Source organism: Pseudomonas sp., assembly GCF_035512415.1.
Classification (GTDB): Bacteria; Pseudomonadota; Gammaproteobacteria; order Pseudomonadales; family Pseudomonadaceae; genus Aquipseudomonas.
Genome location: NZ_DATKDZ010000020.1, coordinates 57,672 through 115,342, shown reverse-complemented (window position 1 = coordinate 115,342; position 57,671 = coordinate 57,672). Strand labels below are relative to the sequence as shown.

The following is a 57,671-nucleotide window of genomic DNA, read 5'->3' as shown; positions in this document are numbered from 1 at the left end:
TGCCGGTTCTGCTGGGGTTGATGTTTCTCTATATGCAGGCCGGGATCGCGTTGCGCGATATCAGCCGCGCCAGCGTCGGTGATGCGATCCGCCAGGTCGACCAGATGCTCGATAACGCCGCGCAGGCCGCGAGCGAGGTTATGCCCTATGTCGGCTCGCCGTGCGCGCAAACCGAGCTAGTGCTGCGCGAGCAAGCTGCCACCGTGCCCTTCGTGCGCTCGGTCAATCTGCTCGATAAGGGCGAGCTGTATTGTTCTTCGCTGTTCGGGCCATCCGAGGAAAAGATCAACCTGTCCGCATACACCGCCGGTCAGCTGCGGCTGATGGCGGGAAATTCGGTCACCCCGAATCATTCCTTGCTGGTCTATCTCCAGGTCGAGAATAGGCGCGGCGCGTTGGTGGCCATCGATGGGCGTTATCTGGCGAACGTGCTGCAGACGGTCGAGCGTGGGGCCCTGATGCAGTTGATCGTCGGTGAGCAATGGATGCCGCGTACGGGGCTGGTGCGTCCAGGGCGGCTGCCCGACTATCCCGTCGCCAGGGTGGCGCTGGGGTCCACGCGTTATCCCTACCAGGTGCGCGCCGCCTTCCCGAACGGGGCTCAGCTGAGCTATATGGGCGCGCAGTACCCGGTGCTGTTTGCGCTGCTGGGGCTGCTCGGCGCGCTGGCCGGGGCCGGCAGTTACTGGCTGCAGGCCCGCTCCGGTTCGCCGAGCGCCGAGCTGCGGCGTGCGCTGCAGGCTGGCGAGTTCGTGCCGTATTTCCAGCCGTTGGTGCGCAACGATTCGCAGCAGTGGATCGGTGCTGAGGTACTGATGCGATGGCAACATCCGCGCGAGGGGCTGGTGCGCCCGGACCTGTTTATTCCCCTGGCGGAAAGCTCCGGCCTGATCGTGCCGATGACCAGCGATCTGATGCGCCGCACCGCGCAGTTGCTAGCACCAGTGGCGGATCGCCTGGGCGCGGGTTTCCATGTCGGCATCAATATCAGTGCCGTGCATTGCCGCAGCCGCGCCCTGCTCGACGAGTGCCGGGCGTTTCTCGATGCCTTCACGCCGGGGCAGGTGGTGCTGGTGCTGGAGCTGACCGAGCGCGAGTTACTGGAGCCGGACGCCATTACCGACCAGCTGTTCGCCGAGTTGCACGAGATGGGCGTGAGGATCGCCCTGGACGATTTCGGCACCGGTCATTCCAGCCTGAGCTATCTGCACAAGCTCAAGGTGGACTATCTGAAAATCGACCAGAGCTTTGTGGCGATGATCGGCAAGGACGCGCTGTCGCCGCATATTCTCGACAGCGTGATCGAACTTTGCGCCAAGCTGCATCTGGAAGTGATTGCCGAAGGGGTGGAGACCGAGGAGCAGATGCGCTATCTGGCCGGGCGGCAGGTGGACTACCTGCAGGGTTACCTGTTCGCTCGGCCGCTGCCGGCCGAAGAATTCCTACGCCGGGCGCTGGCTGCCAGGTCACTGGTCGGGGCTGTTTCCCCGCTCGCGAAAGGCTAGGCTGAGCGCCATGCCTGCCCATCCCACATCCCTGCCCGATCTTAAGCTGCTGCGCATTTTCGCCAGCGTGGTGCGCCACCAGGGTTTTGCCGCGGCGCAGCAGGAACTCAATCTCTCGACCTCGGCGATCAGCACCTATATGAGCCAGCTGGAAAGTCAGCTGGGCCTCAGCCTCTGTCACCGTGGTCGTGGCGGTTTTAGCCTGACCAGCAAGGGCGAGCTGTTTCACCAGGAATGCCTGCGTTTGCTTGGCGAGCTGGAAGGCTTTGAGCGCTATTCGGCGGCGCTCAAGGGCGAGCTGCGCGGCACCCTCAACCTCGGCGTGCTGGACTCCACGGTCAGCGACCCGGCCCTGCCTCTGCCTGAGGTGATCGGCGCATACAGTCAGGAGCATCCGGGGGTGCATCTGCATCTGTCGGTGGCCAGCCCCTACGAGCTGCAACTGGCGGTGCTGGATAACCGCCTGGACCTGGCCATCGGCGCGTTCTCCACGCGGATGAACGGCCTGGTCTACCAGCCGCTGTACCGCGAGCAGCACTGGCTGTATTGCAGCGAGCGTCACTCCTTGTTTAGCGAACGGCGCATCCCCCAGGAAGTGATCGCGCAGCAGCGTATGGTTGGCCGTGGTTACTGGAGCCAGGCGGAACTGGCCCGGCATGGCTTCAAGCACAGCGCGGCGACGGTGGAGTCGATGGAGGCGCAGCTGATTCTGGTGCTGTCCGGCGCTTATATCGGCTACCTGCCGGAGCACTACGCGCAGCCCTGGGTCGATCAGGGGCGACTCAAGGTGCTGCTGCCGGCGACCTTCGGCTACCAGGCACCGTTCTCCCTGATTCTGCGCCGTGGCCGCTCGCGGGAGCCGTTGATCCAGACCTTCCGCGACCTGCTCAAGGCCCAGCTGAATTCGGCCTGAGCGCAGCGGTTTAGCTCGGTTTCAGTCCTTCGCGGTAATGGCTGGGCGCTTGCCCGGTCCAGCGCTTGAAGGCGCGGCTAAAGCTGCTGGTGTCGGCGAAGCCGAGCAAGTAGGCGATCTCGCTGATCGAGCAGCGTGGGTCGCGCATATGGTGCAGCGCCAGGCTGTGGCGGGTGTCGGCGAGCAGGCCTTCGTAGTTGCCGCCTTCATCGGCCAGATGGCGCTGCAGGCTGCGCAGGCTCAGGTGCAGGGTCTGCGCGATACGCTCGGCGGACGGCTCGCCATCCGGTAGCTGGGCCTCCAGGCAGGCGCGCACCTTGTGCGTCCAGGTGGCGTGCTGCAGCTGTTCGAGGGTGCGCTTGAGCACTGTTTCGTTGTGCTCGGCCAGTTCCGGGTTGCCGTCGTCCAGGCGCTGTTCGAAGGCGGCGCGGGGGAAGCGCAGGAGGTTTTCCGCCGCAGCAAACAACAGCGGCGCGCGGAAGACGGCATGCCAGGGCTGTGCATCCAGCGGCTCGGCTCGCTGCAAATGCACCGTCAGTGGGGCGAAGTCGCGGCCCAGGCGGTTGCGGCAGCTGCGTACATAGATCGCGGCAAAGGCATCCAGCGCCTCGGGGGCCGGCGGCGGGCTGCCGGGCGGGACGCGAAAGCGAAATTCATAGGCATCGGCGCATTCGCGCAGTTCCAGTTCCAGGGCGTCGCTGACCACCCGGTGGTAACGCACGATGCGTTCGAACATCTCGCGCAGGCTGCTGCTGGCACCCAGGGCGTAACCGAGGGCGTGAAAGGTGGTCGGGCTGACAAACTGCGAGGTCTTCAAGCCCAGCGCCGGGTCACCGCTGGCCTCGACCGCCAGTTGCCACAGCCGCGTGGTGATGGACAGCGGGCAGCGCGCGTTGGGGTCGTCGAGCAGGCTTGGCTCAAGCCCGGCCGCCTGGCACAACGCGGCACTGTCGAGGCCCAGGGCATCGAGTTGCTTGCGCAGGGCGCGGGTCCAGCTGGCCAGGGTTGTGGGTTCGGCAGTCATGCAGATTGGCGGGTCCGGTCAACAGGTTGGCGTTCAGGGTCAGGCGGCCGGGCGTGCGCGGCGGCACAGTGGCACCTCATCAACAAGAGGATGTAGGCATGCCCCACTCCGCTGCAAGTACTGCTGCACATAATGATGCGCAACGCGCAGCGCTGATCCGCCAACAGGTGCTGGCTCACGGCGTCGAACTGCGTCAGCGTTTCCCCCTGCTCAAGCATCAGGATGCCCTCGGTGCCGGCATCCTGACCTTCGCCCTGGTCGGGATGATCGGCTCGGCGGCGCTGTATATCGGCGGCTACCTGGCCTGGTGGGCCTGCCTGCTGCTGAATGCCTTCTTCGCCTCGCTGACCCATGAGCTGGAGCACGACCTGATCCACTCCATGTACTTCCGCAAGCGCCGAGTGCCGCACAACCTGATGCTGGCGCTGGTCTGGCTGGCGCGGCCGAGCACCATCAATCCCTGGGTGCGCCGCCACCTGCACCTCAATCACCACAAGGTGTCTGGCAGCGAGCAGGATATGGAAGAGCGCGCCATTACCAACGGCGAGCCCTGGGGTTTTGCCCGCCTGCTGATGGTCGGCGACAACATGATGAGCTCCTTCATCCGCTGGCTACGGGCGAAAAATCCCCAGCATCGCCGCCTGATTCTGACCCGCACGCTCAAGGTCTATGCGCCGCTGGGGCTGCTCAACTGGGGCACCTGGTATGTGTTTCTCGGCTTCCATTTGATCGACTTCGCGGCGGCCGCGCTGGGCGCGCCAGTGGCCTGGTCGGCAACCACCTTGAGCGTGATGGCGGTGGTAAATATCGCCGTGGTGGTGCTGGTCGGCCCCAACGTGCTGCGCACCTTCTGCCTGCACTTTGTCAGCTCGAACATGCACTATTACGGCGACGTCGAGGCGGGCAACGTGATCCAGCAGACCCAGGTGCTTAATCCCTGGTGGCTGTGGCCGTTGCAGGCGTTCTGCTTCAACTTCGGCAGCAGCCACGCGATCCATCATTTTGTGGTCAAGGAGCCCTTCTATATCCGCCAGCTCAGCGTGCCGTTCGCGCATAAGGTGATGCGTGAGCAGGGTGTGCGCTTTAACGACTTCGGCACCTTTGCCCGGGCCAATCGTTGGACGCGTCGCGAGCAGGTTGAGTCCGTCAAACAGACCCAGGTCGCCTGAATGGTGAATGTAGGAGCGGGCCATGCCCGCGAAGCTTTTGCATCGCAGGGGTTCGCGGGCATGGCACTGGGCGTCCCCCCGCTCTTACGGTTTGGACAGCTGCAATTGCGGCGCGACGAAATAGCTTTCTGCCGACTCGCCGGTGTTGTCGCTGTCGGCGGCAAACACCACGCCGAGGATCTTGCGTGGCGCGCTGCCAAAGGCGGCGATGGCGTCGGCGTTCAGATCGCGGGACTCGCTTAGCCATTGCCCCGGTGGTGCTTCCGGGCCACGCAGCACAATCATCTCCACCGTCTCGGTATAGGCGCTGCGGGCCTGAGTGTCCGGCGCGGCGCGGTTGTCCCAAACGTAGCTCAGGGTTGCCGCTGGCAAGTCGGGGTCGAAGAAGGTGCGCGCCAGGCGCAGCTTCTGCCGGGTGACAAAGCTCAGCGATTCCAGCGGGTAATCCAGCAGTACATAGACTCGTGCGGCGTAGTCGTCGCCCTCGCGGGTGGCGAAGCGTGCCTGCTCCAGTTTCTGCTCGGTGCGCCACTGCCAGCTCAGTTGCCAGCGCTGATCGCCGGGTAGATCGAGCGGATGCAGCAGGCCACCGGCAGCGGCATCGGCTTTGATCCGTAGCACCTGCTTACCGTCCTGCTCGACCAGGCTGCGCTCGGACGGTTTGAGCTTGGGGATATCCGCCAGCCGCCAAGGTGCCGACCATTCGCCCTTTGGCGGGCTGGCCGTCCAGGGCGTCAGGGCGTTGTCGGCCTGGGCCAGCGGAGCCACTAGCAGCAGCGCGAGCAGTAACCCGCGCATCAGCTTCTGCGCCAGGTATGGAAGCGCTCAACCAGCCGCAGTAACCCCTGGGGTGCATGCGCGCGTTTCCATTCGCCAGCCACGTACTTGTTGGCCTCGGCCATGGTCGGGTAGCTGTGGATGGTGCCGAGAATCTTGTTCAGGCCCAGGTTGTGTTTCATCGCCAGCACGTATTCGGCGAGCAACTCGGCGGCGTGTTCGCCGACAATCGTCACACCGAGAATCTTGTCCTTGCCTGGTACGGTCAGCACTTTGACAAAGCCGTGGGCGGCTTCATCGGCAATCGCCCGGTCGAGGTCGTCGATGCCGTAGCGGGTCACCTCATAAGCAATGTTCTGCGCCTTGGCCTCGCCCTCGCTCAACCCCACGCGGGCGACCTCGGGATCGGTAAAGGTGCAGGCAGGGATCACTCGGTAATCCACCTTGTAACGCTTAAAGCCGCTGAACAGCGCATTGACCGCCGCATACCAGGCCTGGTGCGCGGCGACATGGGTGAACTGGTACGGCCCGGTGACATCGCCCACCGCGTAGATATTGGGAAAACGTGTGGCCAGATACTCGTCGGTTTCCAGGGTGCCGTTGGGCCGCACGGTGAGGCCCAGTTCCTCGACGCCATAGCCCGTGACATTGGCGACGCGGCCGAGGGCCAGCAGCAGGCCGTCGAAGGCGATGGTCACCTCCTCGCCGGTGTCCAGACGGCGGGCGACCATACGTTGTTCGCCATCCACCACTTCGAAGCGTTCGGCCTTGTGTTGCAGACGCACATCGACGCCGTCGCTGCGCAGGCTCTGCAACACCAGCTCGCTGGCATCGGCGTCTTCGCGCGGCAATAGGCGTTCGGCCAGTTCCACCTGAATCACCTGGCTGCCGAGGCGCTGGAAGGCCTGGGCCAGCTCGCAGCCAATCGGCCCGCCGCCCAGCACCAGCAGCCAGCGCGGCTGCTGGCGCAGGCTCCAGATGCTGTCCGAGGTGTAGCTCTGCACCTGCTCCAGGCCAGGAATCTTCGGCACCAACGGCCGCGCGCCGGCGGCAATAACCAGGTTGCGGCTGGTCAGGGTCTGGCCGTTGACCTCAACGCTCCAGGGCGAGAGGATTTTCGCTTCGCCCTGAATCACCTCGACGCCCAGGCCGGTGTAACGCTCGACTGAGTCATGCGGTTCGATATCGGCAATCACCCGCTGGATGCGCTGCATCACCGCCGGGAAGTCCACCGTGCCCTGTACGCCGGTAAAGCCCAACGCCGGGCTCTTTTTCAGTTCATTGGCCAGCTTGGCCGAACGCAGCAGCGCCTTGGACGGCACGCAGCCGGTGTTCAGGCAGTCGCCGCCCATCTGGTGTTTTTCGATCAGGCTGACTTTGGCCTTTACCGCCGCCGCGATATAGGCGCTGACCAGGCCGCCAGCACCGGCCCCGATCACCAGCAGGTTGCGGTCAAACGTCTTCGGTTTATGCCAGCCGGTATATACCCGCCGCGCCTGAACCAGGCCGAGCAGCTTGCGCGCGATCAAGGGGAATACGCCGAGCAGCACAAACGCGCCGAGCAATCCTGGGGAGAGAATGCCGGCCAGGGAGTCGAGCTGGCCCAGCTCGCGCCCCGCGTTCACATAAACCAGGGTGCCCGGCAGCATGCCGAGCTGACTGACCCACCAGTAGGTGCGCGCTGGCAGCCGGGTCAGGCCCATGGCCAGGTTGATCAGAAAGAACGGGAACACCGGAACCAGGCGCAGGGCGAACAGGTAGAACGCGCCCTCGCGCTCGATACCTGCATCAATCCCGGCCAGGCGCTGGCCGAAGCGCGCCTGCACCCAGTCACGCAGCAAGAAGCGGCTGCTGAGCATGGCCAGGGTCGCGCCCAGGGTCGAGGCGAAGGACACCAGGACAAAGCCTTCGAGCAGGCCGAACAGCGCGCCGGCCAGCAGAGTCATCAGCGCCGCGCCGGGAAGCGATAGCGCGGTAACCGCCACATAGGCGAGGAAGAACAGCCCTGCAGCCAGCCAGGGTTGCGCCGTTACCTGGGCATTCAGCGCGGCCTGCTGCGCCTTAAGCGCTTCCAGATTGAGGTACTGGCCGATGTCGAAGACAAAGAAGCTGCCCAGCAGCGCGAGGATCAGGCCCATCAGGGCGAGTTTGCGGCTATTCATCAGTCAGCGCCTCCAGGGCGCAAAGGCTTTGGCACAGGCTAAAACCGGCCAGCAGGGCAGTCTCGGGGCGGTCGCTCAGTTGGCCGAGCACCCGTGAACGATAGGACAACGCCGCCGGACTATCGGCGGGCCACTGGCGGTCGAAGTCGGCGAGAAAATCATCGTGGTTGTAGTTCAGCGGCAGCGCCTCGATAAACAGGCCATCACGCTGGCAGCGATACAGCGCCGCTGGATGTGGCGTAGTCGCGATACGGCTAAGCAGGCCATAACGGCCGCCGGCAAAGTTCGGCAGCCCGGCTGCGCCGTTATTGATCAGCGCGCCGTGTTCAAGGCTCAAGGCCACCGCCGAACAGGTATGGCTGGTGGCCAGAACCTTTACGTTGTGTGCGGCGAACCAGTTATCCAGTTGCTGCTGGCGTGCATGCTCGCTGAGGGATTCCCGTGAGCAGCTCCAGCCGGCCAGAGATTGTTCGTCGCCATGGCTGATCGCCACGCGCCGGCCGGCCACGCTAACCAGCGCAGTGCTCGGGCGTGCCGCCAGGCGTTCGGCCATACCGGGCAAACCCTGCACGGTGCTGTTCAATTCCTGCTGGATGGCATTGGAGCGCTCGACTACCGCCTCACCCACCGTCATCGGGTAGGCACAGCCGCAGCCCGCGCCGCTGTCGTCGGCGCGGCCCAGTTCGGTTTCAACATTGCCGCGCAGGGCCAGATGGGCACTGATGCCCTGCTCGATCTGCTGGAAAATTTGCGGGTCGCGGTCGAACCAGTGGGCATCGCCGTTAAACACCACCCGCGCATGTGGCTCGGCGGTCAAGCGCCGTTGCAGGGCGGCCAGGGCCTGGCGATTGCCATATAGGCCGCCCACGACATATAGCACTTGGCAGTCGAATAGCGGCTCGCCGCTAAAGGCATCCCGCATCAGGCGATAGTCCAGCGGGCAGTCACGGCCGGCGCGCATCAGTGCGTTCTCCTCGACCTGCCGGGTAGCAGATAACCCAGCACGCATAGCCCAACATGGGTAGGGTGCGCCGTGCGCACCAATACCGCAGGCAGATGCTTGGTGCGCACAGCGCACCCTACGGGGCCACGCCGCATCAGGCCGTCCTCCGCAGCCAGCCGGGCAGCAGATAACCCAGCACGCACAGCCCAACATGGGTGGGGTGCGCCGTGCGCACCAATACCGCAGGCAGATGCTTGGTGCGCACAGCACACCCTACGGGGCCAAGTCGCATCAGGCGGTCCTCCGCAACCAGCCAGGTAGCAGATAGCCCAGCACACAGAGCCCTAAACCATAGAGATTAGTGCCGAGCAGCAGCGCATATTTGCCGTCGCCGATGGCCCAGCTCTGCGGAATCCAGTTCAGGGTCAGTGCCACACCCAGGCCCAGGCCGGTCCAGAAGCTCAGGTGAAAGCCCAGCCACGTGGGCCGGGTCAGGCCATGCAAGACGAATACCGGGGCCAGGCCAATGACCATGGTGCCGCTGATGGTGGTGGCCTTGAGGATGTCGGTGCCGGCGATCATCGGCAGGTTGCCGAGCAGGGCGAACACCACCATCACCGCCATGCCCACGCCGATGGCTTTCTGCCCGAGGTCGCGGCCGGCCAGTTTCGGCAGCTCGCGCCCGGCCAGCTTGGCCAAGCTGGAGAAGGTCGAGTCCAACGTCGAACCGGCAGCGGACACCATCACCACGGTCATGATCAGCAGTGCGCCGATGCCCAGACTCTTGGCCAGGGCCGCCGGTACGTTATCCGAGGCGGCCAGGCCGGTAAGCTGGGCGTGCACGCCGATCAGGCTAAAGGCCAGGATGGCGATAAAGCCCAGCACCCCGGCGATCAGAAAGGAGCGGCGCATGGCCTTCTCCTCGCTGATAAAGCCGCGGTCGGTCAGCACCGGGTCATGGAAGCCATAGCTAAAGGCCTGCAGGCCAGCGACCAGCAGTAGGTCGACCCCTGCATTCAGCGCCCAGTTGCTGGTGCTGGCCAGCTCGCTGGGCGAATGCTGCGGCAATACCAGGCCGAGTACCCAGACCAGGGCAATAACGAAGATCGCCGCCTGCGCCGCATCGGTAAGGATCGAGCTGCGCAGCCCGCCGCGCAGGCTGTAGGCCAGGGTTACGGCGGTAAACAGCAAGGCCGAAGCAATAAACTCGAAGCTGCCGGAGTCGCCGTAATAGCCGCCCACCACCGCCGTGTTGCTCCACACCTCGTTAAACAGGCGAATCAGAATCGCCGCAGAGAACGCCAGCGCTGCACCACGACCGTAATGGCTGCTCAAGAAGCTCACCAGGCCAGTGGCGGCAAAGCGCCGACGCAGGCGGTAGATAACAAAGCCGGTGAGCGGAATCGACAGCCAGTACATGGCATAGGCCAGGCCGCCGACCAGGCCATAAGTGGCACCCAGATTGGCGGCGTTGGTCACCGATTTGGCGAAGATCCAGCTGATAAAGATGCTCGACGTAATCAGCCAGGGGCTGGCGCTGCGGCCCTGGTTGTCTTCGCCATTGAAGAACCCGCCAAGGGTTACGACGCGTGGCGACAAGGCCAGCATCAGCGCGCCGTAGACCAGCAGAAAGCCCCAGAAAAACAGCCCGGTCAGACTGGTTGGTTGCATGGATCGATCCTTAGGAAGTGAGGCTGCCGCCGCAACTGGAACCCTGCCCGGCGGTACAGGCGTAACAATGATCGCGGGTAACGATAGCGTTGCCAGCGAGCGATGCGTTCAGCAGATCACGCAAATGCGGCCGCTCGCGGCCGATCAGCTCGGGGAACTCCAGGGGCAAATCGAGCATCTGGTTGAAGTCGCAGTCGTACAGGTAGCCCTGCCAATCGACGCTGACCAGGCTGCGGCACATCAGCGGTTCGAGGTTTTCCGGGCGGTAGCTGTCGCGCAGCAGCTGCATGTAGCCGTTGAACTGGCCCTTGCTGACCAGGGTGCTGCCAAAGCGCGCAATCGGCTGGTTGGTGATGGTCAGCAGGTGGTTGAAGACGATGCCGAAGTCTTCGGCCAGGTGGCGTTTGTAATCGGCTTCCAGCGCCGCTTGCGGTGGCGGCAGGCTCGGGCCTTGCGGGTTGTACACCAGGTTGAGAATCAGCCCGCTGCCGGGCTGGCCGTAGCCCAGGGCATTGAGCTGTTGCAGGCCCTTGATGCTGGCATCGAACACGCCATCGCCACGTTGCTTGTCGACGTTATCGCGCGAGTAACAGGGCAGCGAGGCACTGACTTCGACGCCCTGCTCGGCGAGAAACTGCGCCAGGTCTTCATAACCCGGCTCGCTGAGGATGGTCAGGTTACAGCGGTCGATCACTCGCAGGCCTTCGCGGCGCGCATGCACAACGATCTCGCGAAAACGCGGGTGCATCTCCGGCGCGCCGCCAGTGAGGTCGAGGGTATGCACGGGATGAGCGTCAATCACCTGATGCAGCAGGGCCAGGCTTTCATCGGTCATGGCCTCGGTGCGGGTCGGCCCGGCATTGACATGGCAATGCAGGCAGCGCTGGTTACAGCGGTAGGTCAGGTTGATCTGCAGCGCTTCCAGTTGGCCCCGGCGGATTGCCGGGAAGGCCAGTTGGTCGAGCAGGGGAAGCATGGCATGCACGGTGTTTGGTTCCTTGATGCTGACGCGCCGGCTGATCGTGTCAGCCTCTAAGTAGCCACTATAGAGAGTGCCTGAGGGGTTTTGTTACGCGTTTGGCCAGAAGAATGTTACGCAATTAGTTATACATAACCTATACAGATAATGCAGAATCTGTAGCTGCTACCCTGCCCGCAGCCTGCGAGGATCCAATTATGTTAGTTCGCCTTACCTATGCCAGCCGTGCCAGTCATTCGGTTTCAGCCGAACTGATTCGTGAGATTCTCGACAGTTCGCAGCGCAACAACCCAGGTAAAGGACTGACCGGGGTTCTCTGCTGCAATGCCGATATCTTTCTGCAGGCGCTCGAAGGCCCGCGTGCGGAGGTGAACGCCCTGTACAACCGCCTGGCCGACGACAGTCGACACAAGGACCTGTGCATCATCGACTATGCCGAGATCGACGTGCGCCATTACAGCAATTGGAGCATGGGCTGGGCCGGGGCCAAGCAGGCCAACCGCGAGCTGTTTCTCAAGTATTCGGGCAGTGACCGCTTCGACCCCTTCAGCATGAGTGCAGCGCAGGTTGCCGGCCTGTTGCAGGCGCTGGGCGAGACGCTTAGCGCCATCAAGTCACCGGTTCTCAGCTAGAATTCCCGAGCGTCAACTCGCCTAGCAGGCGGGCTGTGTTCACCCTGAGCCTTGACGCCCTCGCAGTCTACTGAGGCGTCAGGATGCTCCAGCTGTTCAAATTCCCTGTGCTCGGTCTGTTGTTCGGCCTCTGCCTGCTCGCCAGCCCGACCTTTGCCGCCCCGCCCCTGCTTAGCCTGGACAGCAGCGCCCTGGTTCAGCCGGTCGCGGTGCCCGCGGCCCTGATGCTGGAAGACCCGAGCGCCAGCCTGACCGCCGGGGAAGTGCTGGAGCTGATCGAGGCCCAGGGCGTGCTGACCCAGGGCACGCCGCATATGGGTTACTCGGCCAGTGCCTGGTGGCTGGCCTTTCGCCTGGACGCCCCGGCCGCGGCGCGCCTCAACCTGATCATCGCCCATCCCTTTCTCGACGACCTGGAAGTCTGGCTGTACGACCGCGAGCGTCTGATCGCGCCCTATTACAGCGGCGACCATCGACCCTTTCTCGAGCGTGGCGAACCCTACCCGCATTTTATGCTGAGCCTGCCGCGCCTTGGCGAGGGTCCGCACACCTTGCTACTGCGGGTGCAGAGCGGGTCGTCGATCAGCCTGCCGATGCAGGTGGTCGGTGCCGAGCAGAGCAGCCTGCTGTTGGCCCATGACTGGCTGCAAAGCGGCCTGTTGTTCGGCGCACTGCTGAGCCTGGTGCTGTTCTACCTGATCAAGTTCAGTACCCTGCGCGAGCCGCAACTGGTCTGGTTCTGCCTGACCCTGTTCGGCGTGGCCCTGTACAACGCTGCGCAGCACGGCCTGGTGGCACTGTGGCTGCCGCAGTGGCCATGGCTGCCGATGCAGCTGGCCAACCTGGCCAATCCGCTGATGATGATCTTCAGCAGCCTGTTCCTGATCAGTGCGCTAAAGCTCGAGCTGGGGCGGCTGGTTTATCTGCGCGACGGTTTTTTCGCCCTGACCCTGCTGGTCTGCGGCTGGACCATCGTCAGCTACGGCCACCATCGCGCCTACCAGACCCTGAACGTGCTGATCCTGCTGACCGGTGCCCTCCATCTCGGCCTGCTTTTGCTCGGCGTCCGCCAGCGCCGGCCCTATGCGGGCGGCTACCTGTGGTGCTGGAGCGCGGCGCTGTTGCTGCTGTTGTTGGTGCCCCTGGGGCGTGCCGGGCTGCTGCCGCTGATGCCCGGGTTCAATTACCTGCATGTGTACCTGCCGGCCATCAGCCTGCTGCTGTTCGGCGGCATGCTCGACAAGCAGTTGGAACAGGTGCGGCGCGACCTGTTGCACAGCCGGGCCCAGGCAATCAGCCACCTGCAGCAGTACCAGGCGTTGTTCAGCAACAGCAGCGAGGGGATCTTTCGCTGCAGCGGGGCCGGGCTGCTGCTGGAGGCCAACCCCAGTTTTGTCGCGTTGCTGGGCGGGCAGATGGTCGAGGGCCTGAATATGCAGGCGCTGTTCGGCCGCGAGCAGTGGCGCGAACGCCTGGCGCTGCTGCAGGGCGAGCAGTCGGCCGTCAGCCAGGAGTGTCGGCTGCAGGGGCTCGATGGCCGGGTGCACTGGGTCTATCTGGCTCTGCAGCAGCGGCCGGATCAGGAGTGCATCGAGGGCATAGTGGTCGACCTCAGCGAGCGGCGCGCCCTGGAGGAACGTCTGCAACACCTGGCGGCCCATGACTCGCTCACCGGCCTGCTCAACCGTCGCGAGCTGGAGCGGCTGCTGCAGGAAAGCCTGAAGGAGGTTGCCAGCCGGCCGTTCAGCCACCTGCTGTGCCTGGATCTGGACCAGTTCAAGCAGGTCAACGACCTCTGCGGCCACTCCGCCGGTGACCAGTTGCTGCGTCAGCTGTCCACCCATCTGCAGCACCAGTTGCCGGCGGATGCCGAGCTGGCGCGTATCGGCGGCGACGAGTTCGCCGTGCTGCTGCGCGCCGCGGATGGGCAGAAGGCCCTCGCCCATGCCGAAAACCTGCGTCTGTGCGTCGAGCAGTTCGTCTTTTCCTGGGAGGGCCGGCCTTTTCGTGTGCAGGCCAGCATCGGCCTGCTGGAGCTCGACAGCGGAGTCCGCGATTGGGAAACCGCCCTGTACTGGGCCGACAGCGCCAGCCAGCTGGCCAAGCATCAGGGCCGCAACCGGGTACAACAGTTCAATCCGGCCGATGGCGCGCTGCTCAAACACCAGCGCCAGCTGCAATGGATTACCCGCCTGCGCGAAGGCATCGAGCAGAATCACTTCGAGCTGTACTACCAGCCGGTGATGCCGCTGCAGGGGGCCGCCGACGGCCTACGCTACGAGGTGTTGCTGCGCTACCGCGACCCGCACAGCGGCGAGCTGTTCAGCCCCGGGCAGTTTCTCGGTGCGGCCGAGCGCTATGGCTTTCTCGGGGCCATCGACCGCTGGGTGCTGCTTACTCTGTGTCAGTGGCTGGCCGATAACCCGCGCCATGTGCAGCAACTGGCCCAGGTCAATCTCAACCTGACCGCCAGCTCCCTGCTCAATGCCGAGTTTCACCAGTTGCTGCACAGCCAGTTGCAGCAGCACAAGCTGCCGGCCGACAAGTTGTGTATCGAGGTGACGGAGATGGTTGCTCTGGGCGAGTTGGGGGTGTCGGCGCAATGGATCAGGCAGCTGCGCGAGCATGGCCTGAAGGTGGCGCTGGACGACTTCGGCAGTGGCTTTGCCTCCTACGCCTACCTGCGGCATCTGCCGCTGGATATCGTCAAGATCGACGGCAGCTTTATCAGCGGCCTGGAGAACGACCCGATCAACCAGGCCATGGTCGGCTCCATGCAGCAGATCGCCAGCCAGCTGGGCCTGAGCACCGTGGCCGAATTTGTCGAAAACCAGGCGACCCTGGATTGTGTGCGGGCCCTGGGTATCGATTACGCCCAGGGCTACTTTATTGCGCGCCCGCAGCCACTGGCCGGGCTGGCCGATGCGCGGCTGAGCGAGGCCGGCTTCATTCGCTTGCCAGCGCGCTCGACTCCCTGAGGGACCGTTCGCTCTAGCCAGGCACGTAACCAAGATTCGCTGCCGCAGGTCTTGGCCGGCTGTTCAGCTGCTCAGCTGCTCAGCTGCTCAGATTGCCCCTTGCCACGCCATTTGTAGGAGCGGGCCATGCCCGCGATGTTTCTCAGGGATACCGCGATCGCGGCCATGGGCCGGGGCCCCCCGCCACAGCTACGAACCACCTAAACCTAGGGGCTGGATGCGATTCGGGGGAAGTCCTGCTGCTTGAACAGCCGCTCGCGGATTTCATCCGGGCTACGAAGGCGGCACACGCGTAAGGCAATAACGTTAGCCATACTATTGCGAGCAAAAGAAAACCCGCCGTAGCGGGTTTCTTTGCAGCCGTTGCGCTTACGCCAGTTCGTCGAAGCACTCGGCAATAATCGCCAGGCCTTTGTCGAGCAGCGCATCTTCGGCGGTCAGCGGTACCAGCACGCGCAGCACGTTGCCGTAGGTGCCGCAGGACAGCAGGATCAGGCCCTTGTCGCGGGCCTTGGCGACGATCTGCCCGGTCAGGGCGGCGTTGGGCTTGTGCAGGTCGCCGTCTTCGCACAGTTCCATGGCGATCATTGCGCCGAGGGCGCGCACCTCGCCGATGCTCTTGTGCTTGGTCTGGATGGCCTTGAGGCCGGTGACCAGACGCTCGCCGACAGCCTTGCAGCGGTCCAGCAGCTTTTCTTCCTCAAACACTTCCATCACGGCCAGGGCCGCGGCGCAGGCGATCGGGCTACCGGCGTAGGTGCCGCCCAGGCCGCCTGGGGCGATGGCGTCCATGTATTCAGCCTTGCCGCACACACCGGCCACCGGGAAACCGCCGGCGATGGATTTGGCGAAGGTGGTCAGGTCGGCGGCGACGCCCATCTGTTCCATGGCGAAGAAGGTGCCGGTACGACCAGCGCCAGTTTGCACTTCGTCGGCGATCAGCAGGATGCCGTGCTGATCACAGAGGGCGCGCAGGCGCAGCATAAAGTCTTTCGGCGCGACGTAGAAACCGCCCTCGCCTTGCACCGGCTCAATGATGATCGCGGCGATATCGCGGGGCTCGGCGTCGTTCTTGAAGATGCGCTCGATGCTAGTGATCGCGTCATCCGTGCTGACGCCGTGCAGCTCGCACGGGTACTGAGCGCGGAAGATGCCGCCGGGCATCAGGCCCATGCCGGCCGAGTAGGGTACGACCTTGCCGGTCAGACCCAGGGTCATCATGGTGCGACCGTGGTAGCCGCCGGTGAAGGCAATTACCCCGGCGCGGCCAGTGGCGGCGCGGGCGATCTTCACGGCGTTTTCCACCGCTTCGGAGCCGGTGGTGACCAGCAGGGTCTTCTTGGCGAAGTCGCCCGGCACCTTGGCGTTGACCTTCTCGCACAGCTCGACGTACGGCTCGTAGGCCAGCACCTGGAAGCAGGTGTGGGTCAGCTTGGTCAGCTGTTCCTGCACCGCAGCAATCACTTTCGGGTGTAGGTGGCCGGTGTTGAGCACCGCGATGCCGCCGGCGAAGTCGATAAACTCGCGACCTTCAACGTCGGTGACGGTAGCGTTCTTCGCCGATTCGGCGAAGATCGGGTGGATCTGGCCCACGCCGCGCGGAACGGCAGCGGTGCGGCGTTGCATTAAGGATTCGTTGGTCTTGCTCATGATGTCCTCATTCGCCGGCTAATCTCGGCGTGGTTCAAGGATGTGTCACCGGCGGCGGCTTGGCAGTATTCGATGATCGACTGTCACAGCACGCCCGGCCACAAGGTATGTCCATATAAAAGCCGAAGACGCAGCGCTCTCGTGCGTCTTCGGCGGGTTACTGCTACTTCGCCAGGATTAGATACCCAGGCAGAGGTATTTGATTTCCAGGTAATCCTCAATGCCGTACTTCGAGCCTTCGCGGCCGAGGCCCGAGGCTTTTACGCCGCCGAACGGCGCGACTTCATTGGAGATCAACCCGGTGTTGACGCCGACCATACCGTATTCCAAAGCTTCCGCCACACGGAACACGCGACCCAGGTCACGGGCATAGAAATACGAGGCCAGGCCGAACTCGGTGTCGTTGGACATGGCGATCACTTCGGCCTCGTCCTTGAAGCGGAACAGTGGGGCCAGCGGGCCGAAGGTTTCTTCCTTGGCCACGGCGGCGTTCTTCGGCACGTCGACCAGAATGGTCGGTTCGAAGAAGCTGCCGCCCAGGGCGTGCGGCTTGCCGCCAGCGAGCAGGCGCGCGCCTTTGCTCAGGGCATCGGCGATATGTTCCTGAACCTTGGCCACAGCCTTGTCGTCGATCAGCGGGCCGGTGGTGGTGCCTTCATCCAGACCGTTTCCGATCTGCAGCTTGGCTACGGCGGCGGCCAGCTTCTCGGCGAAGGCGTCGTACACGCCGTCCTGAATGTACAGGCGGTTGGCGCATACGCAGGTCTGACCGTTGTTGCGGTATTTGGAGATCAGCGCGCCTTCGACGGCTTTATCCAGATCGGCGTCGTCGAACACGATAAACGGCGCGTTGCCGCCCAGCTCCAGGGAGACCTTCTTGATGTCCTTGGCGCATTCGGCCATCAATTGGCGACCGATTTCGGTGGAGCCGGTGAAGCTCAGCTTGCGCACGATCGGGTTGCCGGTCAGCTCGCTGCCGATATCGCCAGCGCTGCCGGTAACCACGCTCAGCACGCCTTTCGGAATGCCGGCACGCTCGGCCAGCGCGACCAGGGCCAGGGCGGAGAACGGCGTCTGCGAGGCTGGCTTGATCACCATGGTGCAGCCGGCGGCCAGGGCCGGGCCGGCTTTACGGGTGATCATCGCCGCCGGGAAGTTCCACGGAGTAATGGCCGCCGTCACGCCGATTGGCTGCTTGATCACGATCAGACGTTTGTCCGGCTGATGGCCCGGAATCACGTCGCCGTACACGCGCTTGGCTTCTTCGGCGAACCACTCGATAAAGGAAGCGGCGTAGACGATCTCGCCCTTGGCTTCGGCCAGCGGTTTGCCCTGCTCCAGGGTCATCAGGCGGCCGAGGTCGTCCTGGTTCTCGATCAGCAGTTCAAACCAGCGGCGCAGTTTGTTCGAGCGCTCCTTGGCGGTCAGCGCACGCCAGGCCGGCAGGGCACGGTCGGCCGCTTCGATGGCGCGACGGGTTTCCGCTGCGCCCATCTTCGGCACCGTGCCGATGATTTCGCCAGTGGCCGGGTTGTTGACCTTGATGGTCTGGCCGCTGTCGGCGTCCAGCCAAGTGCCGTCGATATAAGCCTGCTGACGGAACAGCTGGGTGTCTTTCAGTTGCATGGCAGTCTCCTAAATTCCGACACCCTGGCATCGGCACTTGGTAGTGGGGTACGCCGTTGGGCAGCGCGCGTACGCTATTGTTTGGCGATTGTTGCCGCCGGCGGGCGGCGGTTCGGCGCAAATGCCCGGGATTTCGGGCAATTTTCGCCAGAACGTTTGAAATCTCAAACGAATCCTAGGGTCAAGAGGGGTAAAGGGCAATAGCCTGTTCGAAAAAATTAACGCAAATTTGCCAAGCCCCGCGCGTTGGAGCCGCTATTTAGCGAGGCCGCGCGCCGTGCAGAATTGCACACAAAGCGCCCTGCGCTGCCGGCCACCCCGCGTTGCTGGCCCAGCGTAACGACCCCTGGCATGGACGCCCGCCAGCGACATGGGTATGATTGCGCCCGCGCTGCACCAGTAGCTCAGCTGGATAGAGTACTGCCCTCCGAAGGCAGTGGTCGTGGGTTCGAATCCCGCCTGGTGCACCAAATATAGAAAAGCCCCTGGTTAATCCCAGGGGCTTTTTCGTTTGGCGAGAACTATCGGGGAAGCGTCAAGCCGCCCACTTACGCCCCTGGCTGGCGTAATCCAGTACCAGCTCGAAGATGTTGTCGCACTTCTCCTTGAATAGCACCCGGTCGTAGCTTTCCGGAAGGTTGCTGTGTAATACCTGCTCAACCGCCGAGCGCACGCTGCGCTGGGTCTGGCTGTCCTTGAACCAGTCCTGCACCAGAACCTTGGGCTGACCGTCCAGCAAGCGCTGCAGCAGCGACTTGGCGGCCAGTTTGACCTTCTGGGTCTCGTCCTGGGTCATGCTGTCCTTTTTCAGCAGGTCGAACAGCTCCAGTTCGTCTTCGCTCAGGCCCACGCGGATATGACGGTCGTCTTCGGCGCTCAGCGCTTCCAGATAACGCAGCAGTTCTTCGTGGTAATCCTCGGTGGCTGAACCGCCAGCGTTATAGCGGTCGATAATTTCCTGCAGGCGCTGGGCGAAGTCGCTGCGGGTTTTATTCACGGCCAGCATCTGCGCCACCTTCTTCTCCAGAAAGCCACGTAGGTCGGCGATCTCAATATTCTTGTAAGCGGTCCTTTTGAACTCTTCGCGCAGCTTGTCGAAGTCGATCTTGCTCAGATCCCAGGTGCGGCCCTTGCGCACGATCTGATAGGCCCCCTGGAACTCTTGGTGATGAAAGGCTTCGGCGTTATCCACCACCACGCTTTCATCCAGCAGCTCGTCGATACGCCGAGTTACCCGGTCGATATCCACCTGCTCGACCAGGCTGTCGATCACCCCGCGCAGGTAATCGAAGGCCGCCACCACTCGTACGGAACGGTGGCCGAGGATTTCCGGTTTGCAGGCCTCGTACAGGGCAGCAATGGTGTTCTGGTAGACGTTGAAGGTTTTGCGCCACTCCTCGTTGCCGAGCAGGATGTCGGCAAATTCATTAAAGCGGCTGAGGTTCTTGAAGATCTCCTCGCGGCCCAACACGTCTTCCAGGGCAATACCTCGTTCGTGGCAGTAACCCAGGCCTTCAGCGATGGCATCGTCCAGCAGCCCGCGCAATACGCTCTTGTCCTGCACCGGCGGTTCGTCCGTGCCTTCCTCGCCCTGGGCGTAGTCCTTCAGTGCCTGCTTCATATTGCGGAAGACGTTGTAGTAATCGACGATTTCGCCGTTGCTCTTGCTCACCCCGTTGATCTGATGCGAGGTCACCCGGTTGGCGCGGGCGATAGTCTGCATCAGGGTGTGGCCCTTCATCGGCTTGTCGAGGTACAGGGTGGAAACAGTCGGCGCGTCGAAACCGGTCAGCCACATGGCGCAGACGAACACCAGTTGCAGCGGGTGTTCGGGATCTTTGAAATTTTGTTCGACATCATGGCCGTGCTCGTCGAGTGCATTGATGCGCTGGCGATGGCGGGCGACTTCCAGGCCTTGCAGCTTGAACTTCTCCTCCTCGCCGGCTTCCTCGCTGATTACCACGGCCATCTGCACAGCGTGCATATAGGCGACGATCTTTTTCAGCCGGGCCTTTTCCACCTCGTTGGGCGTGTCCTTGATCCGCCCGCGCAGGGCTTTTAGTTCTTCCTTCCACAGCCGCTGCACCTTGTCGTACAGCTTTACTGCGGTGAACTTGTCCACGGCGATAACGATGCCCTTGCCCAGATAACCACGGCGCGGGAAGTGGTAGACGATGTCGCGGGCGATGGTTTCCAGGCGGTCGTCGCGCTTGATCACCTGCACTTCCTGGGCGAACTGGCGTTCGAGCTTTTCCTGCTGCGCTTCGTCGAGATTTTCCTCTTCGAGGATTTGGTAGAACTCCTCGCTGAGGTCGTCGTTCTGGATCAGCACCTCGGGCACGCGCTTCTGGTAGAACAGCGGCACGGTGGCGCCGTCGTCCATCGACTGCTGGAAGTTGTATTCCGAGACGTAATCGCCAAACCACTGGTTGGTCTTACGCTCACGGCCCAGCAGCGGCGTGCCGGTAAAGGCGACGAAGTTGGCCTTGGGCAGGCCGGCGCGCATGTTTTCCGCCAGGCTCTTGTACTGGGTACGGTGCGCCTCATCGACGATCACCACGATATCGTCGCGATTGGACAACAGCGGGTAAGCCTTGCCTTTGTCGTAGCGGAACTTCTGGATCAGAGTGAACACCAGGCGCTTGCTCTGGCCGAGGAAGGCGCGCAGCTCTTCGCTGTTTTTCGGCCTGGCGGCTTCGTGGCTCTGCACCGTGCCGGTATTGAGAAAGTTGCGGAAAATCTGCCCGTCGAGATCGTCGCGGTCGGTGACCACCAGAAAGGTGAAGTGCCCCGGCAGTTTGCGCAGGATCTTGCGCGCATAGAAGATCATCGAAAAGCTCTTGCCCGAGCCTTGGGTGTGCCAGAACACGCCGAGCTTGCCGCGTAGGGCCTTGCGCTGCTGGAAGCGCGTGAAGGCACGGTTGACGCCGATAAACTGGTGGTTCTGGGCGATGATCTTCTGCGTCTGCTTGTGGAACAGCACATAGTTTTCCACGTAATCCAGCAGCCGCTCGGGAGCGAACAGACCGTCGATCACCCGCTCGATGCTGGTGCCTTGTTCCTTGATCTGTGCGCGGTCGAGCTTTTCCTTCTCGTCGTCCACCCGCAGCCAGCTAAAGAAGTGCTCCCACTCGGCAGTCAGACTGCCGACGCGGGTTTCCAGGGCATTGCTGAGTACGCAGAAGGCGTTGGTCAGAAACAGTTGCGGAATACTCTGCCGGTAACGCACCAGGTTGTCGTCGTAGGCATTGCGCACCGGAATATTCGAGTTTTTTAGCTCGATAAATACCAGCGGAATGCCGTTTACGTAGAGCAGCACATCCGGGCGCAGGTACTTGTCGTTGATGCCCTTGATCCACAGCTGGGTTACGGCGAGAAAGTCGTTATTGCTCGCCTCGGCGAAGTCGATCAGCCGCAGCTGCTCCTGCTGCCATTGGCCGTCCTGCTGGTAACGCACGGCGATGCCGTCACGCAGCAACGCATCCAGTTCGCGGTTGGCGGCCACCAGGGTCATGGCCTGGCGGCGCTCGGCAAATTGCGCCAGGGCTTGTTCCAGCGCCGCATCGGGTATCTGCGGGTTTAACCGCCGGGCGGCGGCCTGCAATCTGTCGCCGAGGATTACATCGCGCTTGTCGCGGCGGCCGGAGCCATCCTGCAAGTCACCCGGCTGCGCAGTCATGCAGTTGAGCAATTCATAGCCATATTGCTCACGCAACCGACCCAGCAGGGTGCGCTCGATATCGTCCTCGGAAAACAGATTAGGCATGGGCTACTTCCTGTCGGGCCGCGGCGGCCTCGCGCATGCTGGGGGGAAACTGGATATCCAGTTGGTCGACTGGGAGTTTGCCGGAGATCAGGCGGGGAAGCAGCAACTCCCTACACTGACGCAAGATGTGATCTTCTTTCGAAAGCTTATTAATTTTCTTCAGCAAGGGCTCGACATGCCTATCAAATTCTTTAAGCAGCCCGTCCGGAGGAAGCAAAATTTTTGCTTTCTCAAAATCCTCAAAACTGGTTGCTGGATACGCAGAGCCTTTCGCCACCACTGTCATTTGTTCAACAAAAGAGTCAGTAGTAACGGCCATTTTCAAGAAACTGTAAGGAACCTGCTGGCGATGGGATATGACTGCAAAACCCGTTGAGGCAACTAAATTTTCTGGTGGATCATAAATCAAACAATAGGCACGATTTGCAGGTCGAACTGATGACCAGATAATATCGCCATGCTTTACAATGCGGCGCGCTCTCCCAGGTGCGTTATTAAAATCTATAGACTCCGGCAGGGTATATTCATTGGTGGAGACACAGCCAATGTCAAGGTAGTGAACCTTCTGAGGCTCACGACTTTTGCGAATACTCCTGGCATTAACCTCTGCTAGTTTGGACAGTTCAGCCACGACCCAGCCTGCTGGTATTCCTTTCTCAAATTTCGCCTGCTGGTATCCAGGAAAGCGGAAGCGTGCAAACCATTCGCGGTAAAGCTCCTCGGCCATTTGTTCCAACAGCTCAATACGACGACGGTTATTTTCGATCAGATCGTCGTAGGTGGAGAGAACGGCAGCGATTTTTTCCTGGACACCAACAGGAGGAAGCGCCACTCGCAAATTATTAAGAATTTTGAGAGTGAGGAATTTTGTTGTTGCCCCTGTTGCTTCCTGCTCAAACGCCTTCAAGTATGGGCGCAAGTAAAAATATAGATACTTGATATTGAGCACCTGTGCATTTCTACTTTGAATAATGTAGGTGCGCTGGTAGGCGTTAAACTTCCCTTTGTAATATTTGAGCGGAAATATCCCGCCCGCATTGTTGCCCGCGAGCAGAACGCACTCCGTATCGAAAGCATAAGAGTTGATTCTGTAGGTCGTCTGAGCGCAGGTAAAAAATGGGTACTTACCTTCTTCTTCAGCCGCATTCGAGTCGAGCTTCCCCGTCTTGAAAGTGACTAAATCACAGGCTTTTTCGTAATGCATTGTCATTCCTTAGCCTGACCTATCAGCATAATTATGCTGTCGTAGCCGCCATTACTCATGCTTTGACTCATCATCCAACCGCTCTACCGTCTTCGGCAGCTTCTTGGCCTCAGCCGTATGCCGGCGCTCGATCTTTTTCAGGTCTTCGGCGGGCGGTAGCTGTTCGGGCACTATGCCGCGATCACTGAGCAGCGCTCGTACATCGGCGTTGTTCTTTACATGCTCGTTGGTGATTTCGCGCTCGCTGTCGAGGTCGTCTTTCTTGATATTGAAGTTGGTGATTTCGTTGGCGAAGTCCTTGGCTTTGATGGTGATGGTCGGCAGAAAGTCGGCCAGTGGACGGCTCTGCGGTACGCCGAGGCGTTCCTTCATCTGCTGGGTGCTGACGCCGCCGAACAGCGCCTGATCGCCGCGACTGCGAATGCGGGCGAAGCTCTGTTCCTCACCCAGGCGTTCGTAGATCACGCTGGACAGCTGCTTTTCCGAGGCGGTGAGCTTTTTGCGCGCGACCAGCCGTTCGCTTTCCGCCAGGCGCTGTTCGATCAGCTCCTGTTTGCGGGTTTGCAGGGCGAAGTAGGTCTGGGCGAAGGCGATGGGCTCCTTGCTCGGGTCGCCGTTCTGCGCGATCAGGTAGCAGGCGTAGCGGGTCAGGGCGATATCCTCGACGGCGCGCTGGGAGCCGGAGCCGAGGCTGACCATTTTCGTGACATCACGAAAATGGTCGTCGACCAGATTGCCCGCCGCCTCGCAGGAGGCCTTGGCCTTGTCGATGATTTTGGCGAAGTTTTCCCAACGGGCATAACCGAGCATCGGTTGCAGCTCACGGGCCAGCCAGAACTCGGTGGCGGTTTCCGCGTGACGCTGAACGATGTCTTCGAAGGCGGCATGCAGTTTGACGATCAAGTCCTTTTTCATCGGTAACGCTCCTTGTGGGTACGACCCAAGACTGGCAGCCGCACTCAGACCTCGCCAGTCAGTTGGCGGATATTGTGGGCGATTACGGCTTCCAGCTCGCGGGCCTCACTGTTGAGGCGGGTCAGTTCGTCATTCATGGCCAGCAGGCCGTCGATAAATTCTTCCTCGGTCTTGCCGTCTTCCTCGATCACCACGCCGACATAGCGGCCGGGGTTGAGCGAGTAGTCCTGTTCTTTCACTTCTTCCGGGGTGGCCAGTTTGCACAGGCCGGTAACGTCTTCGTATTGGGCAGCGGGAAAACGCTCTTGCAGCCAGTGAATATGCTGGAAGTAGCTTTCCGCACCTTTCACTTCGCCATGCAGTTTTTCCAGGGCGGTTTTCAGCGCCTTGGTTTCGCGGTCGGTACTGCCGCGCTTGCCTTCAGCCTTGGCGGCTTCGGCCAGGCGCTTTTCGTGCTGGCGCACGGCCTTGTCCAGGCGTTTGAGGTTGGCATGCAGGCCGGCGAAGAAGGGGTCGAAGGTTTCGCGCAGGGCATGCTGGGCCTGGTTCTTCGCATCCACCTCGGCATCGTCCAGGTGCTTGGCCTGGTAAGCGACGTAGGCATCCTGCAGCGGCTTGAGTTCGATCCATTGCTCACGCAGGGCTTGCACCGCTGCACGGCCTTCGGCTTCCTGCAGCATATCCAGCAGTTGCTCGGATAACGGCTGAATATGCGGCTGGTTTTCCACCAGGCGCGCCACGCCGGCGGCGAAGTAGCCATCGACTAGGCGCACGAACTCATCACGCTGGCCGCGGTGCAATTTGCTGATGATGGCGATGTTCTGCACTTGCTCGTCATTCAGCTCGCGCAGGGAGCGGGTGAGCTGGGTGAAGATATTGCGCGCGTCGATAAACAGGATGCGCTTGTCCTGCTTGGCCTTATCGAAGAACCACAACGTAGCCGGCAGGGTGACGGTGTAGAACAGATTCGACGGCAGGCTGAGCATGGCGTAGATCAGGTTGTTGTCGATCAGCGCCTGGCGAATCTCGGCCTCGGAGTGGCGGGCATCGGAAGCCGAGTTGGCCATCACCAGCGCAGCGCGACCCTTGGGCTTGAGCGAGGTGGCGAACAGGCTGATCCACAGGTAGTTGCCGTTGGGTACGGTTTCCTTACCTTCTTCGCCCTTCTTGGCCTTGGATTTGTTGCGCGGGATGCCGTAGGTGTTGAAGCGACGGTCGTTCTCCACCGTGGCCAGGGATACGTCGTCGACGTTGAACGGTGGATTGGCCATCACGTAGTCGAACTGGCCGAAGCTGTTGTGCGGGTCTTCGTAGTAACTGTTGGCCTGCATGATGGTGCCCCGCAGGCCGTTGACCGCCAGGTTCATCTTGGCCAGCTTGACGGTTTCCAGGGTTTTTTCCTGGCCGTAGACATAGATATCGCCGTCATTGGCGTGATTAGCGTCATGGCGGTGCTGCTCAATAAATTGCGCTGATTGCACAAACATACCCGCCGAGCCGCAAGCCGGGTCGTAGACCTTGCCGCCGTGGGGCTCGATGATTTCCACCATCAGCTTGACCACCGAGCGCGGGGTAAAGAACTCGCCGCCGCCCTGGCCTTCGGAGAGGGCGAACTCGGCGAGGAAGTATTCGTAGATCTGGCCAAAGATATCGCCGCTGGCATTCTGGGGAATGTCGTTGAAGGTGCGCAGCAGTTCTTTGGGGATGCCCTTGTTCTGCGCCGAGCGGGTGAGGCGGAAGTATTCGTCCTGGGGCAGCACGCCTTGCAGCTCAGGCTTGTACTCCTCGATGGCCTTCATCGCTTCCTTGATGGCCTTGGCGATGTCTTTGCTGTCCTCCAGGTTAAGCAGGTAGTCGTAACGGGCGTGGTCGGGCAGGTAGAAGCCGCATTTCTCGATGGCGATATCGGCCAGCGACTTCTCCAGGCGGGTGTCCTTGTAGGCGAGAAAGTCGCGATGAATGGCCTTCTCGTGCTGCTTGAACTTGTTGTCGGCGAACTTGAGGAAGATCAGCCCCAATACCGGGGTGGAATATTCGCTGGCCTTGAGGTCGGAGTTGGCGCGAAGGTTATCGGCGGCGCGCCAAAGATCGGTTTCGAGTTTCTGTAACTGCTCTTTGGTCATTGGGTTCTGCTTGAGAGGTTCGGAGTGGTGCTATGCGCAATGGGCTGAAGTATTCCAAGGATGTTGGTTGGGGGCCAGCCAAAACGCATGCGTGGATGCTTTACGAGGCATTCCAGTACATATTTGGGGTTATCTTTAATAGCAAAAGGCCTCGGGTGAAAACCTGGGGCCTTTTGCGTTTCTGCAGCTCTATCCGGGCGGCATGGGCGGGCTTGCTTCAGTTCAAACCCAGACGCCGCGCCAGGCGGATCAGGTTGGCGCGGTCGATGCCGAGTTCGCGGGCGGCGGGGGACCATTTGTGTTGGTGGCGGGCGAGGGTCTGGCTGATCAGCTGTTTCTGGTAGGCGTCCAGGGCTTCGCGCAGGGGCAGGCTGTTGTGTTCGGTGGGGGCGCTGGGCGTGGGGTTGGGTGCGCTGGGCTGGCTGTCGGGCAGGTCGAGGGCGCGGGTGTCGATGCTGAGGATGCGCGGGCGTTCGTTGCAGGCCGACAGGGCCTTGAGCGCGGCGCGGCCGATCAGGTGTTCCAGCTCGCGCACGTTGCCGGGCCAGTCGTGGGCCAGCAGGGCCTTCTGCGCTTCGCTGCTCAGGCGTAGGCTGCGCAGGCCCAAGCGTGCGCGGTTTTCCTCGAGGAAGTAGCCGGCCAGCAGCAATACGTCGCGGCCGCGCTCGTGCAGCGTCGGCACCTTGAGTGGGTAGACGCTGAGGCGGTGGTAGAGGTCGGCGCGAAAACGTCCGGCGCGCACCTCTTCGGCCAGATCGCGGTTGGTCGCCGCCAGCACGCGCACATTGACCCGTTGCTCGCGGTCGCTTCCGACCCGCTGCAACTGGCCGCTCTGCAACACGCGCAGCAGCTTGGCCTGGGCCACCAGTGGCAGTTCGCCGACCTCGTCGAGAAACAGGGTGCCGCCGTCAGCCAGTTCGAACTTGCCGCGACGTTCGTTGTGGGCCCCGGTAAAGGCTCCGCGCACATGGCCGAACAGTTCGCTCTCCACCAGGTTGTCCGGCAGCGCCGCGCAGTTGAGGCTGATCAGCGGCCGCGCCGCCCGTGGCGAGGCGGCGTGAATGGCTTCGGCCACCAGTTCCTTGCCGACCCCGGTGGCACCGCTGATCAGCACGCTCAGTTCGCTGTCGCCGACCAGGGCAATTTCCTGCTGCAGCTGTTTATGCACCGCGCTCTGGCCGATCAGTTCGCGCGGGCGCTGCTGGCCGGCGGCCTGCTTATAGATTTCCGCCAACTGGTGTTCGTCCTCGGCCCGGCGCTGCAGCAGGCTGATCCGCTCGTTGGCCATCACGGTGGCGGCGGCCAGGCTGGCGAAGGCTTGCAAGTTGTCCAGGTCGACGCTGCCGAAGCTGGCCGGGTCGAGGGAATCCAGGGTCAGCAGGCCCCAGGGTTGGTCCTGCACATACAGCGGGCAACCAAGGCAGTCGTGCACCTGGAGGTGGCCGCGATGGCCCTCGACCAGGCCGTCGTAAGGGTCGGGCAGTTCGCAGTCGGTGGCGAAGCGGGTTGGCCCGCGTTGGCTCAGCAGGGCCTGCAGGCGCGGGTGTTCGCTGAGTTTGAAGCGCCGGCCGAGGGTGTCGACACTCAGGCCAAGGACCGCCAGGGGCACCAGTTGCTCGCCATCGAGCCTGAGCAGGGCCACGGCATCGCAGGGCAGCAGCTGGCGCAGGGCCTGCAGCAGACGGCGATAGCGTTCGGCTTCGGGCAGTTCGCGGGCCAGGTCGGCAACCAGGGGAATCAGCGCGGTGAGCAGTGGGTTTGCTGTCATAAGGACACTTTAGCAGTCATTTAGACTCGAAATATTTGCTGTCATAAACACAGCATGATTATTAACTAATTGAAATATATAGATAAATTTAGTGGCACGATTTCTGTAGTAATCAGGGTGATATGAACTTAGCACGTCAGCAAGCGCGGCGTGTCAGCCCTGCAGGAGTCACCCCATGCTCAGCCCGCAACAGATCACCCTGATCAAGGCCACCGTACCGCTGCTGGAAACCGGCGGCGAAGCCCTGACCCGGCACTTCTACCAACTGATGTTCAGCCAGTACCCCGAGGTGCGCGCGCTGTTCAACCAGGCGCACCAGGCCAGCGGCAGCCAGCAGCGCGCCCTGGCCAATGCGGTGCTGATGTACGCCCGGCATATCGACAAACTCGAGGCTTTGGGTCCTCTAGTAGGACAGATCGTCAACAAGCATGTGTCGCTGCAGATCCTCCCCGAGTATTACCCGATTGTCGGCAGCTGCCTGTTGCAGGCGATCCGTGAAGTGCTGGGTGCCGAGATTGCCACCGATGAGGTGATCGCCGCCTGGGCCGGGGCCTATGGCCAACTGGCGGACATCCTGATCGAGGCCGAGGAGAGCGTCTATGCCGCCACGGCCGATGCTCCAGGTGGCTGGCGTGGTGCGCGCAGTTTTCGCCTGAGCCGCAAGGTGCAGGAGAGCGAGGAAATCGTCTCGTTGTACCTGGCTCCGGCCGATGGCGGCAGCCTGCCGCCGTTCCAGGCGGGGCAATATATCGGCCTGCGTTTGCTGCTGGACGGCGAGGAGCAGCGCCGCAACTATTCGCTGTCGGCCCTGGGCGATGGCCGCGAGTACCGCATCAGCGTCAAGCGCGAGGTGGGCGGCAAGGTGTCCAATTACCTGCATGACCAGTTGCAGGTGGGTGCCAGCCTTGAGCTGTTTGCGCCGGCCGGGGACTTCGTCCTGCGTGAGTCGAACAAGCCGTTGGTGCTGATCAGCGCGGGCGTCGGTATCACCCCGGCGCTGAGCATGCTGGAGGCGGCGCGCGACAGTGGCCGCGAAATCCACTTTATCCACTGCGCGCGGCACGCCGGGGTGCATGCCTTCCGCGACTGGGTCGACAGCCAGGGCGCTGAGCGTCCGCAGCTGCGTCACTACGTGTGCTACAGCGAGCCGCGGGCGGGCGATAAGGCCGATGCCGAGGGCTTTCTCAGCCTAGAGCAACTGGAGCAATGGTTGCCCGAGCAACGCGATCTGGACGCTTACTTCCTCGGGCCCAAGCCCTTTATGGCGCAGATCAAGCGGCACCTGCAGGAACTCGGCGTGCCGCCCGGGCAGAGCCACTATGAGTTCTTCGGCCCGGCCAGCGCGCTGGACGGTTAATAACCTGGTCTAGGAGGTGATTATGTTGGCGTATCTATCCTGCCCATTGCGGGTACTGCAACTGGCGAATCGCATGCTGCTGGCCGGTGTGCTGCTGTTGCTCAGCGGGTTGCTTGGCGCGTATGGCCTGGAGGCGCAGCTGAGCATGGGCAGCCTGGTCACGGCGCACTCGCTGACGATCATCGGCCCAGGCCTGCTCAAGCTGGGTTATGTGCTGCGCCTGGCCGCGCAGCAGCAATTGCGCAAGCTGCAGCAACCCTGTTGCGTGGCGGCGTGATCGCTGGCGCGAGCTGAGCATTGCACCATCGGGGCGGCAGGGTTTCGCCCGTGCTTTTTCGATGGCGCGTGGTGGTTGGTTTGTGGGCGCTGCTGCTGGGTTATCTGCCTGGCTGGTAGCCTGGCCAGCCGGGATAGATGATGCATCAAGCTGCACGCTCGGCATGGGTAGAGAGAGCCGGGTGCGCCAGGGCCGGCCGCGAGGTCGTGGTGCGCGCGGTGCACCCTACGGGGCCTGCTAATGATTTACCGGGAGAAGGTCTTCAGTAGAAACGCCAACTGATCCGCAACACTCTTCTCCCGATTCGCCCCCTGATAGATGTCGAAATGCCCCATGTCGTAACGGCGCACTTCTGCGTGCTTCATTTTCTTTGCGGCTTTCTCTGCCGCTGCCACCGGAGCTACGGTGTCCTTCTCGCAAATCTGGATCAGCGCCGGGCAAGTGACCTTGTGTGCTTGCGTTACCGGTCGGAAGGTCATCAGGGTGCTGGAGACGCGCGCGGCCACTTTGTTCGGCACACCTGCGGGCACCAGGGCGAGATAGCCGTCATAGCAATCGGCTGCAGTCATTGCTGCCACTTCGCCGGGACGCCCGGCGGAAGCAATGTAGTGCGGTGACATGCCGAGCAGGGCGCGGGTGATATCTACAGCACCGTGGGCGCTGAGTTTCAGTACATGGGCTATGCCGGCATAGCGGATCACTTCGAGCGCCGAGGCCAGGCCGTCCATCATCGGGCATTGAGCAATGATGGCCTGCACATTACCGTCGCGTGCCGCGGCGACTGTGACGAGGCCGCCACCGAAGGAGGTGCCCCACAGGGCGATGGCGTCAGGCTTGATGCCATCGAGCTGGCGCACGAAGGCGATGGCGCAGAGCCAGTCTTCCACTTCCCGCGACGGCACCAGCAGTTGACGCGGTTGGCCGTCGCTGGCCCCGAAGTGCCGGTAGTCGAACATAAAGGCGGCATAACCGGCGTTGGCGAAGGCCTCGGCAAAGGGCGCGATGCCGCATTCGCGGGTGGCGGCAAAGCCGTGACCCATGATCACGCAGGGCACCGGCCCTTTGGCTTCCGCCGGCATATACAGGTAGCCCTTGCAGGTAATGCCGTGACTGGTGAAAGCGAGATCAGTGCGCGTGAACATGCTGTGTTCCTTGCTGGTGTGGCTGTTTCGCGGTCGGTCGGCCGCTTCTAGGAGTTTCCAGGTGTCGACGCCTGCACCGAGCACAAGGAAATACGGGTCGAGAATGGCCCGCTTGTTGTACTGCAGCAGCTAGAAGGAAGTATTGGCCCCGGTGCCACCGGCAATGCGCACTGCGGCATCTATAGAGTCAGCTTGAGGGGGCGGCAAGGTCAGCGGTTGTCAGCGGGGGACATCCCTTCCTTTACGCAGCGCGGGCTTAATTGGTTCACGTCTGTTTTGACCTGCCTCACCTGGAGTGTTTAAGGCTATGTACCCGTTAACTGTTGCATACGCGGTCTCTTGTAGGAGAGGCGACTCCGCGGCGAATGCTCCCCTCTCCCTAGCCCTCTCCTAGCCGGCCGCCCCCAGAGGGGCGAGGGGACTAATCGGCGTATGCCGGGCAATCGCGCAACAGCCAGCGGGTACATAGCCTTGTTCAACAACCTGTCAGGTGACGGGTATAGCTGCAGGCTCGGCATCGGTAGGGTGCGCCGTGCGCACCGGGGTAGACGGCGGGCTCTTGGTGAACACGCGGCGCACCCTATGTGGCCGATTAGAGCTCGGGCGGTTTAAAGCACACCGGCGGCGCGCAAGGTGGCCAGTTGTTCCGCGCTTAGGCCCAGATGGCGGCTTAGCACCTGTTCGGTATGTTCGCCGAGCAGCGGTGGTGCGTTGCGGTATTCCACCGGGGTCTGCGACAGGCGCAGCGGGCTGGCCACCAGTGGGGTGGTGCTGCCCAGGCCGTTGGGCAGTTCGATGCGCAGGCCGCGGGCTTTAACCTGGGGGTCATCGAATACCTGGGCCAGATCGTTGATCGGCCCGCACGGCACGCCGGCCTGTTCCAGCAGGGCGATCCATTCGGCGGTGCTCTTGAACACCGTGGCCTGGCGCAGCAGCGGAATCAGCTCGGCGCGGTGGGCGACGCGGGCCTGGTTGGAAGAAAAACGCGGGTCGTCGGCCAAAGCCGGAAGGCCGGCAACCTCGCAAAGTTTGCGGAATTGCCCGTCGTTGCCCACGGCGATAATGAAGTCGCCATCGGCCGAGGGGAAATCCTGGTAGGGCACGATATTGGGGTGGGCATTACCCAGGCGCTTGGGTGCGACCCCGGTGTTGAGGTAGTTCATCGCCTGGTTGGCCAGGCAGGCCACCTGCACGTCGAGCAGCGCCACATCGATATGCTGGCCGAGGCCGGACTGCTCGCGCTGGTTGAGTGCGGCCAGCACGCCGACCGTGGCGTACAGGCCGGTGAGGATATCGGTGAGGGCGACGCCGACCTTTATGGGGCCGGCACCCTCCTCGCCTTCGGGTTTGCCGGTAAGGCTCATCAGCCCGCCGAGGCCCTGAATCATAAAGTCGTAACCTGCTCGCTTGGCGTAGGGCCCGTTTTGCCCGAAGCCGGTGATGGAGCAGTAGATCAGGCGCGGGTTAAGCGCTTTCAACGAATCGTAATCGAGGCCGTAGGCCGCCAGGCCGCCGACCTTGAAGTTCTCCAGCAGCACGTCGCAGTTCTGCACCAGCTCGCGCACCAGGCGCTGGCCTTCGGCCTGGGTGAAGTCCAGGGTCACCGACTGTTTGTTGCGGTTGGCGCTCTGGAAATAGGCCGCCTCACGCGAGTCGTTGCCCTCGCTGTCTTTCACATAGGGCGGGCCCCAGTGACGGGTATCGTCGCCCGTGCCGGGGCGTTCGACCTTGATCACCTCGGCCCCGAGGTCGCCGAGAATCTGCCCGGCCCAAGGCCCGGCGAGTACGCGGGAGAGGTCGAGAACGCGGATATGCGAGAGTGCGCCGGGCATGGGTAGACCTCGTGACGAACGTAGGATGGGTTGAGCAACGCGATACCCATCGGGCCGAGTGATGGGTTACGCCGCTGCGCGGCTAACCCATCCTACGTAGCAGGTTTAAAAAAACGCCTGAATACCAGTCTGAGCTCTGCCAAGGATCAGCGCATGCACATCGTGGGTCCCTTCATAGGTATTCACCACTTCCAGGTTGACCAGATGGCGGGCTACGCCGAATTCGTCGCTGATGCCGTTGCCGCCGAGCATGTCGCGGGCCAGGCGGGCGACATCCAGGGCCTTGCCGCAGCTGTTGCGCTTCATGATCGAGGTGATTTCCACCGCCGCGGTGCCTTCGTCCTTCATCCGGCCGAGGCGCAGGCAGCCTTGCAGCGCCAGGGTGATTTCAGTCTGCATATCGGCCAGCTTCTTCTGGATCAGCTGGTTGGCGGCCAGTGGGCGGCCGAACTGCTTGCGGTCCAGGGTGTACTGGCGGGCGGTGTGCCAGCAGTCTTCGGCGGCACCCAGCGCGCCCCAGCTGATGCCGTAACGAGCGGAGTTGAGGCAGGTGAACGGGCCCTTGAGGCCGCGCACATCGGGGAAGGCGTTTTCTTCCGGGCAGAATACGTTGTCCATCACGATTTCGCCGGTGATCGAGGCGCGCAGGCCGACCTTGCCGTGAATCGCCGGGGCGCTGAGGCCCTGCCAGCCTTTTTCCAGGACGAAGCCGCGAATCTCGCCGGCATCATCCTTGGCCCAGACCACGAATACATCGGCGATGGGCGAGTTGGTGATCCACATCTTCGCGCCGCTCAGGCGGTAACCGCCGTCGACCTTTTTCGCCCGGGTGATCATGCTGCCCGGGTCGGAGCCATGGTCCGGCTCGGTCAGGCCGAAGCAGCCGATATATTCGCCGCTGGCCAGTTTGGGCAGGTACTTCTGCTTGGTTGCTTCGTTGCCGAATTCGAAGATCGGCACCATCACCAGGGACGACTGCACGCTCATCATCGAGCGGTAGCCGGAGTCGATGCGCTCCACTTCACGGGCGATCAGGCCGTAGCACACGTAGTTGAGGCCGCTGCCACCGTAGGCTTCGGGGATGGTCGCGCCGAGCAGGCCGGTGTCGCCCATCTCGCGGAAGATCTTCGGGTCGGTCTGCTCATGGCGGAAGGCTTCGATTACCCGCGGGGCCAGCTTGTCGGCGGCGAACTGCTGAGCGCTGTCGCGCACCATGCGCTCTTCTTCGGTCAGTTGCTGGTCGAGCAGCAGCGGGTCGATCCAGTTGAAGCTTGCCTTGGCCATGGTGAAAACCTCGAATCAGATGGTGAAGAAGCACGGCCCGGGCCGCGACTACAGAGTGTGTGACTGATCCTAGGTGGCATCCGCGCAGCAGGCAAACGAGGATTACGCACGCTATTGTGCGTAATCCGCACTTCGAGATAGTTTTAGTGGGCCATTTTCGATTTATCAGTGAGGCTGTCGCATAAATGCGTCGCAAGATTCCCAGTACTGCCGCCCTGGTCGCCTTCGAGTCAGCGGCGCGGCACCAGAGTTTCACCCGGGCCGCGGAAGAACTCAGCCTGACCCAGAGCGCCATCTGTCGGCAGATCGCCAGCCTGGAGGAGTTTCTCAACGTCGAGCTGTTCCGCCGCTCGCGACGTGGGGTCAAGCTGACTGAGGCCGGCCTGTCCTACGCTCGCCGGGTGGCGACCCAACTGGATGCGGTGGAGCGCGACACCCTGGCGGTGATGGGCCAGCAGGGGGCGATGAGCATCGAGCTGGCGGTGGTGCCGACCTTCGGCACCCAGTGGCTGCTGCCGCGGCTGAAGGACTTCCAGCGCTTGCACCCGGAGGTCACGGTCAACCTGACCAACCGCACTCGGCCCTTTCTGTTTGCCGACACCGAGTTCGACGCCGCGGTGTATTTCGGCGATGGCGACTGGTCGGGCACCCGCTCGCACCTGCTGATGCGCGAAAATCCCATGCCGGTGTGCAGCCCGGCGCTGCTTGAGGGCGCAGGTGAACTGAGCGCCGAGCAGATCGCCAGCCTGCCGCTGCTGCAGCAGACCACCCGGCCCTATGCCTGGCGCCAGTGGTTCAACGCCCAGGGTCTGAGCATCCCGCGGGACATGAGCGGGCCGCGCTACGAGCTGTTTTCCATGCTGGCCCAGGCGGCCATGCATGAGATGGGCATTGCCCTGATTCCGCCCTTTCTTATTCGCCGCGAGCTGGACGAGGGCCGTCTGGTGATTGCTTCGAGCTATAACCAGCCGAGCGACAAGGCTTATTACCTGATCATCCCCGAGCGCAAGCTGGAGTCGGCGGCGCTGCTGGCCCTGCGCGACTGGCTGGTACGGGAGGCCCGGGCCTATGCCGAGGCCAGCAGTTTGAAATAGACAACAGTCGCCAAGGGTCTGGCGCGGTGTCGGGTCAACGCTCTGTCACCTGTTACTCTCGGCCGTGCTCTGCAAGTTGACGCAGCCCTAGAAATGGCAGCTCCTGCAAACAAGCTGACCCCGTAGTCAATAATGCTATTTGCTACATTCCGATAAAAAAGGTGCGTTGCTAATGTTCTATTTATTGCACGCAAAAGCAGCTAAAACCCTCTGAATCCCTGGCTTGGGCTATGGTTGTCTGGGCTGCCCATCGAAATGATGGGGCTGCATAGACGGGGCTGATGGCCGGCTCCCCCGATTTACCCGGAAATATCGCTGCAGACCTTGTGGGTTGGGGCTGTAACCCGTAAAGCTGAATGGCCGGTCAGCAGATGACTTGTAGTTATCCCAAGGTTTTACTTCATAACGCCTTGAAGCCCGTGGCCTTCGCCTGCAAAATGCCGCGCCCCGTCTTAGTGCAGCTTCTGCTCGCGCGGGTTTGTGCTGATCCTCCCTAATGCCCGCGTGCCATCCGCAGTGCGCCGGTTCACCAAAAAGATCACGCAGGAGAATTGACGTGCACATCGGTGTTCCTCTCGAAACCCATGCAGGCGAGACGCGCGTTGCCGCGACTCCCGAAACCCTCAAGAAGCTGATCGGCCAGGGCCATCAGGTCACGGTGCAGACCGGTGCCGGCGTTAGCGCAAGCATTCCGGACAGCGCCTATGAAGCTGTTGGCGCGGCTATCGGTAACGATGCTGCTGCCTTCGGTGCTGATCTGGTGCTGAAAGTGCTCGCCCCCAGCGACGTCGAACTGAGCCATATGAAGACCGGCGCGGTGCTGGTCGGCATGCTCAACCCGTTCAGCAACGAGACCATCGCCCGTCTGAATGCCCGCGGCATCACCGCTTTCGCCCTGGAGGCCGCGCCGCGCACCTCCCGCGCGCAGAGCCTGGATGTGCTCAGCTCCCAGGCCAACATCGCCGGCTACAAAGCCGTGCTGCTGGCCGCCCACCACTATCCGCGCTTTATGCCGATGCTGATGACTGCCGCCGGTACCGTAAAGGCCGCGCGCATTCTGGTGCTCGGTGCCGGTGTCGCCGGCCTGCAGGCCATCGCCACGGCCAAGCGCCTGGGTGCGGTGATCGAGGCCTCGGACGTGCGTCCGGCGGTGAAGGAGCAGATCGAATCCCTGGGGGCCAAGTTCGTCGATGTGCCGTGCGAGACCGATGAAGAGCGCGAATGCGCCGAAGGCGTTGGCGGCTACGCGCGGCCGATGCCGGCTTCGTGGATGGAGCGTCAGGCCAAGGCGGTGCACGAGCGCGCCAAGCAGGCCGATATCGTTATCACCACCGCGCTGATCCCGGGTCGCAAGGCCCCGACCCTGCTGCATGCCGCCACCGTGGCGGAAATGAAGCCGGGCTCGGTGGTTATCGACCTCGCTGCAGCGCAAGGCGGCAACTGCCCGCTGACCGTGGCTGAGCAGGTGGTCGTCAGCAGCGGCGTGACCATCGTCGGCCATAGCAACCTGGCGGCCCTGGTGCCGGCCGATGCTTCGGCGCTGTACGCACGTAACCTGCTGGACTTCCTCAAGCTGGTGATCGACGGCGAAGGCAAGTTCCACCTCAACCTCGAAGACGACATCGTCAAAGCGTGCCTGATGTGCGCGGACGGCCAAGTCGTACGAACCAACGGCTAAGGGGAGAACAACCATGGATATGATTTCCGACGGCATCTACAACCTGATCATTTTCGTGCTGGCGATCTATATCGGCTACCACGTGGTCTGGAACGTCACACCGGCCCTGCACACCCCATTGATGGCGGTGACCAACGCGATTTCCGCGATCGTTATCGTCGGGGCCATGCTGGCTGCGGCGCTGACCGTAACCCCGCTGGGCAAGACCATGGGCACCCTGGCCGTGGCCTTGGCTGCGGTCAACGTGTTCGGCGGCTTCCTGGTAACCCGGCGCATGCTGGAAATGTTCAAGAAGAAAGCGCCTAAAGCCGCTGCAGTGGAGAAGCATTGATGAGCATGAATCTGATCACTGTTCTCTACCTCATCGCCTCGGTGTGCTTTATCCAGGCGCTCAAGGGCCTGTCGCACCCGACCACCTCGCGGCGCGGCAACCTGTTCGGCATGCTCGGCATGGGTCTGGCGGTGCTGACCACCGTGGGCCTGATCTACAAGCTCGGCAGCGAGATCGCCACCGCCGGTATCGGCTACGTGATTGTCGGCCTGCTGGTCGGCGGTAGCGTCGGCACCGTGATGGCCAAGCGCGTGGAAATGACCAAGATGCCTGAGCTGGTCGCTTTCATGCACAGCATGATCGGCCTGGCTGCGGTGTTTATCGCCATTGCCGCAGTAGTCGAGCCGCAGTCCCTGGGTATCGTTGCTGCCCTGGGCGATGCGATCCCGGCCGGTAACCGTCTGGAGCTGTTCCTCGGTGCGGCCATCGGTGCCATCACCTTCTCCGGTTCGGTGATCGCCTTCGGCAAACTCTCGGGCAAGTACAAGTTCCGCCTGTTCCAGGGCGCACCGGTACAGTTCAAGGGCCAGCACTGGATCAACCTGGCGGTCGGTCTGGCAATTCTCGGCCTGGGCCTGGTGTACACCTTCACCGGCAACATCACCGCCTTCGCCATCCTGGTTGCCCTGGCGTTCGTGATTGGCGTGCTGATCATCATCCCGATTGGCGGCGCGGATATGCCGGTGGTGGTGTCGATGCTAAACAGCTACTCGGGCTGGGCGGCTGCCGGTATCGGCTTCTCGCTGAACAACTCGATGCTGATCATCGCCGGTTCCCTGGTGGGCTCATCAGGCGCGATCCTCTCGTACATCATGTGCAAGGCGATGAATCGCTCGTTCTTCAACGTGATCCTCGGTGGTTTCGGTGGCGCGACTGAAGCCGCTGGTCCGGCCGGTGCTCAGGAAGCTCGCCCGGTGAAATCCGGTTCCAGCGACGATGCGGCCTTCCTGCTGACCAACGCCGACACCGTGATCATCGTTCCCGGCTACGGCCTGGCGGTAGCCCGTGCCCAGCACGCGCTGATGGAGCTGGCAGAGAAGCTGACCCACCGTGGCGTCACCGTGAAGTACGCGATCCACCCGGTTGCCGGGCGTATGCCGGGCCATATGAACGTCCTGCTGGCCGAGGCCGAAGTGCCTTACGAGCAAGTGTTCGAGATGGACGACATCAACTCCGAGTTCGGCCAGGCCGACGTGGTGCTGGTGCTGGGTGCCAACGACGTGGTCAACCCGGCCGCGAAGAACGACCCCAAGTCGCCAATCGCCGGCATGCCGATCCTCGAGGCCTACAAAGCCAAGACCGTGATCGTCAACAAGCGCTCCATGGCCAGCGGTTACGCCGGTCTGGATAACGAACTGTTCTATATGGACAAGACCATGATGGTCTTCGGCGACGCGAAGAAGGTGATCGAGGATATGGTTAAGGCGGTGGAGTAACCACAGGCCGTTGAGCGATAGCTGATCACTGACCCCCACGGAAGCCTGGCTGCCGTGGGGGTTTTTGTTTGTCCTGAGAAAATATCAGCTACTCAAGTCCTTCTCGCTATTGCGCCAGTAGTGGGTCTTCCGGGTTGATGGCTTGAAGCGTTCTGAGGAGTAAAGCGGTTTTGTCCTTATCCCCGGCTTGTGCGGCATAAGCCAACAACGCTTGGCGAATGGCTCTATTGGTCGGGTCTCGCTTGAGCCCGATGTCGAGCAGTTTTTCTGCTTCGGCCTTTTCCCCACTTTCATGTAGCCCTATGGCATAGGCGTAGAGGTAATCACTGTTGTCGGGGGCCTGGTTGTGGGCTTTTTCCAGGTGGTTCAAGGCCTTGCCGCGTTGCCCCTGGCGAACACTGGCCATGGCCAGGGCATGATGCAGGGCCGCGTCCTTGGCATGGCGTTCATCGGGCTGTTGGAAAACTGACGGGGTTGCTGAAGTGTTGTTGGCGGTAGGCTCAAGGTGCGTATTTATAGCGGATGAACGCTGCTTCTCCGCATAGTTTTCCCTGGCTTCGGCTGTCTCTCCGGGATTGTCTAGCGATTGGTTAAGCCCTTCTTCAAGCAGCTTGATTCCTGCTTGGGCGTCACCTTGCGACTCAAGCCACTGAGCGAGCAGGATTCTGGCTGGCTGGTACCGCCGATCACGTTTCAAGGCTTCTCGTAGCGCGGGTTCCACATCCTTTGTCCTGCCGTCCAATTGGTAAAGCATGGCCAGGTTTACATTTGCCTCTGGGCGCTCGCGGAGGCTGCGTTGCCCCTGCTCGTATTCGCGGATGGCCTGCTCGAAGCCCGCAGGAGCCGCGCGGCCCGTCTGTGGGAGCTGTGCTATTTGCCAGGCTGCGGCGATACGCACCGCGCGTACGGGGTCCTGTAACACGGGACTGAGCGCCTGCATCTGCAGTCTTTCAGGGGCCAGGGCGGCCAGGCTGCTTACTGCCACCTCGCGCACTTGCGGCTCGCTGTGCGCCAGCGCCTGAAGAATGGAGCGCAGCGTGCGTTGCGAAGGGTAGCGATACAGCTCTGCCAGCAAGGTCGCCCTACGAATGGCAGGCAGGTCTTCGCGCTGCAATTGCTCCAGTACGGCCGCCAGTGCGCCTTCCCCTCCGTGCCGGGCGGCGAATAAAGTCGATGCATAGCCGTTATCCCTGGACTGAGGGTTACTGAACAGCTGTTTGAACTGCGTTTGCAGGCGAGCCAGTGGCATCTCCGTATGGCAGCCAAGGCAAGCGTCGCCGTGCCCTAACTTCAGGGCCTGAGCCGGATTTGGCACACTGAAGCTATGATCGTGGCGCTGATCCTTGACCATGAAGTGGCGGGCCGGCATATGGCAACTGATGCATTGAGCCGCCACTGTTTCCTGCTGATGCCGGTGATGCTCCGGCGAGTCGTAATTCTTGGATATCAGCCCGCTGGAGTCGATGCCCGGCCGGGCTGCCTGCCCCGATGGGTTGTGGCATTGCGTGCACAGGGCATTTCCCGTGGTGCGTAGCTCGGCGGAGTGAGGGTTGTGGCAGTCCGTGCAACGCACGCCGGCGGCATACATGCGGCTCTGTACGAAGGAGCCGTACTCGAAGACTTCGTCTTTGATCTTGCCATCAATTTCATTGAGAACTGGGCTAAGGATGCTGGGTAGGTAGTCATCCATCATGCGATTGGCATGCTGGTAACCATCGCTGAGTGCGGCCCTGCGGCTGTGGCAGCGACCGCAAACCTCGGCCTCTCTTCCTGCACTGTCGTCCACGGCCGCGGATGAAAAGCCATAGCCTGCCTTTTCGGTTGGACGCTTCAGCCATTCCAGGTGACCTGCTGCGGGCCCGTGGCAACTTTGGCAGCCCACCCCGAGAGCCTGCCAGGTGCTGGCATAGCGGTCGGTAAGCGGATCGTAGTTGCGTTTGAAGCCTGTGGTATGGCACTCGAGGCACATAAAGTTTGCGTTCTGATTCGGCCCCGCCCAGTGCAAGGCGTTGTCATGTTCGATCTGCTGGTCTGGATAGAGCTCGAACCATTGTTCTTTTTGCGTATCCCAGGCTACGTCGAACGCCTGTAGCCGCCCGTCGGGCAACGCCAGCAGGTACTGCTGCAGCGGCTCTACACCAAAGGTGAAGGCGACAGGGTAGTCAGCCGGTTGTCCATCGGCACCTGTGGTGCTCACCCAGAAGCCATCGGCCTTGCGCTGAAAATGGGTGCGTGCCCGCTGACCGACAAAAGTATGGTCATTGAAGTCCCCCAATACCGAGTGTTCGTTTGCACTCTGCATGGCCAGGTGGTGGTGAGAGCCTTGCCAGCTCTGGTGTTGCGGCTGGTGGCAGGTCTGGCAGCTGTCTTCGGATACCCAGTGGTCGCCCGATATGGGGTGTATTGGACGCAGCGAGTCGGTTCTGAACCAAACGGTTAGCCCTGCCGATAGCAGCAAGAACACAAAACCGTATGCCACTAAGCGACGGTTTGTTCCTAGGCAGCTACCTAGCAAAACAACAAGGCTCGTTCAATGGCTCAAGGTCGATAGGCATAAAGCACCGGTAGGGTTCTAAGTTTTCTGGCAAGCCCGGGAGGTCACAAATTGACATTCGCATAAGGGTGCGACTCGACTCGGAATTGCTACGCTCCCGTGTAATACCTGTGAAAAAAGTCATAGGTAGGCATGGTTGTCTACACATTACCAGCGGCCGAGCTCGGTCTGGGTGACTTGCTCCAAGGCATTGATTTCAGTTGCAGGAAGGGCAATTCTATCCAGCGGTAGGTAAAGGCTGATATAGCCGAAGAGAGTAGGAAGAGGGCTATCCCCAGCAAGGCTGTTTCGCCCCAGCCGTCTGGGTGCCAAGAAAGACGCAAAACCGTATCACCCTTAAGCATAAAGAAAATAACCGAGCTGTGAGTCAGGTATATGGAGTACGACCACTGGCCGAAGCGATGCAGTAAGGGATTCACCAGTAGACGGTATCCCGGAAATCTGAAGTTAAGAAGCGCCAATATAAAAGCACCCCACGCTAAAGCTTCCAGCAAGTAATGCTCATACCAGAACACATGGGCATACATACCAAGTGTGAACGCGCGGTGCTCCACCAGTAAGTTTAAAATCCCTAGTGCAGCAACAACCAACAGTAAGCCCAGCCAACCATGTCCCGACAAGCGCTGCGCCCAGACGGCAATGCGGATATGCGTCCAAGCCAGCACTACCCCAACGGCAAACAGGGGCCATCGCCCCAGAATACTGTCCCTTTGTTCGGCCCAGAAGCCTGGCTCCAGTTTAGAGGTACAAACCTGCCAATAGGCATAGCACGCCACTGGTACCAACAGCCACAACAGGTACTTATAGCGAGGGCTGCGCGCTAACCAGACTGCAACGGGTAATATTAAATAGAACTGCACTTCGACTACCAGGCTCCACCAGACATTACCCATGGGCGATAGAACGCCTACACGAATGCCTTGGAAGAACAGAGCATTTAGCGCTTGCCACCACTGCCCGCTCCACAAGCCAGCCAGCAGAACTAATAGGTAGAACATTGGCAGAATACGCAGGGCTCGACGCAGCAGGTAAGAGCTGGGATTCAGCGGTGCCCCAAGCAAGAATGGGCGGGATAATAAGAAACCGCTCAGAACAAAAAACAGGATGACCCCAGTATTCCCGCCATATAACAGCCCAGCGCCTGCGGGCATGTTGTCATAGGGTTCGTAGCCTCTGAGGGAGCCCAGATAATGAAAACAGAAGACCAGTACAATCGCGATACCGCGCAAAGACTCGCATTCGGGCAAGTGTTCTCGATGACTGACCATATCGCGCCTCATAAAGGTTTACATTGCACCGGAACACAAGGCCTGCTGCAGGTCCTCTAGGCTGTAGCCCGGTTGTTCCCGCAGAAGAAGCTTGTTGATCACGATAGGCTTGCCCAGCAACTTCCCGAGGAAGGGGTGCTTGCCGTCGGCGCTGTTGCCAATCCATGTTGGGTTTTTAAGCAATTTGGCGGTTGCTGGGCGGGTCAGTATGCGGTCGCTGTCGAGAACGACCTGATTATTCCAATAAACCCTTAGAGTTGAGGCTGCCGGTCCCGGGAACGGGAATGTATTAAGCGGCTTGATGTGGGTTGTCACCATCAGGCTATTGCACGCCTGATTTAACTGACTAATAGGGATGCTGAGTTGCTCTTCGCTGCCGATCAGCACTCTAAGCCGTTGGTCGGGTAGCCAGTCGACTCGCCAGACCCCTTCCTGCTCAAGCAGCGTTTGCTGCGCGGCATGCAGTTTTTTGATATCAAGGGACAGGCCCATACTGAATCCGCCAAATGCAGGTGCTCGCTGGAAATCTCGTCCACTCAGGCTTGCCGGTTGATTGACTCCGCCCGGCTGCCAATTCAGGGGGAGCCAGCGCAAATTGCGTTCAGCGATCTTGATCAAGTCGTTAGCACTGGCCCGGTCCATTACCTCGCCGGATCCACCGCTTTGATCAGGTGGCGACCCGAGCGCCGGGGTGATAGGTCCCATCTGGAAACCACCAAACATATCGCGATAGAACAGTCTGGATTGGTCAAATAAATAAGCGGCAAAGCTCATGTTTAGGCCGCCGCCATTCGCCATCCAGTAAAAAGCGGCCGGTTCCGGCAAGACCTTCCCGTCCATCAAAGGACGCAGATTGCGCCCCATTATATTTTCTGACGATTCACCGCCGGCCAGTGCCAGTAGTGTTGGATAAATATCCGTGATATGCGTTGCTGCTGTGATTTCAGCATCTTCATAGTGCCCCGGCCAACGCAGCCATAGAGGGCTACGTACGCCGCCCTCAAGATAAGTGGCCTTTTTCCCTATGAAAGGAAAGTTGTTGTCCTGCGTAATATTGGGGCCGCCATTATCGCTGGCGAATACCACAATGGTGTTTTCTGCTAACCCCTTGCGTTCGAGGCTTGCCAGCAGGCGCTCGACGTTGAAATCGATGTGTTTGAGGATGGACTGAAATTGCCCCTCGGCGGTATCGGGGAATTGATTGGCAAACCTGGGTGATGGTTGATATGGCGTGTGAGGTGAGAACAGCCACAGGTTGATAAACCAGGGCTGCTCGCTGTCTACCATCAAATCAATTGCCTTGTCTGTCAGTAAATCGTCCAGGTAGCCCTGATACTGACGAGGCGGCATACCGTTATCCTGGAGCCAAGGATCTATATGGGTTGGTTGCTGACGCAATATGCTCCCATCTGGCCCAGGACCCCGGAGAACGAAATGATTGAGCATGCCGAACCAGTAGTCGAAGCCGTGATACCCCGGCTGAATCTCTGGGTATTCAAGTGCTTCCCCCACATGCCACTTGCCGACATGAGCGGTTCGATAGCCCAGCCCCTGTAGTGCCTCGGGCAGTGTCTCCAAGTCTTGGGAAAGACCGAGGCCATCTGCTTGAAAGCCGACACTGATTGGGTGCTGGCCGGTCAGCAATGCCGCGCGGCTGGGAGAACAGGTGCTGTCGGTAAAGTGCCGGCGGAATCGCACGGATTGGCGGCTTAACTCATCCAGCGTCGGCGTCGGTGCTGTGCCATCACCCCAACTGGCGATATCGTTGTTGCCGAGATCATCGGTCAGAATCAGCAGGATATTCGGCCGCGGTTGTTGATCCGAGTCATTGCCTGAACACCCCGAGGTCAGCAGAATGGCCAGCAACGACAAGCCGCACAATATGGTTCTGAGAGTAGCCGACACAAAAGGATCCCTGATTAGTGAGTAACGCATCATTTCCAAAAATGATCGGTGATCAAACCGCCATGCCAGCCGACTCGGGCCTGTTGATCAATTATCCGGCGCTGCGGGCGGCTGTAGAGCGGCTGGCTCCTCTCTATCAGGACAATCAGCCATTTCCGCACATTGTAATTGATGACTTCCTGCCCCAGTGCACGCTGCAGAAACTCTTGCAGCAGTACCCCTATGACCAGAACCTGCCTATCTGGAACGATGCCACGCACAAGGACAAGAGCAGCGGCGAGTATGTGCAGAAAGACAAGCGCAATATCCGCGATTGCCTGCAGATGCCGGAGGCATACAGGCAGCTGGTCTGGGAGCTGAATTCGCATTACTTTCTCGACTTCCTTAGCCAGATGACCGGTATCGAAAAACTGATCCCCGACCCTAATCTGCGCGGGGCTGGCATTCATCAAATTGGCCGTGGCGGCTTTCTCAAAGTTCATGCCGACTTCGCGACACACCGCGACTTTGCACTGGATCGCCGCCTCAACTTCCTGCTGTACCTGAATCAGGATTGGCCGGAAGAATATGGCGGCCATCTGCAGCTCTGGGACAAGGACATGCAAGGTCCGCCCAAGCGTGTTCTACCGATTCTCAACCGCTGCGTCGTGTTCAGCACGACTTCGAACTCTTACCATGGGCACCCCCAGCCGGTGACCTGCCCGGAGGGGGTCTATCGCAAATCCCTTGCACTCTACTACTACACCAATGGCCGTCCAGCTGGCGAGGCTGAGCCGGGGTTCGCTACGCTTTGGCAGGAGCTTCCCGATGCATATCGGTGAATAAGATGCGGCTTGATGGGAATCTACAAAAAACTCAAGTCTGCTGCAGGAAAACAAGCCGCGACAGTAGGTAGGTAGCCGGTATTGTCACCACTATTACCAGCGGCGGTGCGAGTGCCTGGGAGATTCCCAGTCTCTCCACTAGTCCCAAGAGTATGCTGATGCCCAGCAGGTACTGCAGCACATAGATGAGGGGAAACAACGCTAGCGAAAACCAGCCGCGGTTGCTCTTGAAGACATAAGCACGATTCAGTACGAATGCCAGGCAAATCCCCAGCAGGTAAACAATCGTGTATGCCCACTGATATGAGATGAACAGGATCAGTAATAGGTAAAGAGCATAAGTCAGTACCGTATTCAATCCGCCCGAAATCAGGAAGCGAAAAAAGCTAGATCGTGCAAATCGTGGTAGCTGTAACAGCATGTTATTTAGCACTCCTGCTGGCCGCGAGCGCGCAGCAAGAAGTCGTCGTAATTGCGAATGTAGTCCGCAGGCTCGTAGTAATCGGAGGCAAATACCAGCAGCATGGCATCAGAAGAGTAGCGGTACTGGATGCCCCAGGTCATGGGTGGAAGGTAGATGCCAGCAGTGGGCCGGTCCAAGACAAACTCCGCACGATTTAAACCGTCATCGGCCACCACGTGCACTACGCCCTTCACCGCCACCAAAAATTGGTGGCATTTTATGTGAGCATGTTCTCCGCGAGTTTCTTCGGTCGGAACGTCGTAGACCATAAAATAACGGCGCACGGTGAACGGAATCTCGCGTTCGAACTCTCCTGCTGACAGGCTGCCGCGTATATCCGATACTTCGGTAAGCCGATGCAAGGTTACGCCCTTGACGGCGGTGTGGCTGAAGCCAACCTCTACTGGGTGGGCTGCCGGCTCGATCCTTGGATCACTCGGACGTGCATCGACATAGCCGACTATTTTTGCCGGATTGCCCACTACAATGGCATTTGGCGGAACTGAGCGAGTCACTACCGCCCCGGCCCCAACCATGGCGTTCATGCCGATAGTCAGGCCTGGCAGTATGGTGGCGTTGGCTCCCAGGGAGGCACCCTTACGGATCAAGGTGCGGGCAAACTGTTCGGGGTATAGCTTGCTGCGCGGGAAGCGATCATTGGTGAACGTGACGTTGGGGCCAACGAACACATCGTCCTCTAGCGTGATGCCATCCCATAGCTGAACCCCGCATTTGAGAGTGACACGATCACCAACGCTGACAACGTTCTCGATGAATACGTGATCACATACATTGCACTCACGGCCCAGGCGCGCTCCCGGCAGAATGTGGGCGAATGCCCACACCCGTGTGCCCTGGCCAATATGATTTGACTCGCACAAGGCCTGAGCATGTACGAAATAACCTGGGTGCTCACTCATGCATCACCTCGTAGCGCTCTACCCGCATAGGGATAGCGAGGGGCCGTTGCTTGGTATTCTCGTAGGTGCGCCAGGCATAGGAGCCGACGATGCCCAATCCCAGCAGGTTTAGGCAACCGAGGAAGGTAATGGTCAACATGGTCATTGCGTAGCCGGGTACATCAATCTCGCCGAACAGTCGGGCGACCAGCACCAGCGTCCCAAGCATGCAGGCCACTATGGCACCGAGCGCGCCCGTACGAATCAGCAACCGAATTGGCAGGTCAGTAAAGGAGAACACGCTGTCCATCAGGTAGTTGACTTTCTTGCGCAACGTCCAGGCAGACTTGCCATATTGCCGCTCCTGGCGCTCGTAACTTACGCTGGCGCGGCGGAAGCCGAGCCAGAAGATCTGCGCGATCAGCGAGCTATGTCGCTCGTCGAGGCTGAGTAAGGTATCGCGGAACGCTTTGTTGCAGGCGAACATGTCCACCCCGCCCGATGGAATCTCAGGCACCACATAGCGGCGGTATAACCCCCAGAATACGCGTGATGCCAGACGTGAAAGGAGCGGGTCCTGACGTCGGGAGCGTACTCCCACTACGACGTCGATCTCCTGCTCGCTGAGAACACGGTTCATCTCCCGCACCAGCTCCGGCGGCTCTTGCAAATCAGCAGCCATTACCGCAAAGCGCTCGCCCTGACCGAACTGCAGGCCGGTACGAATCGCCATAAAGGAGCCGAAGTTGCGAGATAACAGAATTAGCTGAGATCGAAAACATTGCTGCGGCAGGGCTTCACGTAAAAGCTCGTAGCATCGATCCGGACTGCCATCCACGACGAAAACCACTTCCAGTCGGCTAACAAGTGTCTCATTCAGATGGCGCAGAGCCAGCAGCAACTCGGGAAGTGACCCTTCGTTGCGATACACCGGGATGACTAGGCTCAGCATTGCGCTTCCCTTGTAATGAAGTAAGCCCGTACCGCCTCGACAACCTGTTGTATCTCCCCATCATTCATACCAGGGAAACATGGCAGGGAAACGACTTCGTTACAGGCTGCTTCGGTATGTGGCAGGGTCAGCGTATGAGCCTGTGGGTAGGCCGGCTGATGATGGTCGGCAATCGGGTAATGAATGTCCGTGACAACCCCTCGTGCTCGCAGTGCCGCGGCAAACCGCTCGCGATCAGCCAGGCGTAGTACATAGAGGTGTACAACGTGGTCATCCGCAATGGTTGGTAGCTGCAGCTCCAGCCCTTTAAAGGCCGTGTTGTAGCGCGTGGCAATTATACGCCGTTGTTCGTTCCAGCTATTCAGGTGGGGTAGTTTGGTGCGTAAAACCGCTGCCTGTAGTTCATCCATGCGACTGTTGCGACCACCGCGCACGCTGACTCGATATTTCCGGTCCCAGCCATACTGGCGTAGCTGACGTAGGCGTTCAGCCAGGAGCGGGTTATCGGTCAACACTGCGCCACCATCACCCAATGCGCCGAGGTTCTTGGTCGGGTAAAAACTAAAGCAGGCAAGATCGCCGAAGCTTCCGGCTTGTCGTCCATCGCGCCGAGCTCCATGCGCTTGGGAACAATCCTCGATCAGCGGTATTCCCGCCGTACGAGCCATGGCTAACAAGGGCTCAATCCCGGCCAGTTGACCATACAAATGAGTGACGATCAGTGCGTCCGGACGGCTGTCCAAGGCTTTCGCCAATGCCTGCGGGCAAAGAGTTAATGATTCTGGGTCGATGTCGACATAAACGGGTATCGCCCCTATCGCATGAATGGCCGTACTGCCATAGAAGCCGGCATTGGCCACCGTCACCACGCGTTGCCCATAACCAATGCCCAGGGTGCGCAAGGCCAGTTCTAGTGCATCACTGCCACTCGCTACCGATACGCAATGAGCGACCCCAACGTAAGCGGCGAACTCAGTCTCGAAGCCCAGCACTTCCTCACCCAGCACATACCAGTGTCGATCCACTACGCGGGCCATAGGTGTCAGCAAATCCAGCCCAGCATTAGCCTTGGCTGCTGAAAACAGGGGAATAACTTTCCCTTCATTCATTGGAATTGCCCTTTTCCATAAGTGCGCTGGGCGTGAATGCTCGGCAATACACTTCAAACTTGTCAATGAACATAGTCTGCGCGGCCAGCACCGGGTCAAAACGCAATGAGTCGCGGAATCCTTTATCGCTGACGACACGAAAATTAATGGCTTGCTTGCCGGCACTGCGCAGGGGAACCCTCTGCGAGTGCGTCTCGCTGAAGAGCGACTGCTCACCAGGCAGGTAGAATAGTTGGGCAAAATCAGGCACCGACGTTGTTAGTAGTGCATTGACCTCCAGTATTCGGCAACGCGCTAGGGCATCGGCCGCGCCTGTCTCGAACAGAACCCCTGCATCCACGCCGGCCTCGATTTTGATTCGTCCGTCCGCTGTGATTTTGGCCTGTGCATTGCTCCATTCCCCAGGCGGCGTGTTGAGGGACAGGCTGTACAGCGGTAACGGCACCTGCCTTCCGAGAGGAATAGGTTGATAGTTGATATCCCTAACAAATGATGCCTCGGCACCTCGTGCATTGGTCATGGCTTGACGGATGCTCTGCAGAGCAAAGCCGTAGACTTCGGGGCAAATATAGTCACCATCCACCTGCAGATTGGTACGCAAACACTCCAGGCTACGCAGCTTAGGTGCTATGGCCTGTGAGTAGAACGCATCATGTGAGGCAACATTGGTAAATTTGATCGCTAGAAACAAAATGGTAAGGAATGCACCCAAAGCACCGACCTGCAGCAGCGTGGAATTTTGGCGGCGGCGCGACAAGGCCACCAGTAACATTAGTGCGAGCCAGGGCCAGAGCAAATTAACCCAGAAGAAATGAAACCGGTAATAACCCCAGCTGAACACCCCCAGAGCACCATCGTACTGAGGTGGGCGCAAGGTCATTGCCCGACCATAGGCAATTATTCCTAAATAAACGAAAACCACAGCGAGCAAGCTTAGGAATACAACCACGGCTGGTGCATCGACCATCATTACTTGCCGTCGGGTTAGGCGAAATCCGAAAAACGCTGCGATAGTTACCCCCCCAGCCACCAAGCTTAGGGTTAGGGCCAAGGAAAGTGCTGGGTGCTCCAGTGGTAACAGCAATGACCGCGACACTTTGCCGAGCATATAAAGCCAGAAGTCAGCCATCCAGGGATACGTCGCTGCCGTGAGGCCATGCCCTTTTTGTTCGCTTAATTGCAGCATGGCCAGCAGCTGGGCCGTGGCCGCGAGTAGACCAATACCGAGCAGAAGGCTCCCTGTGAGCAACAAGCGTTTCTTGAGTGTATCGGTGAGAAAAAAATGGAGAGTAAGCAGCAGGGCACCTAGCACCAGAATGGCGAAGGCCCCGCTGATATAAACAAATCCAGCCACCAAGCCGAGCAAGCAAAGAGTCGGAATCGCCCAAATATTGCGCCAGCGCTCAGAAAGCAGCACGGCCAGCACCCCCAGCACACAGAGCAAAGGAACTGCCTGGTGATAGGCCATGTCAACCCGCCCCCAATAGCTGTCCGGTTGCAGCATAAAGAGGGTCAGACTGAAAGAACAAGCCAGGATCCAGGGCTGATTGGTGGCGCGGACAAGCAGGTGCCACTGCAGTAGCAGCAGACCACCAAGCACCAGTACCAAGGACAGAAATTGGTAGGCGATGCTATTGCCACCTAATGCATGAAATGCCAGCGAGTCGAGAAATTTACCCACTGGATACAGCGTCTCATTTTCTGGTGCGAAGAGATAATGTAAGTCGAAACTCCCCATCATTCCTTGATCATACTTACGCCAGTCGTCCCAGTATGGGATATCGACGCCATGCTTCAGCCAGAACAGGGCATTTAAGGCGAGGCTAATGATTGGTAATGCAATCAGCCCACGGCACATCCACTTGCGCAGCATTTATTTGCGTTCCATAAAAATAGTCACAAATTCATCCGAATCAATATGACTCTAGGCTGGGCTTAGGAGGCACCATTGGAGGCTTTGTCTTTTTGCAGTCGTTTGACTTTTCTTGTGTTTTCCAAATGCTTGCTGGCATGTACATAGAATGCGCGAATGCGTGCGCAGGAGTCCTCCGTTTGCTCTTCGAACAGCAGTTTTAGTAGTTCTGGATCATTGCTGCGATCACCACCCGGTTTACGCAACACGCCAAGGCCAAAACCATGGTTGAAGGTAAAGGTTTCGTGCTGGCCGCGAATTTCGTCCCAGAACTTCCAGGCCCCGAAATCCTGCAGGCGCGCCTGCACATCGTGGAACAGAATAATGCCGCCCGGTTTTATCTTAGGGTACCAGTTGGCGAAGTCCTCGCTCACCGCCTCGTAAGTGTGAAAACCGTCGATATGCAGCAGATCGATGCTCTCTTCGTTGAAATGCCGCAGGGCATCCTGGAAGTACATACGCATCAGATAGGAAAAACCATGGTAGTGCTGGCGGTTATGGTTATTCACTGCGTTAAACACCGACTCGTCATATTTATCGGTGTGTTCGTCGCCCTCGAAGGTGTCGATTGCATAGCACAGGCCATCAATTTCGTTTTCCTTCATCGACTGGCAGAAGGTGAAATACGACAGGCCTTTGTGAGTGCCTAGCTCCACCAACATCTTCGGGCGTAGGGCTGCGACCAAGTCATAGCCAAAGGGTAGGTGATCGACCCAGGTGCTGAACACCATATGCAAGGGTTCGAAGTGGCGAATCGAGGGCGGCATGTATACGGTACTCATATTTTTATCTCCTGCATAATTCGTGAGTGAGGTGGTTTGTTTTTTAGAGAAAGAAGCAGGTCATTCGATTATCCAGAAGGCTAAAGCGTGGGGACACACGCACCAGCATGATCCACATGATCGCTCCCCAGAGCAAGGCTTCTGGCAGAACATACCATGGGGTATGCCAAATATAAGCTTTTGCCCCCACCTGAGCCGCAGGAATCAATACCAGTGCAAGCAGTACTAGCAGTACTGATAGGGACGCGTTTTTAAATTCTAAATTTCGAGTCGAGTTAATCGATAGAAAAGTGAGAAGAATGCCGACTAAAAAAGTCGTGGAATACGGAAGCGGTATGCCTAGTGCTCGCTGAGGGAAATAATTACTTGGTAATGGTAGCTGTTTGAAGCGCGCAGCCCAAGAAAATAGACAGCTAACTAAAAAACCGCTCAGTAAGAAAAATAAAGTGACTCCGGTGTTACTCGTATAGAGAAAAGAAAAAATGAATAAATCATTTGGTAATTGTGAAAGGCCACTAATGTTCCCCCACACGTGGTAGGCCAATACCAACAAAATAGCTGCACCATAGAGGCCGTCAAATGGCCCGAGTCGTTCTTTGGAGTCCAGTTCACTCTCATGCGCGAACATGGTATTACCTAAGAAAAGTAGTAACAACGCACAGACTCATTAGCATAGAAAGTCCACGGTATGCCGCGTGCCTCATGTTTGATATCCAAAGGCGCTAAAATCCATACCTGTTAATTGAGACAAACGCTTGTTAGAGTCCGAGAAGCGCCCCATGGTCAGGCGCTCAATTTTTTTAGCTAATCTTGTTTCGAGACAGCTGACTAAGTAGTTGGTTTTGCTCAGGGGTGCCCTCCATGTATTGCGCACCAACCTCCAGCTATCACGATCATTAAACCAGCCGCTGTAATTAAAAGGCGTGCGCAGAAAACAACTGTTGAGAAATCGCTGGGCATTGGTTTCGATCGCCGTCTGCCCTTGGTTTACCACTGCATTAAATGGTAAATTCGAAAAATTTACTGAGTTGTAAGTGGTTGGATACAGTTGCATGATTTTTCCGACAAAAGCCGCAGGGTCGCTCTTAAATAATTCATATGGAACGACAACCACTCTGTCCTTAGAGAAGATTTCTTGGTAGTAAGAGACTAAGGCATCGTAAAAAAGATACTCACAGCTGAATTGCGGAGCAATATTTTCATCGCGTGGCGAGAGAAAGTCCTCGATTTTGTGAGGTATACCCCACGCTACAGCCGTACTGAACAGTGAGCGAATCATTTGTCTCTGTTCACGCACCACGATTAAGATTTTTGCTTGAGGAAACGAATGCACCAGCCGCTGCGCAAGCAGCTCCGCATCAAATCCACCGCAAAACATATTGCCTACCAACGCCTCTGAGGTCACCACAGGCACTAATTGTATGGCTTGTGGTGGCGGTAATATTTTATTTGCGCGTGCTATGGCGAAGTTAACCTTTCCCTGAATGGCCTGGCAATCAAACTGAAAGGGTTTCTTAGACACCAGTAACTCGTGAACCAGTTCAGGGTTCAGGCATTTAATAAAACCCATCTCTGGAATAAATAGATTCTTTTGCAGCCACTTTGAGAGGCTCTTCGGGTAGCCGATATGTACCAAAGGGGCATTGTCAAAGAAATCAAGATCTACGCTCATAGTATGCCCGCGATATAGGGTGGTAACCCATTTGTGTTCATGGCGCTGTGTAGCCTAAAGGCTCAGTAGGTATCATCGTCAAAGTGGCGGTTAACTCACGTTGCCGTTTTGCTTTAACCACTGATCCGCATACATATTCTCGTTTCGTGCGGCACAACGCTGCGCTCGATGTATTCCACGCTCTACCGAATGTTTTAAATAGCGAAAAGCTTGGGGAGGAACCCTGCCAAGCAGCACAGGCTCAACAGTGGGTGAGCGATATGGCTGCCCAAGTAATGCGGTCAACTGCTCACTTTGGCTACGCAAAATAGCGTCTCGAGTCTCGACTTCAGAGGTCGTTACGCCGCCATGCAGTTGATGGAAGGAACCTTCGCCGGCCAGCATGAACGCGCGGGTGCGCGGATGCATGGCGGCCTTGCGGTAGATGCAGAGATTCAGTGCGCCGCCGCCCGGCAGGTCGAAACGCTCATCGGCCTGACCGATCTCGCGAAAGACATCGGCACTCAGGAACAGGCAATTGCACTCCATAAAGGGATGGAAGATCCCATTGGGGTTCGCCCCGCTCAGGCAGGAGATGTCGAACAGGGCATAGCCGTTGTTCTGCCAGTCGATTTCGTCGAGCAGGCGCTGCTCCTGTTCCTCGCAGTAGCCGTGGGTCAGGTGGAATTGCTGCTCGTTCTCTCCGAGGTGGTAACCCGGCACTACAACCATGGCATCGTCCGCCATACGCCAGGCCATCAATGCATAGTGCACGACCCCCGGGGTCACCATCCGCGCGCCATCGATCATCAGGCCGATATAGCGGCCCTGGGCCTGGCTGAAGGCGAAGTTGATGGCTGCTGCGGGTGAGACCCCGGGCTCATCGCGAAGAAAGTAGCGGAAGTTTCCCGGCAGGCGGGCGATGGCCTCGGCGTCCATGTTCCGCTTTGAGCGGTTCTCCACCAGGATCACTTCATAGTCGTCGGTACCCACACCCTGCTGGTAGGCGGGGCTGAGGCTAATCAGGGTATTGAGCGCCTGGCGTGGCATGTCGTAAGCGATGACGATAATTGACAGCAGGGGTTGGCTCATTGCGGTTGAACCTTGTCCAGGGAGTGGCGGATAAAGCGATAGACGCTCGGATGCGGCGTACCGAAGAGGATCGGCCTAACATTCGGCGGCGCTCGGTCGTCGCCTCGCAAGGCGCGATCCTGGTCATCCAGCTGTTTGTAGATCAGGTCGCGTTCGGCCTTGCGCGTGCCGGTCGTAACCCCCCCGTGGAACTGGTGAAACGAACCTTCGCCGAACAGCATATAGAAGGCCGTGCCTGGGGATTCGAGCAGTCGCTTGTAGAGGTCGAGGTTGGCGTTGCCGCCGCCAAAGTCGTTGTAGCGAGTATCGACACCGCCCAGCGCTTTCCACTTCTGGGTAGACATGGCGATAAAGTTGCTCTCGTAGTTGGACTGGAAAAAGCCCCCCTGACAGGAGCCACTTAGGACTGCGATATCAAACAGGCTGTAGCCATCCTGAGGCCAGGCGATGCTTTTCAGAAGCTCAGCCTCGGCCTGTTCGTCATACCCCTCATTGACGGCTACTTGTTGCAGCTTGTGGCCGATGTGGTAGCCCGGAGCCGATACGGCGGCCTGTGGGTCGGCCTGAAAGGCGGAAAGCGTCAGGCGTACGACGCCAGGCGTAAGCATCCGCGCACCATCGATCATGATGGCGACATAGCGCCCCCTGGCTTGCGCTGCGCCGAAGTTGATCGCGTTAACCGGGCTGCGCTGGCTTTCCTGGCGATGGTAATAGCGCACATTGGATGCGTGCTGACACGCGCGAGCAGCGCCGAGCAGTCGATCCGAATGGTTTTCCACCACGATGACTTCGTAGTCCTTCTCGCGGACGCCCTGCTGGTATGCGGGGCTCAGCGAGAGCAGGGTTTTCTCGGCCTGGTCGGGCATCTTGTAGACGATCACCACGATCGACAGTTTGGGCCTGGGGCGGAATAGCGACATCAAGGTCTCTCCTGATCAGCGGGCGCAGTCGCGAAGTTCTTGATAGAGCGCTTCATGCTCTCGCGGCAGGGGTAGCGGCTGCTGCTGATGGTGCTTGAGGTCGGCGCTGAAGAAGCGCTCCTCAGTCAGAGGTTCAAGTGCCATCTGCTGCAAGATCACATTCAATTTGTCATGCAGCGTGGCCTCATCCTCGTCGAAACACAGCAATGGGAAGGCGAATTCCCGCTGTAGCTTCAGCAGCTGCTCGTTGTAGGCCTTCCACAGCTTGAGTGCCTGCTCCAGAGGCATGCCGCCGCGGGCTGCGAGAGACTGGGCGACAGCTGTGGGGTGGCGGAATATGCCGACAAACTTGAGGTCGGGGATCAATTCCAGCCAGCCGTCCACGACCAGCAGGGAGCGCGGATCCTTGAACCCCCAGCGTGGCACGCCCTGGTAATCGGCAATCAGCTGTTTAGCCTGATGCCGCTCCTGCGCTGTCCACTTGAGGGGCTCGGCGGGCGGGTTGTCCCAGGCGTAGCCGCGAGCGGCCAGCAGGGCGTCATGGAATGCGACGATTTCCAGGTTTTCCCGATTGCCTTTAAGGTTGTGCGGGTTCCACGCGCTATGTTTGCCTAGCTCGAGCCCGGCTTGCTGCAGCGACCCGGTCAAAAAGCTGGTGCCGCTCCGATGCATGCCCACAACCATGACGGGGGCGGCCGGTTGGGCGGGCATAGGCTTGGACGATTGAACGCGCGAAAGCAGGGTCTGAATAAACCGCATGTAAAGCCTCTTGTTGTCAGCGGCAGGGCCATTTGTCGGAAAGGGTGTGGGCAAGACTTGCGGGTATCTTGCTGAAAAAATACCGCATTGTGTTTAAATGAGCGCCCTATTTCAATCAGGCCAGCATCTAGATGAATTACCGGGAAGTTCTGTGGTACGGGGTTTATAGCGACCTGCGTACGGAGATTGCCAGGCGCTTTCTTGGCTTTCTCTGGTGGATCATTGAGCCGGTCATGTACATGGCGGTCTTCTATGTGGTGTTCGGCATGGCCCTGCGCCAGGGCGGTGACGATTATGTGCCATTTCTGCTCAGTGGGATGATCGCCTGGAAGTGGTTCGATGGCTCGGTGCGCCAGGCCAGTGTATCGATTCCGATGAACGCCGGCCTGGTGCAGCAAATCTATGTTCCCAAGTTTCTATTCGGCCTGATTCAGATTTTCAGCAACACCTTCAAGTTTCTGATCGTGCTGCTGCTGCTTCTAGGCTTCTTGCTGGTGATTGGCAAGAGGCCTTCGCTGCACTGGTTTGGCTTGCTGCCGATCATTCTCAGCCAATTGCTGCTGATCACTGCGTTCGGCTTGTTGCTGGCGGCGTTGATCCCCTTCGCTCAAGACCTGAAGCTGGTGGTGGATAACCTGCTGATGCTCATGATGTTTATGTCGGGCATTTTCTTCAGTGCCGACAGCGTGCCGGAGTCGATGCGCTTTGTCTTTGAGCTTAATCCGATGGTGCTGGTGATCGGTGCCTATCGTGCCGTTTTACTGAGCAACCAATGGCCTGATTGGTCCGACCTCTGTTATGTGCTGTTATTGGCGCTGCCGGTGCTACTGGTCGCTGCTCTGGTCCTGCGACGTAACGAACGTCGTTACCCGAAATTGATGCTCTGAAGGTGCAAGTATGAGTGGCCAGGTCGTTTTCGAGGCGCGCAATGTCGGCCTCTCCTATCGGCAGCGTGCGGGTGTGCTCAGGTTCAACAATTTCTGGGCTTTGGATGACGTAAGTTTCACCCTGCGAGCAGGCGAAACGCTTGGGGTTATCGGTGCCAATGGTGCGGGCAAAAGCACCTTGCTACGGCTGATTGCCGGGATCACCGATCCTGATCGTGGCCATTTATGGCGTCATCCCCACAAGACGGCCAGCCTGCTGGCCCTGAATGTCGGCTTCAAGCCCGAATTGTCGGGGCGCGAGAACGTTGTGATTGGTGGCTTGCTGCTGGGTCTGCGGCTCAAGCAGATCAGATCGTTATTAGACAAGATTCACGAGTTCAGCGAGCTTGGCGACTTTTTCGAGCGCCCGGTCGGTACCTACTCCACGGGTATGCGCGCACGCTTGGGCTTTGCGGTCGCCATCCACGCCGACCCGGATATTCTGCTGATCGATGAGGTGCTCGGGGTCGGTGACCAGAGCTTCAAAATCAAGTCGCATGAAGCCATGAAGCAGAAGATCGGCTCAAACAAAACGGTCGTGCTGGTTTCCCATAGCATGGAAGCCATTCGTGAGCTGTGTGACCGGGTGCTGTGGATTCATGAGGGTAAAAGCCTTCTTTGCGGCCCATCCGATGAGGTTATTAACGCTTATCTGGAGGTCGTACGCCAAGCCGTAAAGCAGGCCAACCAGATGGCCAGAGATGCAGTAAAGCCAAGCCTTCGACCTAGTCAGGCTGCGCTCAATCAATAACAAGAGGGGGAATACCCCCAATAGCCCACGTTCGAGGTGAGCATGAGTGTATCTGCCAGTAAAGTCCTGGTTGTGCTGGGTATGCACCGCAGTGGCACCAGTGCCTTGACCCGAGGCTTGCAGGCTCTAGGCGTGGAGCTGGGTGGCAATCTGATGCCTGCCTTTGAAGGTAATAACAGCAAAGGCTTCTGGGAGGATCTGGAGATTGTCGCCATCAACGACGCCTTGCTGGAGCAATGCGGACAGAGTTGGCACAGTCTTGGCGATCTCGGCCGGTGTGATTGGGCTGCGCTGCTGGCAAGCCCCTATGGGCAAAGAGCCACCGATTACCTGGCCCAGCAAGTCGAGCGTTATCGTCTTTTTGCCTTCAAAGACCCGCGAATGGCGCGACTGCTGCCATTCTGGAAACTGGTGTTCCAACGATTGGGTGTGACGCCGGTTTTTCTTATTGCCAGCCGCAATCCGATCAGCGTGGCCTTGTCGCTTGAAAAGCGCGATGGTTTTCCTGCCGAGAAAAGTCACCAGCTGTGGCTTGAGCACTGTTTACCCAGCTTGCTGGAAACCCAGGGCTATAAGCGCCTGGTGATCAGTTATGACCGATTGCTGGCCAGCCCCCGTGAGCAGTTGCTGCGCATAGCCCGTCTGGGTGGGCTCGAACAACCTTCAGA

The 57,671-nt window shown here is 59.8% G+C and carries 45 protein-coding genes and 1 tRNA gene (2 of these 46 cut by a window edge); 16 read left to right on the top strand and 30 right to left on the bottom strand.

Annotated elements, in window-relative coordinates:
• Together VMP31_RS10460 and VMP31_RS10455 are read left to right on the top strand one after the other, a co-directional pair.
• Positions 1–1,505 carry the 3' portion of an EAL domain-containing protein gene (locus tag VMP31_RS10460; RefSeq protein WP_325506790.1) on the top strand. The gene continues 70 nt to the left of window position 1, outside the view, so only the last 1,505 of its 1,575 coding nucleotides appear in the window; the start codon falls outside the window, past its left edge; its stop codon occupies positions 1,503–1,505.
• Between the two features lie 10 nt (positions 1,506–1,515).
• Positions 1,516–2,418 (top strand): LysR family transcriptional regulator, encoded by a 903-nt coding sequence (locus VMP31_RS10455; protein ID WP_325506788.1) that lies wholly within the window; start codon positions 1,516–1,518, stop codon positions 2,416–2,418.
• A gap of 10 nt (positions 2,419–2,428) precedes the next feature.
• On the opposite strand, the gene VMP31_RS10450 is transcribed toward VMP31_RS10455, so the two are convergent.
• Positions 2,429–3,442, bottom strand: a complete 1,014-nt coding sequence (locus tag VMP31_RS10450) for an AraC family transcriptional regulator (RefSeq protein WP_325506787.1) — start codon at positions 3,440–3,442, stop codon at positions 2,429–2,431.
• 98 nt (positions 3,443–3,540) lie between these two features.
• On the opposite strand from VMP31_RS10450, the gene VMP31_RS10445 reads away from it, so the two are divergent.
• On the top strand, positions 3,541–4,611 hold the full coding sequence (locus tag VMP31_RS10445; protein ID WP_325506785.1) for a fatty acid desaturase: 1,071 nt from the start codon (positions 3,541–3,543) through the stop codon (positions 4,609–4,611).
• A gap of 84 nt (positions 4,612–4,695) precedes the next feature.
• On the opposite strand, the gene VMP31_RS10440 is transcribed toward VMP31_RS10445, so the two are convergent.
• The 5 genes from VMP31_RS10440 to arsS all read right to left on the bottom strand — a co-directional run bounded on the left by VMP31_RS10440 (position 4,696) and on the right by arsS (position 11,140).
• Positions 4,696–5,409: a DUF3047 domain-containing protein gene (locus VMP31_RS10440; RefSeq protein WP_325506783.1), complete on the bottom strand. Its 714-nt coding sequence runs from the start codon at positions 5,407–5,409 to the stop codon at positions 4,696–4,698.
• Positions 5,409–7,550, bottom strand: a complete 2,142-nt coding sequence (locus VMP31_RS10435) for an FAD-dependent oxidoreductase (RefSeq protein ID WP_325506781.1) — start codon at positions 7,548–7,550, stop codon at positions 5,409–5,411. The genes VMP31_RS10440 and VMP31_RS10435 overlap by 1 nt, the downstream gene beginning before the upstream one ends.
• The gene (locus tag VMP31_RS10430) at positions 7,543–8,511 is read right to left on the bottom strand and encodes a hypothetical protein (RefSeq protein ID WP_325506778.1); all 969 of its coding nucleotides are present in this window, start codon (positions 8,509–8,511) and stop codon (positions 7,543–7,545) included. Before VMP31_RS10430 ends, VMP31_RS10435 begins: the two co-directional genes overlap by 8 nt.
• Positions 8,512–8,784: 273 nt before the next feature.
• The gene (locus tag VMP31_RS10425; RefSeq protein ID WP_325506776.1) at positions 8,785–10,164 is read right to left on the bottom strand and encodes a sodium:solute symporter; all 1,380 of its coding nucleotides are present in this window, start codon (positions 10,162–10,164) and stop codon (positions 8,785–8,787) included.
• 10 nt (positions 10,165–10,174) lie between these two features.
• A complete protein-coding gene (gene arsS, locus VMP31_RS10420) occupies positions 10,175–11,140 on the bottom strand; it encodes an arsenosugar biosynthesis radical SAM (seleno)protein ArsS (protein WP_325506932.1) in 966 nt (321 codons plus the stop codon).
• Positions 11,141–11,340: 200 nt separating this feature from the next.
• On the opposite strand from arsS, the gene VMP31_RS10415 reads away from it, so the two are divergent.
• Complete coding sequence (locus VMP31_RS10415; RefSeq protein ID WP_325506774.1) at positions 11,341–11,775, top strand: BLUF domain-containing protein; 435 nt, start codon at positions 11,341–11,343, stop codon at positions 11,773–11,775.
• An 83-nt stretch (positions 11,776–11,858) separates the two neighbouring features.
• Positions 11,859–14,753, top strand: a complete 2,895-nt coding sequence (locus VMP31_RS10410; protein WP_325506772.1) for an EAL domain-containing protein — start codon at positions 11,859–11,861, stop codon at positions 14,751–14,753.
• 369 nt (positions 14,754–15,122) lie between these two features.
• Here VMP31_RS10410 and gabT read toward each other — a convergent pair whose 3' ends face one another.
• Together gabT and gabD are read right to left on the bottom strand one after the other, a co-directional pair.
• Positions 15,123–16,403 carry a 4-aminobutyrate--2-oxoglutarate transaminase gene (gabT, locus tag VMP31_RS10405; protein WP_325506770.1) on the bottom strand — a complete coding sequence of 427 codons (1,281 nt, stop codon included), beginning with the start codon at positions 16,401–16,403 and terminating at the stop codon, positions 15,123–15,125.
• A 177-nt stretch (positions 16,404–16,580) separates the two neighbouring features.
• Positions 16,581–18,029: an NADP-dependent succinate-semialdehyde dehydrogenase gene (gene gabD / locus VMP31_RS10400; RefSeq protein ID WP_325506768.1), complete on the bottom strand. Its 1,449-nt coding sequence runs from the start codon at positions 18,027–18,029 to the stop codon at positions 16,581–16,583.
• 393 nt (positions 18,030–18,422) lie between these two features.
• On the opposite strand from gabD, the gene VMP31_RS10395 reads away from it, so the two are divergent.
• A tRNA-Arg gene (locus VMP31_RS10395) sits at positions 18,423–18,499 on the top strand.
• A gap of 65 nt (positions 18,500–18,564) precedes the next feature.
• Here VMP31_RS10395 and VMP31_RS10390 read toward each other — a convergent pair.
• From VMP31_RS10390 to norR, 5 genes are all read right to left on the bottom strand, one after another.
• Positions 18,565–21,795 carry a type I restriction endonuclease subunit R gene (locus tag VMP31_RS10390; RefSeq protein ID WP_325506766.1) on the bottom strand — a complete coding sequence of 1,077 codons (3,231 nt, stop codon included), beginning with the start codon at positions 21,793–21,795 and terminating at the stop codon, positions 18,565–18,567.
• A complete protein-coding gene (locus tag VMP31_RS10385) occupies positions 21,788–22,999 on the bottom strand; it encodes a restriction endonuclease subunit S (protein WP_325506764.1) in 1,212 nt (403 codons plus the stop codon). The genes VMP31_RS10390 and VMP31_RS10385 overlap by 8 nt, the downstream gene beginning before the upstream one ends.
• A 51-nt stretch (positions 23,000–23,050) precedes the next feature.
• A complete protein-coding gene (gene dinD / locus VMP31_RS10380; RefSeq protein WP_325506762.1) occupies positions 23,051–23,914 on the bottom strand; it encodes a DNA damage-inducible protein D in 864 nt (287 codons plus the stop codon).
• A gap of 44 nt (positions 23,915–23,958) precedes the next feature.
• A complete protein-coding gene (locus VMP31_RS10375; protein ID WP_325506761.1) occupies positions 23,959–26,037 on the bottom strand; it encodes a class I SAM-dependent DNA methyltransferase in 2,079 nt (692 codons plus the stop codon).
• 217 nt (positions 26,038–26,254) lie between these two features.
• Positions 26,255–27,805 (bottom strand): nitric oxide reductase transcriptional regulator NorR, encoded by a 1,551-nt coding sequence (norR, locus tag VMP31_RS10370; RefSeq protein ID WP_325506759.1) that lies wholly within the window; start codon positions 27,803–27,805, stop codon positions 26,255–26,257.
• Positions 27,806–27,980: 175 nt separating this feature from the next.
• Here norR and hmpA point away from each other — a divergent pair, with 175 nt between their 5' ends.
• Entirely contained in the window at positions 27,981–29,162 is a 1,182-nt protein-coding gene (hmpA, locus tag VMP31_RS10365; RefSeq protein ID WP_325506757.1) for an NO-inducible flavohemoprotein, read from the top strand.
• Between the two features lie 22 nt (positions 29,163–29,184).
• Entirely contained in the window at positions 29,185–29,439 is a 255-nt protein-coding gene (locus tag VMP31_RS10360; protein ID WP_325506755.1) for a transmembrane sensor/regulator PpyR, read from the top strand.
• 245 nt (positions 29,440–29,684) lie between these two features.
• Here VMP31_RS10360 and VMP31_RS10355 read toward each other — a convergent pair whose 3' ends face one another.
• The 3 genes from VMP31_RS10355 to VMP31_RS10345 form a co-directional block, all read right to left on the bottom strand.
• The gene (locus VMP31_RS10355; protein WP_325506753.1) at positions 29,685–30,581 is read right to left on the bottom strand and encodes an alpha/beta hydrolase; all 897 of its coding nucleotides are present in this window, start codon (positions 30,579–30,581) and stop codon (positions 29,685–29,687) included.
• 608 nt (positions 30,582–31,189) lie between these two features.
• Complete coding sequence (locus VMP31_RS10350; RefSeq protein ID WP_325506751.1) at positions 31,190–32,413, bottom strand: CaiB/BaiF CoA-transferase family protein; 1,224 nt, start codon at positions 32,411–32,413, stop codon at positions 31,190–31,192.
• A 105-nt stretch (positions 32,414–32,518) separates the two neighbouring features.
• Positions 32,519–33,697, bottom strand: a complete 1,179-nt coding sequence (locus tag VMP31_RS10345) for an acyl-CoA dehydrogenase (RefSeq protein WP_325506749.1) — start codon at positions 33,695–33,697, stop codon at positions 32,519–32,521.
• A 185-nt stretch (positions 33,698–33,882) separates the two neighbouring features.
• Here VMP31_RS10345 and VMP31_RS10340 point away from each other — a divergent pair, with 185 nt between their 5' ends.
• The 4 genes from VMP31_RS10340 to VMP31_RS10325 all read left to right on the top strand — a co-directional run bounded on the left by VMP31_RS10340 (position 33,883) and on the right by VMP31_RS10325 (position 38,236).
• Positions 33,883–34,791 (top strand): LysR substrate-binding domain-containing protein, encoded by a 909-nt coding sequence (locus VMP31_RS10340; RefSeq protein WP_325506747.1) that lies wholly within the window; start codon positions 33,883–33,885, stop codon positions 34,789–34,791.
• Between the two features lie 556 nt (positions 34,792–35,347).
• Positions 35,348–36,469, top strand: coding sequence for a Re/Si-specific NAD(P)(+) transhydrogenase subunit alpha (locus VMP31_RS10335; protein ID WP_325506745.1), 1,122 nt, complete (start codon positions 35,348–35,350; stop codon positions 36,467–36,469).
• A 13-nt stretch (positions 36,470–36,482) separates the two neighbouring features.
• A complete protein-coding gene (locus VMP31_RS10330) occupies positions 36,483–36,800 on the top strand; it encodes an NAD(P) transhydrogenase subunit alpha (RefSeq protein WP_305252752.1) in 318 nt (105 codons plus the stop codon).
• On the top strand, positions 36,800–38,236 hold the full coding sequence (locus tag VMP31_RS10325) for an NAD(P)(+) transhydrogenase (Re/Si-specific) subunit beta (RefSeq protein WP_325506741.1): 1,437 nt from the start codon (positions 36,800–36,802) through the stop codon (positions 38,234–38,236). The genes VMP31_RS10330 and VMP31_RS10325 overlap by 1 nt, the downstream gene beginning before the upstream one ends.
• Before the next feature lie 106 nt (positions 38,237–38,342).
• On the opposite strand, the gene VMP31_RS10320 is transcribed toward VMP31_RS10325, so the two are convergent.
• From VMP31_RS10320 to VMP31_RS10310, 3 genes are all read right to left on the bottom strand, one after another.
• Entirely contained in the window at positions 38,343–40,700 is a 2,358-nt protein-coding gene (locus VMP31_RS10320; RefSeq protein ID WP_414705446.1) for a tetratricopeptide repeat protein, read from the bottom strand.
• 230 nt (positions 40,701–40,930) lie between these two features.
• A complete protein-coding gene (locus VMP31_RS10315; protein WP_325506739.1) occupies positions 40,931–42,058 on the bottom strand; it encodes an acyltransferase in 1,128 nt (375 codons plus the stop codon).
• 18 nt (positions 42,059–42,076) lie between these two features.
• The gene (locus VMP31_RS10310; RefSeq protein ID WP_325506737.1) at positions 42,077–43,963 is read right to left on the bottom strand and encodes a sulfatase family protein; all 1,887 of its coding nucleotides are present in this window, start codon (positions 43,961–43,963) and stop codon (positions 42,077–42,079) included.
• Between the two features lie 17 nt (positions 43,964–43,980).
• Here VMP31_RS10310 and VMP31_RS10305 point away from each other — a divergent pair, with 17 nt between their 5' ends.
• A complete protein-coding gene (locus VMP31_RS10305; protein WP_325506735.1) occupies positions 43,981–44,784 on the top strand; it encodes a 2OG-Fe(II) oxygenase in 804 nt (267 codons plus the stop codon).
• A gap of 34 nt (positions 44,785–44,818) precedes the next feature.
• On the opposite strand, the gene VMP31_RS10300 is transcribed toward VMP31_RS10305, so the two are convergent.
• The 11 genes from VMP31_RS10300 to VMP31_RS10250 all read right to left on the bottom strand — a co-directional run bounded on the left by VMP31_RS10300 (position 44,819) and on the right by VMP31_RS10250 (position 55,380).
• On the bottom strand, positions 44,819–45,208 hold the full coding sequence (locus VMP31_RS10300; protein ID WP_325506733.1) for a GtrA family protein: 390 nt from the start codon (positions 45,206–45,208) through the stop codon (positions 44,819–44,821).
• A gap of 5 nt (positions 45,209–45,213) precedes the next feature.
• Complete coding sequence (locus VMP31_RS10295) at positions 45,214–46,170, bottom strand: WxcM-like domain-containing protein (RefSeq protein WP_325506731.1); 957 nt, start codon at positions 46,168–46,170, stop codon at positions 45,214–45,216.
• Positions 46,163–47,101: a glycosyltransferase family 2 protein gene (locus VMP31_RS10290; RefSeq protein ID WP_325506729.1), complete on the bottom strand. Its 939-nt coding sequence runs from the start codon at positions 47,099–47,101 to the stop codon at positions 46,163–46,165. Before VMP31_RS10290 ends, VMP31_RS10295 begins: the two co-directional genes overlap by 8 nt.
• Positions 47,095–48,210 carry a DegT/DnrJ/EryC1/StrS family aminotransferase gene (locus VMP31_RS10285; protein ID WP_325506727.1) on the bottom strand — a complete coding sequence of 372 codons (1,116 nt, stop codon included), beginning with the start codon at positions 48,208–48,210 and terminating at the stop codon, positions 47,095–47,097. Before VMP31_RS10285 ends, VMP31_RS10290 begins: the two co-directional genes overlap by 7 nt.
• On the bottom strand, positions 48,203–50,083 hold the full coding sequence (locus VMP31_RS10280; protein ID WP_325506725.1) for a hypothetical protein: 1,881 nt from the start codon (positions 50,081–50,083) through the stop codon (positions 48,203–48,205). Before VMP31_RS10280 ends, VMP31_RS10285 begins: the two co-directional genes overlap by 8 nt.
• 62 nt (positions 50,084–50,145) lie before the next feature.
• Positions 50,146–50,904, bottom strand: a complete 759-nt coding sequence (locus VMP31_RS10275) for a class I SAM-dependent methyltransferase (RefSeq protein ID WP_325506723.1) — start codon at positions 50,902–50,904, stop codon at positions 50,146–50,148.
• A 43-nt stretch (positions 50,905–50,947) separates the two neighbouring features.
• The gene (locus VMP31_RS10270) at positions 50,948–51,532 is read right to left on the bottom strand and encodes a hypothetical protein (protein ID WP_325506721.1); all 585 of its coding nucleotides are present in this window, start codon (positions 51,530–51,532) and stop codon (positions 50,948–50,950) included.
• Between the two features lie 72 nt (positions 51,533–51,604).
• A complete protein-coding gene (locus VMP31_RS10265) occupies positions 51,605–52,576 on the bottom strand; it encodes a sulfotransferase domain-containing protein (RefSeq protein ID WP_325506719.1) in 972 nt (323 codons plus the stop codon).
• A 90-nt stretch (positions 52,577–52,666) separates the two neighbouring features.
• Positions 52,667–53,647, bottom strand: a complete 981-nt coding sequence (locus VMP31_RS10260) for a glycosyltransferase (protein WP_325506717.1) — start codon at positions 53,645–53,647, stop codon at positions 52,667–52,669.
• Positions 53,644–54,567 carry a glycosyltransferase family A protein gene (locus VMP31_RS10255; RefSeq protein ID WP_325506715.1) on the bottom strand — a complete coding sequence of 308 codons (924 nt, stop codon included), beginning with the start codon at positions 54,565–54,567 and terminating at the stop codon, positions 53,644–53,646. Before VMP31_RS10255 ends, VMP31_RS10260 begins: the two co-directional genes overlap by 4 nt.
• A gap of 15 nt (positions 54,568–54,582) precedes the next feature.
• The gene (locus tag VMP31_RS10250; RefSeq protein WP_325506713.1) at positions 54,583–55,380 is read right to left on the bottom strand and encodes a sulfotransferase family protein; all 798 of its coding nucleotides are present in this window, start codon (positions 55,378–55,380) and stop codon (positions 54,583–54,585) included.
• Between the two features lie 77 nt (positions 55,381–55,457).
• Here VMP31_RS10250 and VMP31_RS10245 point away from each other — a divergent pair, with 77 nt between their 5' ends.
• The 3 genes in view from VMP31_RS10245 to VMP31_RS10235 are tightly spaced (at most 42 nt apart) and all read left to right on the top strand, a layout consistent with a single transcriptional unit that may run on beyond the window.
• On the top strand, positions 55,458–56,213 hold the full coding sequence (locus VMP31_RS10245) for an ABC transporter permease (RefSeq protein WP_325506711.1): 756 nt from the start codon (positions 55,458–55,460) through the stop codon (positions 56,211–56,213).
• Positions 56,214–56,223: 10 nt separating this feature from the next.
• On the top strand, positions 56,224–57,003 hold the full coding sequence (locus tag VMP31_RS10240) for an ABC transporter ATP-binding protein (RefSeq protein WP_325506709.1): 780 nt from the start codon (positions 56,224–56,226) through the stop codon (positions 57,001–57,003).
• Between the two features lie 42 nt (positions 57,004–57,045).
• Positions 57,046–57,671, top strand: the 5' end (the start) of a protein-coding gene (locus tag VMP31_RS10235; RefSeq protein ID WP_325506707.1) for a glycosyltransferase. It continues 2,533 nt past the right edge of the window; 626 of the gene's 3,159 nt are visible here — the first part of the coding sequence; its start codon is at positions 57,046–57,048; the stop codon falls past the right edge of the window.

What these genes read in the sequence shown, in the direction of transcription:
- VMP31_RS10285 (WP_325506727.1), bottom strand. Translation starts at nt 48,210, where the DNA reads ATGAATGAAGGGAAAGTTATTCCCCTGTTTTCAGCAGCCAAGGCTAAT.
- VMP31_RS10435 (WP_325506781.1), bottom strand. Translation starts at nt 7,550, where the DNA reads ATGAATAGCCGCAAACTCGCCCTGATGGGCCTGATCCTCGCGCTGCTG.
- VMP31_RS10275 (WP_325506723.1), bottom strand. Translation starts at nt 50,904, where the DNA reads ATGAGTACCGTATACATGCCGCCCTCGATTCGCCACTTCGAACCCTTG.
- norR (WP_325506759.1), bottom strand. Translation starts at nt 27,805, where the DNA reads ATGACAGCAAACCCACTGCTCACCGCGCTGATTCCCCTGGTTGCCGAC.
- VMP31_RS10355 (WP_325506753.1), bottom strand. Translation starts at nt 30,581, where the DNA reads ATGTTCACGCGCACTGATCTCGCTTTCACCAGTCACGGCATTACCTGC.
- VMP31_RS10295 (WP_325506731.1), bottom strand. Translation starts at nt 46,170, where the DNA reads ATGAGTGAGCACCCAGGTTATTTCGTACATGCTCAGGCCTTGTGCGAG.
- VMP31_RS10340 (WP_325506747.1), top strand. Translation starts at nt 33,883, where the DNA reads ATGCGTCGCAAGATTCCCAGTACTGCCGCCCTGGTCGCCTTCGAGTCA.
- VMP31_RS10415 (WP_325506774.1), top strand. Translation starts at nt 11,341, where the DNA reads ATGTTAGTTCGCCTTACCTATGCCAGCCGTGCCAGTCATTCGGTTTCA.
- VMP31_RS10410 (WP_325506772.1), top strand. Translation starts at nt 11,859, where the DNA reads ATGCTCCAGCTGTTCAAATTCCCTGTGCTCGGTCTGTTGTTCGGCCTC.
- VMP31_RS10350 (WP_325506751.1), bottom strand. Translation starts at nt 32,413, where the DNA reads ATGCCCGGCGCACTCTCGCATATCCGCGTTCTCGACCTCTCCCGCGTA.
- VMP31_RS10255 (WP_325506715.1), bottom strand. Translation starts at nt 54,567, where the DNA reads ATGTCGCTATTCCGCCCCAGGCCCAAACTGTCGATCGTGGTGATCGTC.
- VMP31_RS10440 (WP_325506783.1), bottom strand. Translation starts at nt 5,409, where the DNA reads ATGCGCGGGTTACTGCTCGCGCTGCTGCTAGTGGCTCCGCTGGCCCAG.
- arsS (WP_325506932.1), bottom strand. Translation starts at nt 11,140, where the DNA reads ATGCTTCCCCTGCTCGACCAACTGGCCTTCCCGGCAATCCGCCGGGGC.
- hmpA (WP_325506757.1), top strand. Translation starts at nt 27,981, where the DNA reads ATGCTCAGCCCGCAACAGATCACCCTGATCAAGGCCACCGTACCGCTG.
- dinD (WP_325506762.1), bottom strand. Translation starts at nt 23,914, where the DNA reads ATGAAAAAGGACTTGATCGTCAAACTGCATGCCGCCTTCGAAGACATC.
- VMP31_RS10360 (WP_325506755.1), top strand. Translation starts at nt 29,185, where the DNA reads ATGTTGGCGTATCTATCCTGCCCATTGCGGGTACTGCAACTGGCGAAT.
- VMP31_RS10240 (WP_325506709.1), top strand. Translation starts at nt 56,224, where the DNA reads ATGAGTGGCCAGGTCGTTTTCGAGGCGCGCAATGTCGGCCTCTCCTAT.
- VMP31_RS10450 (WP_325506787.1), bottom strand. Translation starts at nt 3,442, where the DNA reads ATGACTGCCGAACCCACAACCCTGGCCAGCTGGACCCGCGCCCTGCGC.
- VMP31_RS10280 (WP_325506725.1), bottom strand. Translation starts at nt 50,083, where the DNA reads ATGCTGCGCAAGTGGATGTGCCGTGGGCTGATTGCATTACCAATCATT.
- VMP31_RS10300 (WP_325506733.1), bottom strand. Translation starts at nt 45,208, where the DNA reads ATGCTGTTACAGCTACCACGATTTGCACGATCTAGCTTTTTTCGCTTC.
- VMP31_RS10385 (WP_325506764.1), bottom strand. Translation starts at nt 22,999, where the DNA reads ATGCATTACGAAAAAGCCTGTGATTTAGTCACTTTCAAGACGGGGAAG.
- gabT (WP_325506770.1), bottom strand. Translation starts at nt 16,403, where the DNA reads ATGAGCAAGACCAACGAATCCTTAATGCAACGCCGCACCGCTGCCGTT.
- VMP31_RS10455 (WP_325506788.1), top strand. Translation starts at nt 1,516, where the DNA reads ATGCCTGCCCATCCCACATCCCTGCCCGATCTTAAGCTGCTGCGCATT.
- VMP31_RS10375 (WP_325506761.1), bottom strand. Translation starts at nt 26,037, where the DNA reads ATGACCAAAGAGCAGTTACAGAAACTCGAAACCGATCTTTGGCGCGCC.
- VMP31_RS10430 (WP_325506778.1), bottom strand. Translation starts at nt 8,511, where the DNA reads ATGCGCGCCGGCCGTGACTGCCCGCTGGACTATCGCCTGATGCGGGAT.
- VMP31_RS10330 (WP_305252752.1), top strand. Translation starts at nt 36,483, where the DNA reads ATGGATATGATTTCCGACGGCATCTACAACCTGATCATTTTCGTGCTG.
- VMP31_RS10445 (WP_325506785.1), top strand. Translation starts at nt 3,541, where the DNA reads ATGCCCCACTCCGCTGCAAGTACTGCTGCACATAATGATGCGCAACGC.
- VMP31_RS10265 (WP_325506719.1), bottom strand. Translation starts at nt 52,576, where the DNA reads ATGAGCGTAGATCTTGATTTCTTTGACAATGCCCCTTTGGTACATATC.
- VMP31_RS10245 (WP_325506711.1), top strand. Translation starts at nt 55,458, where the DNA reads ATGAATTACCGGGAAGTTCTGTGGTACGGGGTTTATAGCGACCTGCGT.
- VMP31_RS10390 (WP_325506766.1), bottom strand. Translation starts at nt 21,795, where the DNA reads ATGCCTAATCTGTTTTCCGAGGACGATATCGAGCGCACCCTGCTGGGT.
- VMP31_RS10425 (WP_325506776.1), bottom strand. Translation starts at nt 10,164, where the DNA reads ATGCAACCAACCAGTCTGACCGGGCTGTTTTTCTGGGGCTTTCTGCTG.
- gabD (WP_325506768.1), bottom strand. Translation starts at nt 18,029, where the DNA reads ATGCAACTGAAAGACACCCAGCTGTTCCGTCAGCAGGCTTATATCGAC.
- VMP31_RS10315 (WP_325506739.1), bottom strand. Translation starts at nt 42,058, where the DNA reads ATGGTCAGTCATCGAGAACACTTGCCCGAATGCGAGTCTTTGCGCGGT.
- VMP31_RS10260 (WP_325506717.1), bottom strand. Translation starts at nt 53,647, where the DNA reads ATGAGCCAACCCCTGCTGTCAATTATCGTCATCGCTTACGACATGCCA.
- VMP31_RS10290 (WP_325506729.1), bottom strand. Translation starts at nt 47,101, where the DNA reads ATGCTGAGCCTAGTCATCCCGGTGTATCGCAACGAAGGGTCACTTCCC.
- VMP31_RS10345 (WP_325506749.1), bottom strand. Translation starts at nt 33,697, where the DNA reads ATGGCCAAGGCAAGCTTCAACTGGATCGACCCGCTGCTGCTCGACCAG.
- VMP31_RS10325 (WP_325506741.1), top strand. Translation starts at nt 36,800, where the DNA reads ATGAGCATGAATCTGATCACTGTTCTCTACCTCATCGCCTCGGTGTGC.
- VMP31_RS10270 (WP_325506721.1), bottom strand. Translation starts at nt 51,532, where the DNA reads ATGTTCGCGCATGAGAGTGAACTGGACTCCAAAGAACGACTCGGGCCA.